Source organism: Caldanaerobius fijiensis DSM 17918, from assembly GCF_900129075.1.
Taxonomy (GTDB): Bacteria; Bacillota; Thermoanaerobacteria; order Thermoanaerobacterales; family Caldanaerobiaceae; genus Caldanaerobius; species Caldanaerobius fijiensis.
On the sequence record NZ_FQVH01000020.1, the window covers coordinates 1 to 42,322 of the forward strand.

The following is a 42,322-nucleotide window of genomic DNA, read 5'->3' on the forward strand; positions in this document are numbered from 1 at the left end:
ACAACCTGAAGAAGAAAGAGGGAATACGTGTACTACAATACAAAATGCAGCAATCGAGCATACATCGCAGAGAGGATTATATGTTTGGTCGATGAGTAGTCAAGCCTAAAATGAACTCACTGCGTTCGGGCTTGACAACCCATCTTCCCAACCATGGGTAGTAGCTATGCGATGTATGCATAAGTATCAAGTGGCACTTGATAGATTTAATCATGGTGAAATTTAAAGAAACAATATTTAAATATCAAAGATCTTTATTAATCTTGTTAAAGGTCGACCTTTTTGGTTGATTACAAATCATATTATACGAGGGGGATTAGAATGCGAATGGCCAGGATTGGACTTGTTGGCATAAACGGTTTTGGGAGGACTCATTTAAATACCATAGAAAAACTCGAGAGGAAATATATTGAGTTTAAAGCCTTTTCAGAGATTAACTATGAAAAAAACAAAAGCGAGATAGAGAAATTGAAGTCAAAGGGCGCACATTATTACATGGACTACAGAGAGATGTTGAATAGTGAAGAAGATCTTGATTTTGTGGTATTGTCCACTCCAATTCATCTGCACAGCCCCATGGCTATTCAGGCTATGGAAAAGGGATTTAATGTGCTCTTAGAAAAACCGCCTTCTGTGACAATTCAAGATGTCGATAGGATAATTGAAGTCAGCAAAAAAACAGGTAAGGTTTGTGCAGTAGATTTTCAGAATACCTCAGGTAAAGCCTTTAGAAAACTTTTAGATTACGTGGCTGAAGGACGTTTTGGCAGCCTAAAAAGCCTTGTGGGCATAGGAAGGTGGGAAAGAGATGAATCGTATTATCGGAGGACGCCATGGGCCGGTAAGCTGATGTTTGATGGCAATTATGTTCTCGATGGTACCATTAATAATCCGCTGTCTCATCTTTTAAATAACCTGCTTATACTGGCTGGAGTTTCATGCCATAATGGCGGTGTTCCAGCAGAGGTGACGGCTGAACTGTACCATGGGCACAAAATTGAAAGCGAAGATACAGCGTGTGTGCGCATAATTACTGAGGCCGGAATTGAAATTCTTAGTTATACGACATTGTGCAGTCCCCAGGGAGAGACGCCTTTTATAGTCCTTGAAGGTACTAAAGGCAGTGCATACTGGGCTTACAATAATGAGCTGAAGATAAAATTTTGCGATGGGTCTGACGAGAACTTTGATTTTGGCCCTGAAGATTTGTTTGAAAACATGTATATAAACATGATAAAATCATTATTTCAAAATAATAAACTTTATTGCCCTGTGGAACTTACGCGAAATTTTGTTCTGGCATCTAATGGGGCTTTTGAGTCTTCTGACAGTATCAAAGAAATTCCCGATGATTATTTGATAATTAATAAAGAAGGAGAAAGTGTTGTTACCTACATAAAAGATATTAGCGATATTATAGACCGGGCAAGTTCTGAAAAAAAGCTGTTCTCTGAGGTTGGGGTTCCATGGGCTTTAAAATCCATGCCTTTCAAGTTAAATGGTTATAAAGAATTTAAAAAATACAAAAGAGAAGGTGGTAACCTTGGATAAATTGACAGCAAAAGATGGGATTGAAAAGTAAAATCATTGTGGTTATAAGGTGCGATGAGGTAATATTTCTGATGAGGTTATTAAAAGTGGAATTGATGTTGTAGGCTATGGCAAAATAACCTTAGAAATAACCAAATAACTTAAAAGCCCTACAATAATTGGTATAAAGATATTTTTTGATTTATATGCAACGGCAACAGTTGGAATTGATGCAAGGAAATAGGGATTTACCACGTCTACTTTTTTATTTTGTACCAGTATAGAAGGTATTAAGAGAGCTGCTAAAACAGATACCGGTATGTATTCAAGAAATAGTAAAAACCAGTCAGGCAGTTTAATCCTGGAAAGGCCAATAGCGGGAAGTACCCTGGGTATATATGTAACCACAGACATACCTATTACGATGTATAAAAATTTATAGTTCATTTAATATCACCCCCAAAAGAGAACCTATAATTGCAGCTATTATTATATTGAGATTTCCTGGAATGATGAAATAAAACCATAGCGATAACAGCCCTGAGATGATAGCTATTATGGTTTTTTTTGAGTTATTAAGCTGCATAAATAAAAGTGCTATATACATAGCTGGAAGAGCAAAATCTAGTCCTAAATCCAGCTTACCTCCTATTTTTGCTCCAAACAATGCTCCCAGTGCCGATGACATTACCCAGGAAAGGTAAGATGTCAAAAACAACTGGTATAAGTAGTTTTTTTCAGGCTTAATGCCATTGTTAAAGTCAGTAATGGAAACGGCGTATGATTCGTCGGTGATAAAAAAGGACAGTATGGGAATATGTACAGTGCTGATGTTTTTAAAATATTGTGATAATGATGTACTATACAAAAGATGCCTTAAATTAACTATAAATATTGTGATAATCATAGAAATTGGATCGGCGCCTAATGACCATAGGTTTACTCCTATAAACTGTGCAGATCCTGCATAGCATAGAAGCGAAAAAATGATCACATCAAGAATGGATAGACCGCTTTTAATTCCTAGTACACCGTAGGCGAAACCCAGTGGCAGATACCCAAGGACTATGGGTAATGCGCTTTTAAACCCTTTGTAGTATAAGTTTTTATGCGACAATTCTAATACCCCCTGTCAAAAGTTACAATATATTATATCATACGTCCATATAAAAATGAGAGTTATTTTGGTATAAAAAAGTCGATGGCTGCTGAAATTGCGATTAATGCTATGTGAAAATGTTTTTACAATGGCCATTGGATGTATTATTGTGTATAATTTAAAAGAAGGATTATTTTTATCCAGATATAATGAGGGGAGAGATAAAAGTGAAAACTGGTTTTAGGACAGTAGGGTTTAGCAAGTGGAATATATTTGACGCGTTGAAAAAGATTAAAGAGATAGGGTACGAAGGAGTTGAACTTTGTCTCGAGCATCCTGATATGCAGTCCGAGAAAATGGATGATGAAATGATAGCTGATGTGCGACGTTATCTTGACGGAATAGGTCTTGAAATAGCATCGGTAAGCTATCATGGGGATAATGACCCCCTTGATGTTAAGATATCGAATACTTACAAAGCAATTGATATCGCCAATAAGATAGGGGCATCTATTCTGATAATTAACTGCGAAAAGAAGAGTAATGAAGTCGCCGGTCAGTATGAAAGTCTTGTTAAAAGGATGAAAGACTTTGCATCATATGCAGAGCAACGCGGTATAGTGCTGGCCTTTGAACCAGAACCATTATTGATTATACAGACAGTAGATGATATGATTAGATTAATGGATGATGTTTGTAGTGATAATTTGAAAGTAAATATGGATGTAGGCCATACATATATTACCGATCCGGATTTGCCTGAAGCAATATTAAAGCTTAAAGATAAAATTGTCCATGTGCATCTGGAAGACATAAAAAATAAGGTACACAGTCATCTATACCCGTTGGATGGAGATATAGATTATAAAAAGATGTTTCATGCGTTTGAGGAGATAGGCTATAATGGCTACTATGTAATAGATATGTTTTACATACAGGAAGCACCTGATGTACACGCAAAGGTCTGCTTTGACAGGCTTCAAAAATTGTCATGATACTTTTTATCGTTGAGGGGCTTTGATAGCTATTGCCCCTTATTTTATTTTGTGGTAAAATTAAGAATATATAAAATTGGACGCGAAACGTGTAAAAGCGAGGAGTGTATTTCATGGAAAGATTGGATGAGAAAAGTCCTATAGCATTGTATATTCAATTGAGAAATATATTGATAGATAAGATTAAAAGCGGGCAATGGAAGGTCAATGATAAAATACCTACAGAGAGGGAATTGTGCGATATGTATAATGTAAGCAGAGCAACCGTCAGATTGGCTCTGCAGGAATTAGAGAGAGACGGATACATATATAGGAAGCAAGGCCGTGGAACATTTGTTGCGCCACCTAAGATTGAACAAAATATAACCCATTTTTATAGCTTTAGTGAAGAGATGAAAAAGCGGGGATTAGTTCCATCTTCTAAAATATTGGGTTTTGAAGTTATAAAATCGGACAAAAAATTAGCGGATATTTTAAACCTAAAAGAAGGAGATGAGGTTTTAAGCCTGAAAAGGTTAAGGTTGGCCAATGGCGAGCCTATAATGCTTGAGACATCTTACCTTCCTTACAACATGTGCCGGGATATGACGCGGGAAGATGTGGAGAAGATGTCTCTTTATGAAGCCTTGAGGACAAAATGTGGCATTATTCCTAATAGCGCTGATGAGACCTTTGAGCCGGTTTTAACTAACTCCTACGAAGCAGAGGTATTAAATTATGAGGCAGGTAAGCCTGCGCTGCTTTTAGAGCGAATAACATATTCTTTCGGCACACCGATAGAGTACAATAAGGGCATTGTGAGAGGAGATAGATGTAAGTACCGCGTATCTTTAAAATAGTGACGTTTTATAACCATATCAAGCATATTATACAATCTATGGTATTATTGATTTTGTTGACGAGCAATGGTATATATGTTATTATTAGATTGGTTATAACATTATCATATAAGGGGTGTTCTGGATGCCAGGCGAGATTACATATAAAGAAATTTTGAGACAACCCGATATTTTTAAGTCGGTTTTGGCAAAGGCAAGAGATATAAAGAGCAAGTTTGACAGTTTAGTTGAAAAGGTACGGGCAGATGAGATATTCGTAACGGGCTGTGGTTCGTCTTATTATCTTGCACAGGTTATAGCTAGTTTGTTTAATCACTTTTTGAGGATTCCAACGAGGGCAATACCCTCTTCTGAGTTATTTTTATACCCTGATGATTATTTTACCAACTCTGGTACCATGGTGGTGGGCATGTCTCGTTCAGGCGATACAACTGAAACCGTCAAAGCGTTGGAGATGGCAAAAAACAAAGGATTACCTACTGTTGCATTGACTTGTTACGAGGATAGCACTATAGTCAAAAAAGCCGATTATGCTTTCATATCAGAAGAGGCTAAAGAAGAGAGCGTGGTCATGACTGGGTCTTTTTCCAGCATGTTATTGATCTCTTATTTAATGGTCGCTGATGATGCTAATATCATAAAGCTTCCGGAATTAGCTAAGGCATATGTAGAGAAGTTTGAGGATATTGCAAGGAAAATCATTCAAGATAATTTAATTAAGACCTTTGTGTACTTGGGTTCAGGCCCTTATTATGGTCTTGCCAATGAATCCATGTTAAAGGTAAAGGAGATGTCTATAAGTAATTCAGAAGGATATCATACCCTGGAATTCAGGCACGGACCCAAATCAATAGTCGATAATAATATGCTGGTTACGGCTTTTATATCCGATACTGCCACGGATTATGAGCTAAAACTCTTGAAAGAAATTAAGGGTTATGGTGCTGTTACGTGTGCTATAGGCATCGGTTTAACCGATGAACATGCAGACTATCCTATTGCCATTTCAAAAGAATTGGATCAATGGGCAAGGTTACCGCTTTGTATTATGTTATCGCAATTTATAGCCTATTACAATGCTGTCAAAAAAGGAATAAATTGTGATAGGCCACAGCATCTGGATCAGGTTGTGAAACTTTAAGCGGACATAATTTGTCCGCTTTTTTTATTTGTTTACAGTTTGTTTACAGTTCATTAATAAATTCATGGTATAATTCTATTGTAGTTGAATGAAGGAGGGTTGGCTGTAATGATGATAGAATTGAATAATGTGACAAAAGTATATGGATCTAGGAAAGCGGTTGACAATATAAGTTTTTCTGTCGATAAAGGGGAAATACTTGGCTTTTTAGGACCTAATGGAGCAGGCAAGAGTACCACTATGAAGATGATAACAGGCTATATGCCTCCAACCAGTGGAAGCATAAAGATAGCTGGTTATGATATATTTGAGCAGGCCCTTGAGGCCAAAAAACATCTGGGGTATTTGCCCGAAGTTCCGCCGCTTTATACAGATATGACTGTGGATTCGTACCTGTACTTTGTTTGTGAGTTGAAAGGTGTACCTGTAAACCAGAGAAAAGATAAGATTCAAGAGGTAGTCGAAGAAATAGGATTGACTGAGGTAAGAAAAAGGCTTATAAGGAATTTATCTAAAGGTTATAAACAGAGGGTCGGCTTGGCACAAGCTATAATAGGCGATCCTGATGTCCTTGTGCTGGATGAGCCCACGGTTGGCTTAGACCCTAAACAGATCAAGGAAATAAGAGATATTATAAAAAAATTAGGGAAAAGGCACACCATTATCTTGAGTACCCATATACTTCCAGAGGTTAGTATGGTGTGCGATAGGGTCGTTATTATAAACAAAGGGAAGATAGTAGCTATAGATAAAACAGAGAATCTTTCCAATGCTTTGCAGAATTCAAGAAGGTATTTTGCACAGATAGCAGGGCCTTATAACAAAGTAACAGAGATCATAAAAGGCCTGTACGGAGTAAAGAACGTTCAGGGTGAAGAGGACAAAGAAAACGGTACTGTTCAATTGGAAATAGAGACATCTGTAGAAAGGGATATAAGGAAGGAAATGTTTTTCTCGCTGGCAAAAGCTGGTTATCCTATAATGGAGTTGAGGTCTTTGGGCTACAGCCTTGAAGAGGTGTTCTTGCAGCTTACGACGGAGGAGGAAAAGGATAATGAAAGTATGGGTAATATACAAACGAGAGCTTAAAGCATATTTTCTGTCACCTATGGCTTATGTCTTGCTGGGATTCTTCTTGCTGCTTTCGGGTTATTTCTTTTCAACGTTTATTTTGTCTACACAATATGCCATGATGAGTCCGATATTAGGCAATATGTTGATGGCATTTATGTTTATAAGTCCGATTTTGACTATGAGATTGCTGGCTGAAGAGATGAAAACAGGTACGGATCAATTACTGATGACATCGCCGATTACGACGACTGATATAGTGGTAGGAAAATTTTTGGCGGCATTGACGGTATATTTGTTAGGATTAGTAATTACCTTTTTATACCCCATATACCTAAAATTGTTTGGTTCGCCGGATATGGGTCCTATAATAACAGGTTATATTGGCATGCTGCTGGCGGGTGCGGCATTTATAGCTGTAGGTTTATTTGCTTCATCTTTGACAGAAAATCAGATGATAGCAGGCGTTATAGGTTTTGCGCTGCTCTTGATTTTCTGGATTATAAACTGGTTGGGAGATGCATTTCAGGGCAAAGCAAAGCAGATTGTGGAAAGCATATCTCTGTTACAGAGGTTGGATAGCTTTCAGAAAGGTATTTTAAGCGTCAACGATATAGTGTTTTTCTTGAGCTTCATAGTATTTTTCGTCTTTGTTTCAATAATGGTTGTGGATAAAAGGCGTTGGAGTTAGGAGGTGTTTTGATGAATAAAATCAGGTTGAAATACGGAAGCAATGCCCTTTTAGTTACGGCTATTCTCCTGGCCATCTTGATATTGGTCAATGTCATTCTGGCTCAAAAGCCTATTAAATGGGATATGACCAAGACAGGTCAATATTCATTGTCGGATCAGACAAAACAGGTTCTCAAAAATTTAAAGACAGACGTTACGGTTTATGCTTTTTTTAAGGACGGAAGTGGTAGTAAGGATAGAGTAAAGAGCCTTTTAGATGAGTATTCTACCGTTTCTAAAAGGGTAAAGGTTATATTTATAGATCCTGATAAAGATCCGGCAACTGCCAAAAAATACGGCGTGACGGATTACGATACCACGGTGTTTATTGCTGGCTCAGGCGCCAACGAAAAGCGTCAGGTAGTAAATGGGTATGATATTTTTGGCATGTCGCAGGATCCTACCCAGTCTACGTTTAATGGTGAGCAGGAGTTTACTCAGGCCATCATAAATGTAACGCAGCAGAAAAAGATAAATGCGTATATTATTCAAGGTCATGATGAATTAAACAGTATAGATTATATGCTTACATTTAAGAACTCATTGACAGGAGAAGGGTATTATGTTAATGACCTGAACATGGCCCAATCAGGCGGTATTCCGAAAGATGCTAAACTTATAGTAATTGCAAATCCGAAGAGGGATTTTAATCAGCAAGAGATGAATGCTCTGAAAGATTACTTCAATAAGGGCGGTAAAGCCATAATTATGATGGGAGCAGAAAATGGTCCTTTGACACAGAAATCAATAAACGAGTTGCTTTCCCAGTGGGGCGTAAAAGTACAAAACGATGTGGTTGTAGATCCTGGCAGAAACTACTTTATGAATGCACTGTCGCCGGTGCCAGAGTACAAATTCCACACTATAACGAATAAGCTAGATTTTGCAAACTTTGCCATGGTTATGCCAAGCTCCAGAAGCATTACCTATCCTGAGAAATCCAGTGGAGATATATTAGTAGAACCACTACTGGCGACCAGTGATAAAGCATGGGGTGAAACCAATTTTACTAAGAAGCAAGCAACTTATGATAACAAGGATATAAAAGGCCCATTGACATTAGGTGTAGCTATATCCAACAAAAAGACGGGCATGAAGATAGTTGTCTTGGGCAATGATCTTATCGCTACAGATAATGTTATAGGCCTGGAAGCTAACAAAGACTTTTTGATGAATTGTGCTAACTGGATGGCAGATAAGACCAGTCAGATATCTATAAGGGCAAAATCATTGGGCTTGACACAGATATTCCTGACAGGAAATGAAGCCAAATTGATATTTTATTCTACTGTCGTTGTAGTACCTTTGATTATGTGGATTCTAGGCGGTTTCATATGGTTTAGGAGGAGAGCTCTATGAAACTGTTTAGAAATACTATTATACTCTTGGTGGTTTTGGTGGGTCTTCTGGGTTATTACTATTATACCCAGAAGACGGCAAAACCTGCAGAGAGCAATGTGGTATTGGATATTAAAAAGAGCGATATCGCTTCAATAAATATAGATCAGGGAGGAAAGAATTTACTCAGCTTAACAAGAGTTAATGGCAAATGGGAAATGACAAAACCCATAAAGTACGATGTTGACAGCATCAATTTAAATGATTTATTGAATACAGCCTCGTCCATGAAAGCAGAGAGGAAATTTAGCAGTAATGATCTGGGAAAGTATGGACTTGATAGGCCTGCATATACTGCTTATATAGGCTTGTCCAACAATAAAAATATAGAATTGAAGATTGGAAGTAAATCACCGGTGGGAATGTCCTATTTTGTAAAAGTGTCTGATAAACCGGACGTTTATATGGTACAGGCCACAGATGTCGAAAAGTTTATGCTGTCAAATGACTATGTCTATCAGTATGTACAAAAATATATATTTTTAACAGCGAAAGACAAGATAAACAAAATAGCATATATAAAATCGGGTAATGAATATCCCATTCAGAAGAATAAGGATGGCAGCTGGGTTATAAATGGCAAAAAATTAAATAATAATGATGTGGATAAACTTCTAGACGATATAGTATTACTTCAAATTTCAGGCATTGACCTGGGCAAATCGCCGTCAAAGGATAAATACGATTTTGGGCTGGCGGTTTATGGGGATAACAGCGAAGAAAAGGCGTATTTTGTGACAAGGGATAAAAATAGTTCTTATGTGATAAAAGACGATAAAAGCCTGGGAATGTATACGTCCTCGGATAAATTGGCTGAACTGTTATCAGATTTGATGAGGGTCATTAAGTGATGAAAGTTGTTGAGGGCATGTCATACGTGAGGATGCGGTCAGTGAAGAACCGCAATAAAATAAATTCGTATGACATGCTTTTAATTGATTATTAATTCAAGTATTCCCAGTAATATAATAATGCAACTGGATATTATACCGGCATATTTTTCAATGGTTTTTGATAGCAGCTGTTTCCCCATGCGAAGTCCTATAAAAAGTGCCATGGTGCTTAAAATAAATGTCAAAATAGATGAAATAAGCGCGTCGAATTTTGAAATACCTGCCCCAAAACCGACACCGATATTATTTACAGCCAGCACAAATCCCAATATTATTGATTCTTTTAGATCTATAAAACCTGATTTATTTATATCGACTTTTTCAGGATTTTCTATATATTCGCTGTATGACAGGATTTCTTTATCATGTTCTTTAATTTTTTGCTTTGCTTTTCTAACTGTGCTTATCAATGCGCTTGTCAGGCTCTGTGTACCTATAACGATTAAGAATATGCCGCCTATATAATTAGCAATACCAGCGTAAATAAAAGATATAAAAAATTTTCCTAATGACATGGACAGGTATGTACCTATAAATGATATTAGAGCGATGGTCAAATTGCCCGTCATGTTTATTCTTAGGTTTTTTATCCCCATGGCTATCCCCACAACCAGATTGTCGATGTTGGAGCAAAGGGCAATGAGTATCATGGATAAATAATACATAAATTTACCTCCCGAATTATTTTGCTATTACATTATATGTGAGAGTTTCCGGAAGGTTATAGGTAAAATCCCATGGGGAAATACAGCAGAATTTTATTTTTCCACAAGGTATTTCCAGTAACGATGGGGCATGTATTGGCGCTGCAATTTTGGATTAAGTCGTTCTTTTATTGCTATATTTTTAAAATACTCTTTCCACATATTCTGGTATTCCGTCTCTTCCCTTGAATCTATGAGCATGTCTGGGTTTGGAGGTATGTCTGTTATTACCCATTGTTTTTTGTCATATACGACCGATATATTCCTCTTAACATCGTGTATGATAAAAAATTGGTCTGCAAAACGCCTGGCAAAATGGGATGCGATTAATCCAATGATATTGTGATCAGGGCTTATAGGGGCGTAGTATATTCCACTGGCTAAAAGCCTGAAGCGGATTAGCCCAAGCATGCGGTGGGCTTCATTAGCGACTTTTTGCTTTATTTTATGGATATTTAATACCGTATCATTGGAGAGATACCTGTCTATATTGCGGCCGATTTTAAATCCTGCTCGTACATAATGGTATATAAGGGTGGAGCTATCTTCAATTTCAGATAAGTAAACGTATAATACGTTTTTTAATGCTTCTTTTGATATTTTATCTCTGATGGCGTTACAGACTTTATCGGATTTTACAGGGTCGGTATCAATGTAGAGGTATTTGTCAAACAGGTTTTGCTGGAATATGTTTCTTTTCACGATTTTATCCGGTTGTTCCCTGCGGTAATAGGAATCATATATTGCTGTCATCAAACCATCGAAACTCCCATCATAAATATAGTAGAGCATTATGATATTCTCCTCCGATTTATTAATTGTTATAGTTCCCCCGCAATAACTGATTTGACATCCTGCATAGATATGAATTGTAGTCCACTATCTTCCGAAAAAATTTCCGGGTACATTGAAAACATAGAGAGCTGTTCGTGACTTTTTTTATCTTTTGTTTCGGGTAATAGATGCTGCTTTATGTGGATTGCATTGAAATGGCAATCGCCATAGTATTTGCCCTGACATGTTATGAAATATTTTGCCCTTTTTAAGACTACACCGATTTTTTTAAGGGTATCGTAGTTTAATGGGCCGACTCTTCTGGCCGAAATTATACGCTTTGCTGACCGCACCCCTATACCTGGGACTCTCAACAGCATTTCATAATCGGCTTTATTTATTTCTATTGGAAATAAGTGGAGGTTTCTGAGAGCCCAGTCGGCTTTAGGATCAAGGACTGGATCTAAATAGGGGTGAGTATCGTCAAGAAGTTCATCGGCATTAAATTTATAAAACCGGAGAAGCCAGTCGGCCTGGTATAACCGGTGTTCTCTTAACAGTGGAGGGGCTGATATTGCGGGTAGATTTGGATGTTGTGATACAGGGATATATGCGGAATAGTATACTCGCTTTAATTTAAAATGCTTGTAAAGACTTTCGGAGAGTTTTAATATCATCCTATCGCTTTCAGGCGTTGCACCGATTATAAGCTGGGTGGTTTGGCCGGCCGGGACGAAGGGCTTTGATGTTTTTACGAGCTTGTTGTCTTCTTTCTTTTTTGTTATCTGGTTATTCTCTATTATCTGGTTGCCGATAAAACTCATAGGAACCAGGATGGATGTTTTACTTTTTTGGGGAGCCAATAGTTTTAGAGACTTTTCGGTCGGCAGCTCAATATTTACGCTCATGCGGTCCACATAGTAACCCGCTGCTTTTATAAGGTTTAAATCTGCGCCTGGTATAGCTTTTAGGTGTATATATCCGTTGAAATGGTAATCTTCTCGCAATTTGCGTACGGTTTCCAACAATAGCTCCATGGTATAATCAGGGCTTTTATATACTGCAGAGCTTAAAAAAAGACCTTCTATGTAATTTCTTCTATAAAAGTTGATAGTCAGCTCTGCCAGTTCTTCGGGTGTAAATATAGCCCTTGGTATGTCATTGGATGATCTGTTTATACAGTAAACGCAGTTGTACATACATATGTTTGTAAAGAGGATCTTCAAAAGTGATATACACCTGCCATCATCCGCCCAGCTGTGGCATATACCTGCAAAATAAGCATTGCCTATACCATTGCCAGTGTTTTTTCTCATACTACCGCTGGATGAACAGGAGACATCGTATTTAGCGGAAGCTGAAAGTATCTGGATTTTTTCTAAAAGATTCATATAAACTTCGCCGCAGGTACCCCTGGCTTTTATTAGCAGAGGTAGCGGCGTCCACCTGCCTTTCCGTTCACCAACTTCTTTCTTCTCATTTATTTTACCACAAAAGTATAAAATATCAAACATATGTTTGTGTATATGTGAAAATTAATGTGGAGGGATTGACAGAACAGGAACAATATAGTAGCATAGTTATTAATATTAACAAAATAAGTAAAGGAGAGGATTTGATGAAAAAAATTTTTTTACTGGCTCTTCTCAGTGTATTTTTAATTTCAATACCTGTGTCTGGCCTTGCGCAAACAGCCGATAATTACATGACACGGGGTGAGTTTGTTGAACAATTAATACAGCAAGCGGGGATTGACTTGGGCGGCAAAACTGTCCAGCAATATCTGGTGGAGAGAGGGATTCTTCTGGGCGACGGCAAAGGCAATTACAACTTGAATCAACCTATAACCTACAGGCAAATCGGTTTTATACTGAGCAGATTTTATGGTTTATCTAAAATGGATGCGCATCAGCTTAAGGAAAATGAAAAATATATTTATGCTCTGGAAGAGGGATTTTTGCCAAGATATGTTACACTAGACAACAAGGTAACATCTTCTGAGGGCAAAAAGATTATTGAATTGCTATTTTCAAAGTCTAAAGAGGCTTATGAAATATTAAAAAAGGTTTCCAGTTCAGAAATGAACACCATGCGACTCAACGCAGATCTTAAAATAGGAATGGATTTCAAAGATAAAAACATCATCTCCTTTGATTCAATGAACATGACCGTAAGTGCCGAGATGGATACAAATACAGGCGTTTACGAAAAAATAGGTATTGACATACCGCTAATAGGTTACAAAGAAATAGAAGAATACATAATAGGGGATAGAATTTATATGAAATCACCTGAAGATAATCAATGGGTGTATACGACTGTGCAAGGGTTATCCACTTTAAAAGGTGCGGAAAACATGAAGATGCCAGATGTGCTCAGTGAAGATACTTTGTACAGAATGGTTAGTAATTCTGTGATTGACGGAAAAGAGGTTTATGTAATTAATACATATATAAAAATAACTGATATGAAAAAGTTGGATGAGGTTATGAATATGCTGGGAATGAATGATTTCATGGGTATGAATTACAGCAATATGTTTGAAGGCATGTATGGTAAATACACTTATTATGTAGACACAAAGACAAATAATATTGTCAGGGTAGATATAGCGTCTAAAATCTATTTTAAAGATGGTATTTTAGAAAATGGTCAGCCTGTGCCTTTAAAGTGGGAAATGATCAGTGGTTCAATGAACTACAGCAATATCAATGACCCTGATATAAAAGTAGTTCTCCCGGATGAGGCTAAAAACGCCCAAGAATTAACAATGCCCGATATGCCTCAAAAATAAATAAAGAAAAAATCCCGGACTGTATTTTTTAATACGGCTCGGGATTTTTTCTTTCAATCTTTGCCAGTTCATGCTTTTATAACATTATTTCTGCTCTGTCCTTTATTGATATGTTGTCCAAATCCACATTACAGGTATAGGCGTAGGTTTCTACTCCTTTAGATACAGCCAGCCTTAGAGCAGCGCCGAAATCCGGGTCTGTCCTGTCGTTGGGCGTAAAATATTTAATGCCGTCCATCTGAATTACAAAGACAATAGCTGCTCTCATGCCGCTTTCTTTTATTTTTATCAGCTCATTTACGTGTTTTACACCTCTTTGGGTAGGTGCATCGGGAAACATTGCCACATCATTTTCTTCAAGGGTGACCCCTTTTACCTCTATGTAGCATATATCGTCGGTAGTTTTTAGCATGATATCAAGGCGGCTTTCCCCGTAATTTTTTTCTCTCAGCACCTCATCATAGGTGGCAAATTCTTCGATTTTTTTGTTGAGAAGGGCTTCGTAGAAAACCTTGTTTGGTACGCTGGAATCTATGGATATTAGTCTGCGGCCTTTTAAGACGTACGAAAGTTCATAAGGAGTTTTTCTGCCAGGCCTGTTTCTTACTTCCAGAAAGACCGGGGCTCCTGGTATAAACAGTTCTTTGCATCTTCCTGAATTGGGAACGTGGACCAGATTTGTCTGACCATGTATGTCTACCTGCGCCTCAAAGCGATTAAGTCTCTTTATAAACGTTGCTTCGATGATAGGATTGGTTATTTTCATTACGCTTATCATTCTTAAAACTTATTGTAGACGAAGATTTCATTGAGAGACTTTTTGGGCCTTTCAGCAGGATATTCTTTGGGGTAACCCATAGGTACGGTTATAAATGGTTCATAATTTGTCGGGATATTTAAAAGGGCCCGTGCTTTTTCCCTGTCAAACCATCCCACCCAGCATGCGCCTATTCCCAGTTCAGTAGCTTCCAATACCATGTTTTGTACTGCTATAGCTCCAGCTACTTCGCGGCCTTTTTCTACGCATCCAACAATGATTACGGCAGCATCGGATATAAACTCTTGAAAACAGCATGTGGAAGCATATTCTTTTATAAGAGCCTTATCCTTGATTACGACGAATTTATAAGGCTGCCGGTTATTGCCCGATGGAGCCAGGCGTCCTGCCTCCATGATGGTATTTAGGTCCTCTTCGGAAATCTCTTTGTTGGAAAAACTCCTTATGCTTCTCCTGGTTTTAATCGCTTCAAACACATCCATTTGCATCCCTCCAATTAAATATATAATAACCAATATTATTTTTATTGTCAAAAATAAATTGCCTATCTTAGGTAAGTACTTTGAGAGGAATTTCATGACTTGCGTAGAAGTATTATATAATAGCAACAAGAAAACAATTGCAAAAGCGATAGAGTGGGGTGACTAAATGAAAGAAAGAATTAAACTTATTAAAGGAGATATAGTAGAACAAGAAGTTGATGCTATTGTCAATGCTGCTAATTCGGCATTAGCTGGAGGCGGTGGCGTTGACGGCGCAATACACAGGGCAGGAGGTCCTACTATTGATGAAGAATGTAGGGTTATAAGGGAACAATGTGGAGGATGTCCAACAGGTCATGCAGTAATAACAGGTGGTGGAAATTTAAAAGCGAAATATGTAATTCATGCTGTTGGGCCTATATGGAAAGGTGGCAATTTCAATGAAGACAATCTTTTGGCAAGTGCGTACATAGAAAGTCTAAAATTAGCTGAGGAATACAATATAAAGACAATAGCTTTTCCATCAATAAGCACAGGGGCGTATGGTTTCCCTGTTGAAAGGGCTGCGCGAATTGCACTTAGGACAGTGGCAGATTATCTTGTGAATAGTGATATAAAAGAAGTCAGATTTATACTTTTTAGTGAGAGGGATTATGAGGTATACTTAAAAGCATATAATGAACTATAGCTAAGTATTGTGATAAATAAATTTATATTACAAAAATGAGCATTTGCCTTTATATTTTAATATATAGAAGGAGATGAAGGATGTGCAGCTGGAATGCGGGTTAGCTGAAGAAAGTTATAAGTATATAGCGGGGAAGCTTGTTGATTTTACACGAAAAAAATTTGATTTGGTATCGGGCAGGAGAGATTGGGTTGCATTTCAGCTTATGCTTAAGGGCGATGAGGAGTTTACGGTTTCTACAGGGGACAACCCCACGTTTTCGGTAAAAGGGCCATTACTCAATATAAGGGTGCACGTGGAAGTAGAAGGCATACCGCAATCCTGTATAAGATTGTATCCCATAGGTACTGTGGAAGATGATGACGGGATACAAAAAGCTGACATGCTGCTAAAGAATGAGGTTGTGACAGTGGCAAAAGATGCAGTCCAGCCCATATGGGTTGAGATTGATATTCCCGAAGATGTGCAGCCAGGGAATCACCAGGGCACCATAAGTATTTTTGCCCATAGGATGTTTGAGGATGAGAAAAAAGTGGCTGCTATGTTCTTCAATGTGATGGTAAAAGATGTGGTGCTTCCCAGGCCTTCTGAATATCGTTTTCACCTGGATCTCTGGCAGCATTTATCGAATATCGCCCGAAAACATGAGGTACGTTTATGGAGTGATGAACATTTTAGGGTATTGGAGGAATACGTAAAGTCCCTGGCGCAATTAGGGCAAAAGGCCATAACTATCATCGCTTCAGAGATACCATGGTCAGGCCAGCGAAGCTATAGGGTTAAAGATTATCCTTCTGACATGTTTGAGTACAGTATGGTAAAGGTAGAGAAGGATTTAAACGGAAACTTTATATACGACTTTTCAGCAGTAAAACGTTATATTGAACTATGCTTTAAATACGGAATAGATAAAGAGATTGAGGTATTTGGGCTGTGCAATATATGGGAAGACGATGAGTTCGGTTATGGCAAAGTGGCCACCGATTATCCTGATGCCATAAGGGTTCGCTATTATGATAGAGCCGATAGCTGTTATAAGTATATGAGAGACGCTAAAGATATTTCGGCGTACATAAAGGCCCTGGAGTCCTTTTTTATAGAAAACGGTTGGATAGAACTTGTGCGCATTATAGCCGATGAACCGTCTGATATGGAATTATATGAGAAGAGGTTGGAAGCCATCAAAAATGCAGCTCCTCAATTTAAATTCAAAGCTGCCATTAATCATGCAGAGTTTATAAAGAGGTTCAAAAGGCAGATAAGCGATTATGTGCCCATGTTGCCGTGTGTCTGCCAAGAATGGGATTCTCTTAAGGAGATGGCCGGAAAAGATATCGAAAGGTTGTTATGGTATGTGTGCTGCTGGCCCTTATATCCAAATACGTTTATTTCATCCCCATTGCTGGAAAGCCGCCTGATCGGTTTGCTGACAGCATATATGAATTTTGACGGATTTTTGCGCTGGAATTATACGGTATGGCCCGAGAAGCCAAGAGAACGTATATCATTTAGATATCCTGAGTGGAGAGCAGGAGATACCAATTTTGTATATCCTGGTATGGATGGAGCACCAATTTTGACTATAAGGTATAAAAACCTCAAGAGAGGTATAGAGGATTACGAATTAATACAGATGTTGAAAGGCGTACATCCCCATTCGGATGAAATACTTTCTAAAGTGTGGAGCAGGATATTTAAGTTTAAAGATATCGCAGAATTGGCCCCAGAAGCAGGTAAAAAGCCTGAAGAATTATACAGCCTTGATTATGAGGATTACATGGCAGTAAAGGAGTATTTGCTTGATGAAATTTCGCAATATAAAGATTAAGTATTAAAAAGTCTATACGCGGTCAAATATGGTAGCGTATAGACTTTTTATCATCAATAATTTTCTACAAGCACCTCAAAATAACCTTGAGGATGAGAACATGCTGGACAAACTTCAGGGGCGCTTTCACCTTCATAAATATATCCGCAATTATTGCATTTCCAGAGGACCTTTTTACCCTTACTAAACACCGTATTATTTTCTATATTGGTAAGGAGTTTCCTATATCTCTCCTCGTGGTGTTTTTCCACTTCTGCTATTTTTCTAAATGAATTGGCTATATCCTTAAAGCCTTCTTGCTCTGCTACTTCAGCAAAGTAAGGATAAAGCTGAACCCATTCTTCATTTTCGCCGCTAGCGGCAGCTAACAGATTTGACCTTGTATCGCCAAGACTGACAGGATATGTAGCATTTATCTCTACGGTTTCACCGTTTAATTCTCCGTTTAAAAGTTTGAAAAATACCTTGGCGTGTTCTTTTTCGTTTTCAGCTGTTTCTAAGAATATATTAGCTATCTGGATATATCCTTCTTTTCTTGCAACTGAAGCGTAATAGGTGTATCTGTTTCTTGCTTGAGATTCACCTGCAAAAGCCTTCATCAGATTTTCAGCAGTTTTTGTGCCTTTTAAGTTTGCCATTTCTTTTACCACTCCTTTTTGTTTTCTTAAAAAACTTTCTTCCTGTAAATAAAGAAAATTCTTTAAGAATATTATAGCAAATCTTACATAAAAAACAACCGCCTTTGGCTATTCCAGGTAAATATAAAGAGGCTAAAAAATGATTGACATATGCTTTTTTTTATTATACAATAAGTAAAACACTTTAATACTTTATCATATTAAAGAGGTGAAGTGATTGTATTTACCTGATGGGGTTAAAGACTATCTCTCTGATGAGCTAATGATAAAGAGAAAAATCGAGTTTAAGCTGAGAGAGTTGTTTATATCATGGGGATATGAGGAAATTTTACCACCTTCTTTTGAATACTATGATACGTTTAAAAATACGTTAAGATCCATAGATGAAAAGGATATATTCAGGTTTTTTGATAAAGAGGGGGATATACTGGCGCTAAGGCCTGACGTTACCACGCAGATCGCCAGAATAATAGCTGCCAGGTACAAAGACAATATGGTAAAGAGGTTTTGCTATATCACCAATGTATTCAGATACGATGAACCCCAGGCCGGAAGGCTCAGGGAATTTACCCAGGGGGGAATAGAACTCGCAGGCATAAAATCTGATGAAGCGGATGCTGAAGTAATAGCACTGGCAATCCGGGCGCTTAATGACATAGGTATTTATGATTTTAAGATAGACGTGGGACAAGTAGAATTTCTTGATGGTTTTTTTGAGGATTTACATCTTAGAGATGAATTGGTAGAGAAACTAAAATTGTATGTTTCCATGAAAAACCTTTCAGGTCTTGAAAGGTATCTGGATGAGCTGGATATAGACGTGAGCGTGAAACAATTACTTTTAATGCTTCCTGAGCTTTTTGGTGGATATGAGGTTCTGGATAAGGCAAGGGCCATGACGTCTAACAGAAAAGCCCTTGACGCTATAGAGAATTTGCGGGGCATTTACAGCGTACTAAAAGACCTGGAAATGGACAGATACGTGATTTTCGACCTGGGCACTACGCAGAAGTTGAATTACTATACCGGCATAGTATTTAAGGGATTTGTAAGAGACATAGGATATGGTATTCTAGCGGGTGGACGCTACGATAATTTGGTATCCAATTTTGGGATAAATAGGGCGGCGGTAGGCTTTGCTATTGGCATAGAAAGGGCGATGCTGGCACTTGTTAAACAGCATGGTGATGGTGTAAATCTACCTAAAAAAACATTGATCATCTATTCAAGAGCTAAGATCAAAGATGCGTTTTTAAAGGCCGAGGAAATGAGGAAAGAAGGTAAGATCGTAGAACTTGCGCTAAACAGTGACTCTTCGCGGTATGATTTGCAAAGGTATAGCGATGTAATCTCGCTTTTATAACACAGAATAATACAGAAGGCCAGGGTGATGAATATGGATTACATTACAATAGCTATGGCAAAAGGGCGGTTAGCTGAAAAAGCCATAGCACTATTAGAAAAAGCTGGTATAGACTGTAGCGAACTAAAAGTAGAAACCCGCAAGCTTATATTGAAGGATGAATCATCAGGTATAAGATTTGTTATGGTGAAGCCTGTGGATGTGCCTACATATGTAGAGTACGGCGCAGCGGACATGGGTATTGTGGGCAAAGATGTGCTGATGGAAGCGGATGTGGATTGCTACGAGATGCTGGACCTGGGGTTTGGGTTTTGCAGGATGGTGGTAGCAGGTCCCAGGGAGGTTACAGGAAGGTATTTTGTAGATAAACGGGTTGCTACCAAGTATCCCAGGATTGCTGAGAGGTATTTTAAGGAAAAAGGCGAGAATGTAGAGATTATCAAACTCAATGGTTCGGTAGAGCTAGCACCTATATTGGGTTTGTCTGAGGTTATTGTGGATATAGTAGAAACTGGTAAGACCTTAAAAGAAAATGGGCTGGTGGTGCTCGATGAGATATTTTCATCCAGTGCCAGGCTTATTGTAAATAGGGCCAGTCTAAAGGTAAAAAGCCAGCCGATTAAAAATATTATTGCGAGATTGAGAGGTGCTATAAATTGAGGATACTGGATTTTAGAGGTGGAGTGGATGCTAATTCCCTTAAGGAATTTACTCAAAGATCTGCTAAAGACACTTGTGAAATCAGACAGACAGTGGATCAGATCATAAAAGAAGTGAGAGAAAAAGGCGATGAGGCTTTATTTGAGTACACGGCAAAATTTGATGGTGTGCATTTGACGTCAGATACCATAAAGGTTACAGAACAGGAGATCAATGCTGCATATGAAGACGTGAATATAGAACTCTTAAATGCTATTCGAAAAGCTATCAAAAACATAACGGAATACCATGAAAAGCAGAAGCAAAATTCGTGGATGGATTTTAAAGAAGGTATTATTTACGGCCAAAGGGTAAGGCCTTTAGAAAAAGTAGGGATATATGTCCCAGGTGGCAGTGCTGCATATCCTTCTTCAGTATTGATGAACGCTATACCTGCTGTGGTGGCAGGTGTTGAAGAGATCATAATGGTAACACCGCCTAAAGAGAAGATAAACAGTGCTGTACTGGTAGCAGCTCATGAAGTGGGTATTAACACTATATACAGAATAGGAGGCGCTCAGGCCATTGCAGCTTTGGCTTTTGGCACTCAATCGGTTGCGAAAGTAGATAAGATTGTGGGGCCTGGCAATATATATGTGGCCATGGCTAAAAGGGCGGTCTACGGATATGTGGATATTGATATGGTGGCAGGTCCCAGTGAAGTGCTTATTGTAGCAGATGATACGTCCAATCCGGTATGGGTGGCAGCGGATCTCTTATCTCAAGCTGAACACGATGTGATGGCCTCTTCTATTTTGGTCACTACATCAAAGGTGTTGGCGGAAAAGGTGATGTCGGCATTGGAAACACAGATAAGCGGCCTTGAAAGGCGGGATATTATAAAGAAATCCCTGGAAGATTATGGAGCTATTATCTTGGTCAAAGATATCAATGATGCGCTATGTATAGCCAACGAAATAGCCCCAGAGCACCTGGAATTAGCGGTGCAAAATCCCTTTGAAATTTTACCTATGGTCAAAAACGCTGGAGCGATATTCTTGGGACATACTGCACCAGAGCCCTTAGGCGATTATATGGCAGGACCCAACCACGTACTGCCTACGTCGGGCACTGCTAGATTTTTCTCGCCATTATCTGTTGATGACTTTGTCAAGAAAATGAGTGTTTTGTACTATTCCAGAGAGCGGCTGGAGGAGATAAAAGATGACATCATAAGGCTGGCTGAGGCGGAAGGATTAACAGCTCATGCCAATTCTATTAAAGTGAGATTTTAGCGATCGTGAGGTGTTGATATGATAAAAGATCTAGTTCGGCGGGATGTGGTCAACCTAAAGAATTATCAGGTGCACATGCAGCAATGTAAGTACAAGATGGATGCAAATGAATCTCCTTTTGATTTACCTGAAGATATATATGCGAGGCTCAGCGAAGTTATCAGAAATGCCAGACCCAATATATATCCTGACCCTCTGGCAACTAGATTGCGAGGTGCCATATCAGCCTATGCGGGAGTTAATGCTGATAATATAATAGTAGGCAACGGCTCTGATGATTTAATACATGGTATAATGAACTCTTTTGTTGAAAGAGAGGATTTTGTACTATATCCCGAACCATCTTTCAGCATGTACCGTATATATACCTTAATAGCAGGAGCAAAGCCTATTGGTATACCGCTGGGAGAAGATTTTCAATACCATGTAGGGACATTTATTGAGGCTGTAAATAAATACGCACCCAAAGTGGTGTTTTTATGCGTGCCTAATAATCCTACGGGTAATGTACTATCAAAAGAGGCTATTGTCGATATATTAGAATCAGTTAAAGGCCTTCTGGTGGTGGATGAGGCCTATTATGAATTTTATGGGGAGACTGTTGTAGATCTGATTGGAAAGTATCCTAATCTGGTGATTTTGAGGACTTTTTCTAAAGCCATGGGGATAGCGGGACTGAGGGTAGGTTACCTTATATCCAGCAATGAAGTAATTGATGAGTTGTATAAGACTAAATCCCCTTATAACATTAATTCTGTTTCACAGGCTGTTGCATATGAGGTATTAAAGAGCGGTATATATAAGGAAAGGTTGAATTATATAATAAGCGAGAGAAATAGGCTTTTCAATAGACTCAAAGAGATAAAGGGCGTGAAGGCATACCCCAGTGCTGCGAATTTTATACTGATAAGGGTTGCTGATGCCGAAAAAGTACATCAGAAGTTGATTGAAAAAGATATACTTGTGAGGAGTTTTAAAGGGGATCCATATCTCAACGATTGCCTCAGGATAACGGTGGGGACTGCAGAGGCCAATGAGCACCTTATAAAATCCTTGAGGGAAATAATGCAGTGATAGAGAGGAGATGTTAGCATGAGAAAGGCTGAATTAAACAGGGAAACACTGGAAACACAGATATATATTGAATTAAATCTGGACGGTAAGGGGAGCTCAGATATATCAACAGGTATAGGCTTTTTCGATCACATGCTAATATTATTTTCAAAACATGGTTTATTTGATTTAAAGATTGTGGCAAAAGGTGATTTGAATGTAGATAGCCACCATACCATAGAAGATGTGGGAATAACCATGGGAAAGGCCTTTAATACGGCGCTGAGGGATAAGGTCGGTATCACAAGATATGGGAGTGTTTATTTGCCTATGGATGAAGCACTGGTAAGAGTAGTGGTGGATATAAGTGGCAGGCCATTTTTGCACTACGATGTATCATTTACAGCGGAGAGAATAGGAGAAATGGATACAAAGATGGTAGAGGAATTTATGAGGGCTTTTGCTTTTAATGCCGGCATTACCCTCCATATGGATTTGCTTCATGGAAGCAATAACCATCATATTGCAGAAGCCTGCTTTAAAGGATTGGGAAGGGCTTTGAGATATGCGGTATCTTTGGATGAAAGGGAGGCGGGTCTACCCACTACCAAAGGTGTATTGTAAAGCATTGCGGGAGGGATGCATTGTGATAGCTATTATAGACTATGGCATGGGGAATTTGAGGAGCGTCCAGAAAGCCTTTGAGTATACAGGCCATGGTGCCGTCATAACTCAAGATAAGTCAGTTATTGATGAGTCGGATGGTTTGGTACTGCCTGGTGTTGGTGCTTTTCCCGATGCCATGAAGGCATTAGAAGCCATAGGCCTTGTCGATGCAATCGTGAAAAATGTCGAAAGGGGCAAGCCATTTTTAGGGATATGCTTAGGAATGCAGCTTTTATTTGAAACAAGCTATGAAGGGGGCCTTTGCCGGGGGCTTGGTTTATTAAGAGGCGAAATTGTAGAGATTCCCAAAAGGTATAAAGTACCTCATATGGGATGGAATTGTCTGGACATAAAGCAGGAAGTTGACTTATTAAAAGGTGTAGAAAGCGGTAGCTACGTGTATTTTGTACATTCCTATTATCTTAAAACCGATGAAGTGGAACAGGTATATGCCAGCGTGGATTACGGAGTTGAGATTCCGGCGGTAGTGGGGCATAAAAACATATATGCATGCCAGTTTCACCCTGAAAAAAGCGGAGAGGTAGGCCTACAAATCATAAAAAACTTCGGGGAGATGGTGAAATGATAATATTTCCGGCAATAGACATATTGGAAGGAAAATGTGTGCGGTTAACACAAGGCGAGTACGATACTTCTGTTGTATATTCAGAAAGTCCTGAGGATATGGCTGACCTGTGGATAGGTAAGGGAGCTAAATATCTGCACGTGGTAGATCTGGATGGTGCTAAAGAAGGATTTCCGGTAAATAATGACGTTATTAAGAAAATCGTAGATAAGGGTATAAAGGTGCAATTGGGTGGCGGTATAAGAAAAGCTGAGCATATTGATGAGATGTTGAAATTGGGAATTTACAGGATTATATTAGGTACTTCAGCTATAGAAAATGAAGAACTTCTGAAGTATGCTGTACATAAATATGGTGATAGAATAGCAGTAAGCATAGATTCCAGAAATCGCAAGGTGGCCACAAGAGGCTGGTTAGAGACCTCCGATATAAGCGATGTAGATTTTGCAAAAAAGGTGAAAAAACTGGGTGTGAAGATGGTTATATTCACAGATATATCAAAGGATGGAATGCTAAAAGGGCCAAATTTCGAAGCTATAAATGAAATAAATAGTGTGGGTATTGACGTAATAGCATCAGGAGGGATATCTACGTTAGATGACATAAGGAAGCTTAAAGAGATGGGGATTTACGGTGCCATTGTCGGCAAAGCCTTGTATACGGGGAATATTGATATAACCCGGGCTCTGGAGGTGGCATCATGCTGACAAAGCGTATAATACCATGCCTTGATGTGAAAGGGGGCAGGGTAGTAAAGGGCGTCAATTTTGTGAATCTAAGGGATGCGGGTGATCCTGTAGAGATAGCTCAAATTTATAATGAGGCTGGTGCCGATGAACTGGTTTTTCTGGATATTACAGCTTCCTATGAAAAGCGTGGCATAATGCTCGATGTGGTTAAAAGGACATCGGAAAAGGTGTTTATACCGTTGACTGTCGGTGGCGGCATAAGGACTGCTGAGGACTTCCGAGAGATACTTAAGAGTGGAGCTGATAAAATTTCCATAAATTCTGCTGCGGTAAGGAACCCTGATCTTATCACAGAGGCAGCCAGGAGGTTTGGCAGCCAGTGCGTTGTGGTTGCTATTGACGCCAAGAAAGTGGGTCCTGAGAAATGGAATGTGTACATCGATGGAGGAAGGGTAGATACAGGTCTTGACGCTGTGGAATGGGCGAAAAGAGTACAGGCTTTGGGAGCTGGAGAGATATTGCTTACAAGTATGGATGCCGATGGCACCAAAAATGGTTATGATATCCCCCTTACGAAGATCATCTCGGAGGAAGTGGATATACCTGTCATAGCTTCAGGAGGTGCAGGGAGAAAAGAGCACTTTTTGCAGGTACTTACGGAAGGTAAGGCCGATGCAGCTCTGGCAGCATCGTTGTTTCACTATGGCGAATTGCAGATAAGCGAGTTGAAGGAGTACCTTGCAGCCCATGGCGTTCCAGTTAGATCAGGGTGGTAGAGTTTATAGCTTAGTATAGAGAGGTGATAGAAATGGAGTTAAATGAAATTGAGTTGAAATTTGATGAGAATGGACTTATACCTGCTATCGTTCAGGATGTATACACAAAAGAGGTATTGATGCTGGGTTACATGAATAGGGAGAGTCTTGAATTAACATTAAAGACGGGGAGGGTGAATTTTTACAGCAGGAGCAGGAAGGCTTTGTGGCTTAAGGGAGAGACCTCGGGAAATTACTTAAATTTAAAAAAGTTGAGATATGACTGCGATGGGGATGCGCTTCTCATAGAAGTAATTCCCGAAGGGCCTGTATGCCATACGGGCAATAAAAGCTGTTTTTACAGGACGTTGCATGAGTCGGAGGATTCCCCTGATGGCGTAGCTATAATTGAAAAACTATACAAAAGAATTCAGGATAGAAAAGAACATCCTGTGGAAGGTTCCTATACAAATTATCTTTTTGATAAAGGAATAGATAAGATATTGAAGAAGGTCGGCGAAGAATGCGCAGAAACTATAATAGCTGCTAAAAATAATTCTCCAGATGAAATTAGGTATGAGGTATCGGATCTGGTATATCATCTTCTGGTGATGCTTGTAGATAGAGGTGTTGATGTGAAACAGATATACGACGAATTGACCAGAAGGTATAAAAAATAAGTCAATTAAGGAAGTAGTACATTACGCCAGATAGGATGGCATCTGCCAGCTTTGATTGATATGTTTTATCTTGCAGGAGATTGGCTTCCTGGGGATTGGATATAAAGCCCATTTCGATCAGTACGCCTGGGCTTGCGGCATTTCGAAGAATATAAAAATCTCCCGTTAGAGAGGTATTCACTTGACCAGTTAATTCATTAAGATAATCCTGTATAGGTTGTGCCAGTTTTTTACTTTCGGGATTTTTGCTTGAAAAGAAAACGATGGCTCCGCGGCTTTTGCTGTTTCCCGAGTTTACATGGAGGCTTAAAAAAATATCAGGCTTGTGTTGATTGATAATATCTACCCTTGCTATGAGATCTCTCTTGTGCCTGTAAGGGTTTTTGTTATTTAAGTGGTCAAGGGCCGTATCGGTTTCCCTTGTCATAAAAACTGTTGCACCGGCGTTTTCAAGTTTTTTGCGAAGGGTTAAAGCTACGGATAGATTTATGTTTTTTTCGAGAATTCCACCTCTGTTGCAGCCGCCATCTATTCCGCCATGTCCAGGATCTATCACTATTACTTTTCCTGATAAAGGTTGAAGTCTGGCAAAGACATGTTGTACTTTCAGCAATTGAGACAATGGAAAAATACAAAGAGTAAAAAAGATTATCAACGCTGTGGTCATGGTACGATAACTGATAAACATCAGATACACCTCCACAAATAGAATATTATTGTGTAGATACAAAAATTCCCCTGCTTTCGTATAGCCAGGGGAATTTTTGCATTTATATTATCGCGGGTGTTTGAAAGGTGTTTCTGGTGTGGGCGATATCCTGTGGCGATGCTTGCCTTACTTTATACCAGCCTCTCTGGGATATGGCATCAAATACCTTTTTTTGGTCCGTGAAACAGGTATTGAGTACCGATGTAAAATCCCTTCTGAGGCTTTCATCAGCAGATTCCACAATGGCATGGGAAAGGCCTTCGATTTCGAATTTCAAATCGCCAAGTACTCCCATCATATAATCCTTGTCAGTCATTTGTGGCATTTATATAAACCTCCTTTATAATAGGTGTTTTATAATGGTCTGGTATGCGTTTTTTTGCGACTGAGCTAGTTGCTGGCATAATGTCTTTAGTTGATTGTCACTTAGCTTATCTGCACAGTCCCTAAAGCATTTCTCGTTTTGTTGCATCATAGACAGGCTATCTTCAATATATTGGAGTTCTTTTTGAGTCAAATTTGCCATGTGTTTTCCTCCCTTCACGCTTTTATATTGTGTAGAAAAAAATGAATATATACAGTAGAAAATCCAGATATAACGCATATATTGTAATAACGATTTTATGTTAGGAGGGTATTAATTTATGGATTATGACAAACTCTTTGAAATGATCAAAAATCTAAAAAGTCAGATGGATATGAGTAACACTGAGGAATTTAAAAAATTTGTCAATGAATTAATGACCATATCCGATAAAGATTTTAACGATAATATCGATAGATTAGCTTTAAAGCTCAAGGATATCATATCTAAAATAAAATTGCCTGAAGATGTAAATCCTTACGATATTAAAAGCATTTTTGAAAAGATGTCGCAGGGGAATAACGGCTTAAGCTATGAAAAGGTAATGGGATTTATGTCGGCATTGGACCCAAATTATAAAAAAGCCATGATGAGGCTTAATGCTTTGAGCGAAAAATTGAAGAAATAACAAGCACACTTTCGTGTGCTTGTTTTAAACGAAGGCTTGAAAGAAGTCCCCATCCTCTATAGGTGGGAGATGAATTTCTATTGTATGCAATAGAATAATATGTCATAATAAGTGTAGAGGATTTTATCATAGAAAGCCAAGGTGAGAAAAATGATGATATGTCAGCATTTTCTCCTAGAGCCAACAAAAGAGCAGGAAGAAAAGCTGTTTTATACACTGTATTTGTGCCGCAAATTATATATAAAAATAAAAGCGCATAGAGACTTTGATCCGACAAAAGTGAAAACAATAAACATTAAATACCATACAGGCAAATGGTATATAAACTTATCAGTCGAAATAGATGTAGGAGAAAAAGAAAAAGCATCCATAGGAGAAAAAGCAATAGGAATAGATAAGGGGATAAATTCGATAGCAGCGACATCAGATGGAGAACTGTACTTAAACCCAAGATGGCTGCAAAAAGCAGAAAAAAAGTTAAAGAGACTGCAAAGGCAGCTGTCAAGGAAGAAGAAAGGAAGCAAAAATAGAGAAAAGCAAAAGAAGAGATTAGCAAAACTCCATGAAAAAGTAGCAAATCAGAGAAGGGACTATCTGCACAAGATAAGCTATAACATAGTCAAGAACAATGACATCATTTGCGTTGAGGATTTGCAAGTGAAAAGTATGATGAAAAATCATAAACTTGCAAAATCAATAGCAAATGCAGGGTGGGGAATGTTAGATAAGTATCTTCAGTATAAAGCGGAGAGAGAAAGAAAAATATTTATAAAAGTAAATCCGGCATATACATCGCAAAGATGCTCAAGGTGCGGAAAAATTGTAGAAAAAGACTTATCGGTGAGGATACACAAATGTGAATGTGGATTAGAAATAGATAGAGATGTAAATGCAGCAGTAAACGTACTTCATGAAGGATTAAGACAATTGGGGATAGCTGCATAAAGACGCGATGATATTTTTCGTAGGGAAGGTTCCTCCCGAAGTTACGCCTATGGAGATTGTGTAAGGCCTGCTGTGAATAACAGCAGGCAGCGGTCGATGAAATAGGAAGCTCCATCTTCTATAAGATGGAGTAGGTTCACTAAGACGATGATTTTTAAGATATAAATTTTAAGATATAAATCAGGGTACACTAAAGAAAGAACCAGTGAAAGGAGGAATCCAATGAGGACCCTGAAAGTAATCGGTTCTAGAAGTTTTTTTTGGGGAATTGGGTTTGCGATTTTAAGTTATTTGCTTTATCCAAAAGCTAAGGAGGCTATAGCGCCTGTATTGTTGAGGAAGGACAAGAGTGCGCGCGACATAAGAAATATGGTAAGAGATGCCATGAATGAGACCAAAGAATCGGTAACAGATATGTTTAAAAAAGAACAGACTAGTTTTGAAAGTAATCAGGATTATAATGCTCAAATAGAATTTTTGAAACTCGAAAAAGAAAACGCATTAAAACAGATTAATGAACTTAATGCCAAAATAAATGCCCTGGAGCAACAGATAAATGCGATAAAAAATGGGTAGAGTAATAGCCTCATCTTATATAAGGTTGTATAAGGTGAGGCTTTTTACATTGGCCTGAGATTAACCCCAGTAGTTCATAAAAAATTTATTAAATTATGTGATATAGCGACATATTTTGACATAGTGCTGGTGCTATAATTATAGCAGGGAGGAGGAGATTCAATGAGGATTCGGCTGGAGTTTGATTCGGAAAACGATCTTGTATTGCCTGTTCAATATAACAGCATTATACAGGGTTTTATTTATAGGAATATAAAAGACGAAAACTATAGCCAGTTTCTCCATGAAGAAGGTTATAAATACGGCAAGCGAAAATTGAAGTTTTTTACTTTTTCAAGACTGGAAGGTAAAGTAAAGATAATGGGTAATAAAATACGCATAAAGCCACCTGCTTCGCTGGTGATATCGTCGCCTATAGAAGATTTTATACACGACATTGCAGAGAATATCTTTAGAAAAGATACTTTATACCTGGGTAACCAAAAAGTAACACTGAGGAAGCTGGATATATATTCTCCGACAAATCTGGATTCCAGGGTAAAAATAAAAATGTTATCTCCTGTGGTCATGTATAGCACAGTAAATAACGGTGAAAGTAAGTATACCCATTATTACTCGCCATGGGACAGTGTGTTTTCTTATCTGGCCAGAAGAAATATCGAGATGAAATATGAAATAATAACGGGGTTCAGACCAGAAAACGCGAAATTTGAAATTATACCGACAGGGCTTAAAGATGAGAAATACCAAAAGATCGTAAATTTCAAAGGTACTGTCATAAAAGGCTGGATGGGTACATATTATCTGGAGGGCAATCCTGAGCTTATTAAGTTGGCTTATGATACCGGGCTTTGCAGCAAGAATTCTGAAGGATTTGGTTGCTTCGAAATTATAAAATAAATTTTTTGATGTGGACATGTTATGGCAACCCCGGGTTGTATAATTAATAGTAGAAGTCAGTCTTATTGACAAGACCTTCCCAGCATATATACCCGAAAGGGTAAATAAGGAGTGAAAGGGGGAAACCTGGTCGAGGGAAGGCACCGGCTGTTAGGCAGCTGGTATTTAGGATCGGGTGAGTATATTGTTAGAGGCAATAAGGGAAATAGGTGAAATTATACTTGGTGAAGGGGACGGCGAACTTATAAAAGAGATGACCACAGAGATAAGTGCGCCAAAGAGCAAACAAGGTAAGCAGTATGTGGTCATCGTGGATATTGATACAGATACTATGAAAGCGGATTTTGAAATTGAAGAGATGAAAGAGGATTCTGTAAAAAAATATCTATGGGTAGGTAGTGTATCGGGGCCAAGTAGTCCCCAATGGAGAGCGACTACTAATAGTATGGCCTATTTGTGTTCTCAAGCTCTCCCTGCATTGTACGATAAGTTACAAGAAGGAAGCGATTTAAAGGAAAAGATTAAAAAGATTGTAGATGATGGCATGATAGCTTTTTCGGAAAATGTGGCGAGAAGATACAGGTATGTATGGGATCTTAAGAAGATGGAAATTGATGATGGATTTGATGCTGTTCGATTAGAAATGGAAATTTCTCAAAAGAGCACCGGTAAAAATAGAGATAAAAAACTGGTGGAAAGTGTGGCTGACATCATAGAGAAATATATAAGGGATAAATATGAGTTAGGCAAAAAGGATGAGATAGTCCTCTATACGTTGAGAATCGACGGTGCTTTGGTATGCCAGGACAAGGAGTATGTAGAACTCATCTATGATGAAAAAATAAACGATATTTTTGAGGGTGTACAAAAAGGCGTGTGCTCTGCCTGCGGACGGGAGACATCTGTGACGGCAGATCCAAAGAGGTTTAGGTATAAATATTATAATACCGATAAAATCAGCTTTTCTTCAAATATAAGCGGCGATTTTACTAAAAATTACAGTCTCTGTATTGATTGTTACAAAGCCATAATGTTGAGTGAAGTATATATAAATAACAATTTAGGCACCGCTATCGGCAGCATACCTTTATACATCATTCCGGGATTTTTATTTGGAAGCGATATAGACCGCCAATCGCTGAACGAATGGTCAAGATATATAAAATATACCTTCAATACGGCAGTGACATTCACAGGCATGAATGAATTTATTAAGGAATTACAGGATTATATTGAGTACGAAGGTAAAGACAACAATTATATCTTAAATCTGCTTTTTTACAGGAGAAACCAACAGGAATTCAAGGTGCTTAAACTCATAAAAGATGTACCGCCGTCCAGGATAAAGGAGATGATAGCGGCTACAAATGCTGTTGGCGATATGGGCAAAAGATTGATCGGCGATTCAAAGCTCTGGAGTATAGATTTAACTAAGATTTTTTACCTCATACCTCAGAGAAAGAGCGGTGGCGATTTGCTGGAAGTACCTAAGCTTTTAGAGATTTATGATTGTATTTTTTCTAAAAAGCCCATATCCAGGAGGTTCTTGATAGATAAATTTGTTGAGCTCGCCGGGGTGTACAGGTTTGAAAAATTTAATCTGTACAATGTAAATGTTCCGGAAATCGCCGCAGGGGATAGAAACAGGGCTATTGATAGAGCTTTAGTCAACTCAATATTGCAATGCAATATGTTGTTGCAATATTTGAAAATATTAAATACTTTAAAGGGAGGGGATTCCATGGATGTAAGCTCATTAAATCTTGCAGAAAATTACAGAAACTACATAGCGGAAATGGGATATGACGAACAACAGACGGCTATGTTTTTGCTTGGATGCCTTATATCCGAAGTAGCCAATGCTCAATACAATGATGGTCATACCTCCAAGCCTGTGTTGGACAAACTGACATATCAGGGAATCAATACCAATAAGCTTATAAGACTTACCACAGAGATTTTTGAAAAATTGAAGCAGTATAAGATATTACAGTACAATGAAGGCGTTTTTGCCCAGATGAAGGGGCTGCTGGACAAAAATATCGGCAGGTGGAAGCTTACAGATAGGGAAAATGTATTTTATATCCTATCTGGATATGCTTTCAATACCTATAGGGTTTTAACATCAAAAACAAATAAAAAGGAGGAAGATTTAGATGAAAAACAGTGAAATTTTATTTATCTATGATGCTAAATTGTGCAATCCCAATGGGGATCCTGATGATGAAAATAGACCCCGCATGGACTACGAAAGGGAGAGAAATCTGGTAAGCGATGTGAGGTTAAAGAGGTACATAAGAGATTACCTTGAGGAGAAGGGCTATGAGATATTTGTTACAAAACCCGATGGAATGACAGTCAATGCCACTCAGAGGTTGAATTTGCTTATAGACAAAAGTGGCAGAAAAATGAATATCAACAACATGGAAAAAGAGGATGTTGAATGGTTGTTGTCACAATTGGCTGATGTAAGATTATTTGGGGCCACAATGCCTATTAAATCTGAAGATTCTAAAGGCAGTTCTCAGACGTTTACAGGTCCTGTGCAGTTCAACTGGGGATATTCTCTAAACAAAGTGAGGCTTGTGGACTCCAACGGCATAACATCCTATTTCAGCTCTGAAATGGGCAATCAACAGGGTGCCATGGGGAAGGATTACAGGGTTTATTATTCGCTCATAGCTTTTCACGGCGTGATAAGTGCGTCAAGGGCAAAATACACTATGATGACCGATGATGACATTAAATTGCTGGAAGAGGCCCTTATAAAGTCAATTCCTCTTCAGGCTACGAGGAGCAAAATAGGTCAGTACCCGAGGCTTTATGTGAGGGTTGAGTATAAAGACAGTGAGTTTATGCTGGGTGACTTGAGGGATTTTGTAAAGCTGGACACAGTGGATGAACTCAGAGAGATCACTGATTTTAAATTAGATGTTACAGGCCTGTGCCATGTTCTGAAAAAAGAGTTAAACAGAATAAATAAGGTGTACTTCTGGCAGGATGATAGGTTGGTGGTTTTTTCTGATAAGGGTGAAGGAAAATTTAGTGAGGTAGTTGATTTGCCTGAACTGTTGGAAGAAATCGATTATTAAGCTCTAAAAGGGGAATAAAAATGGATAGGTTAGATAGGCTTATTGTCTTTGACATAGTAGGCCCCATGGCTCATTTTAGAAAGTACTACACCAATTCCTCCTCTCTGTCCTATGCGTTCCCGCCTCGAACGGTGATAATAGGCATGATCGCAGGTATACTGGGGTATCCAAGGGATAGCTATTATGAGCGATTTTCTTCAAGAAGATGTCATGTGGGGATAAGCATTGTAACCCCAGTGAGAAGCATATATAAGACGGTAAATTATTTAAGTGTGAAGTCGAGGAATGATGTCAATGGCATTAATGGGCATACACAGGTTCCTCTGGAGATACTGTTACCTGAAGATCTTTCCGCGAATAATTTATGTTACAGGATATATTTCTGGCATTCTGAAGACGAAATAATGGACGAGTTAGAAAGAAGATTAAATGAGAAAAGATTCGTATATCCATTATATATGGGTCTGACGGAATTCATAGCTTATGTTTCAAAGGTATTTACGCTGAACGGCAGCGATATGGAGATAAGGTGCTCCGATAATTATACTGATATAGTAACGGTGTGCAATTTGGACACGATAGAGGAGGGTGGGCTTTCCTTTAAGACCGACGGAAGTCCTATGCAATATATAAAGGAAATTGCGCCTTTAGGTTTTAGCGAAGGTCGTCAGTCTGTGGTACCTGCTTATTTCGTCTATGAGAAGAACCAGAGACATTTGAAAGTACGATTAAGAGGACCTTACCTGACCGTAAATTTAGGTGGAGTAACAGAGAATATAACCTTTATGGAGGCGGAATGATGGAATACTATTCTCATATTCAGACAGAGGATGGAGAAATAATATTTAAGAGATTTTTGAAAGATCATCTTAAGGATGTGGCCGATGTTTTGGTGGAGGGTGTTGAATCTCTTTATAAAGACAAAGTCATTCAAGATATAGGTTATATAATAGGTATAGGTCATGATTTTGGTAAGTATACCACGTACTTTCAAAACTACTTGCTCACGGGCGAAACTTCATCCAACCTTCACAGGCATGGATTCATTTCAGCTGTGTTTACTGCGTATCTGGTAGAAAAAGCGGTAGAAGGATTAAGAGGCGGATACTATAAGTATCTGCCTCTGATATCATACTTTTGCGTATTGCATCATCATGGCGATTTATATTCATTTAATGCCGATGTGATAAAAAAATCGGATTTAGATGACCCGGATTTTAAGTGTGTCGGTGAGAGGATGAGAGATAAGCTCCTCATAATGAAAGAACAGCTTAAGGATATTGTAAAGAATAAGGAGGCTATTGAAGTTGAATACGCGGAGATTTTTAAAAATGTACAATTGCAGGAATTTTGTTACAGTTGGATTGACGTGTTAAAAGAGATAGATAAGGAACGATATTTTTTATTTAAAAAAGAGGATGATGCAACCAAGTCTTTTCTGTACGAATTGCTACTATTTTACTATTCTTCTCTTATAGATGGGGATAAAAGAAATGCTGCCCGTGTATCTGTCATTGAGAGGAAATATATACCAGCTGATCTGGTGGATTCTTATAGAAAGAAAAAGTTTGACACTATTGCAACAGATGGCATGAACGGCATGAGAAATGAGATTTATGATAAGGTAACTGACAAGATAATGCATGTCTCTCTGGATAATCATTTATTTACACTCACTGCTCCAACCGGTATGGGCAAAACTCTTACGTCTTTGTCCGCGGCTTTGAAGCTCAGGGAACGGGTGAAAAAGGAAAAGGGAATAATGCCCAGGGTAATATACTCATTGCCTTTTACAAGCATTATCGACCAGAATTTCAACGTCATTGAAGATGTGTTGTCACAGCTTGAGGATTTTGAAAGTAATAGGAGTCAATACCTTATAAAGCATCATCACCTGGCTGAAACCGTCTATAAATTGGGAGATGAAGAAAAGCCAGTGGACGAATCTTTACTTTTAGTAGAAAGTTGGGAATCAGAAATTATAGTTACGACATTTGTCCAGCTTATTCACACGTTGTTTGGGTATAAAAACAGGTTTTTAAAGAAGTTTCACAACATAGCAGGCTCCATAATACTTCTTGATGAAGTGCAAAACATCCCTATTGAATACTGGCCAGCAGTAAATGAGGTGTTAAACAGGATTTCTACGCACTTGGGTTGTTATATAATACTCCTTACGGCTACAAAACCGCTGATCTTTCGAGAAGGAGAAGCGATTGAACTGCTGGATGATAACAGAAAATATTTTGAAGCTCTGGATAGGGTTAAATTAATACACGATTTGCGACCTCTAACCCTGGAAGGGTTTGCTGATGAATTTCTGAAAATCTACGATGGCCAAAAATCGTACTTAATTGTCTTAAACACCATAAGATCATCGCTTGAATTTTATGGTTTGATCAAGGAAAGATTGAACGGTGAGAATCGGGATTTTTATTATTTGTCTACAAATATAATTCCAAAAGAGCGAAAGAGACGTGTCGATGAAATAAGGAATGCGTTAAGAACAGGTAAAAAAATCGTTGTTGTTTCAACACAGGTAGTTGAGGCAGGAGTAGATATAGACCTGGACGTCGTGCTCAGAGATTTGGGACCTATTGATTCCATAATACAGGTTGCAGGAAGATGTAACAGGAGCAATTTACGAGGTAGGGGAGAGGTTTATGTATTCAATTTACAGGATAAGAGAAGTTATTCATCGATGATTTATGGGGTATTGAGTACCACCATATCTAAAGAGATTTTAAAAGAGGAGACAGACGAAAGCCGTTTTTACGACATGATTAACGAATATTTTTATAAGGTTAGAGACAAAAAGGATTTGAGCCAATCAGATAATCTGATTGACGCGATGCGCAATTTTTGTTTTGACGATAATGAAAACGTAGAATGTAATAAGTTATCCAATTTTCAACTTATAAAAGAGAATATGAATTACGTTGACGTGTTTGTGGAAACAGACGAGGATTCAGTAAAAATATGGGAGGAATATGAAGAGGGAATTTTACACGAAAGGGATTTTGTAAAGCGGCAGCAGAATTACTTAAAGATGCGTAAGAATTTTAGGGACCACATTATATCGGTTCCCTTGAAGCTTGCCAGGGATCTCATCAGGCCTACAAAAACTTCTTCTATATTGTTAATACCACTGGAAAATAAAGAATTTTACTATGATGATGAGACAGGTTTTAAAAGAGATATTGATGATGAAGTGCTTATTTTCTAAATGTAAAATATATAAAGTGAGATATGCTGGCTATTGAAATTATATAAACGAAAGGAGTGTAAGAGAACAGATTATATTTGTTCTCATTTAGCTATGGCAGAGCTCGAAGAAAAGCCAATAAATGGTACGCTCATCTGGTATTATTATGTTTGCAAGAGGCAGGTTTGGTTAATAGCACATAATATTGCGGCTGATCAAGATAACGAGTTTCTGGATATAGGTCGATTTATACACGAACATTCTTACAATAGAGATAGGAAAGAAATAAGCGTCGGCAATATTAAACTGGATATTATACAGCGAGATATGGGGCAATTAGTAGTAGGAGAAGTTAAAAAAAGTAGCAAATACCTTTTAAGTGCAAAAATGCAGCTTTTATTTTACCTGTCTGTCTTAAAAGAACAGGGGATTGACGTAAAAGGCGAACTGTTATTTCCGGAGGAAAAAAGGAGGCAGGAGGTCGTGCTGGACGAAGATTCTTTAAGGGAATTGAAAGTAGCAGAAGAAGATATAATGAGGATCATTTATCTGGATAAACCTCCAATAGCTGAAAAAATTCCTTTTTGTAAAAACTGTGCCTATTTAGAATTCTGCTGGGCATAAAAGGAAAGGTGTAAAATATGAAGAAGAGCGTTTATATTTTTAATGATGGTGAATTTAAGAGAAAAGACAATACGATTTATTTTGAATCGGAGAACGGAGCTAAGTTTTTGCCTGCTGAAAATATTAATGATATATATGTATACAGTGAAGTTAACTTTAATAAAAAATTTATAGAGTTTATATCACAAAAAGAAATTCTCATTCATTTTTTTAATTACTTTGGATATTATACAGGCACATTTTATCCGCGAGAACATTATAATTCAGGGTATATGATATTAAAACAGGCGGAACATTATTTAGATGAAGAGAAAAGGCTGGTATTAGCAAGAAGTTTTGTAAATGGGGCAGCAAAAAATATGCAACAGGTATTAAAATATTATCAAAACAGAGGCAGAAATCTGGAGGAAAGATATAACTCCATTGAAGATTTGAAAAGCAAAATCGATGGATGTACTAGTGTAAACGAATTGATGGGGATAGAAGGTAACATGAGGGATCATTATTATAAAACATTTAATGATATTGTAAAAAGTGAAAGTTTTAAAATGAAAGACAGGACAAAAAGGCCACCAAGGGATCCTATAAACACGTTGATAAGTTTTGGAAACTCTTTGATGTATACAGTTGTATTAAGTGAAATATACAAGACATATTTAGATCCGCGCATTGGGTATCTTCATTCTACCAATTTCAGGAGATTTACATTGAATCTAGATGTATCAGAAATATTTAAACCAATTATTGTTGATAGGCTAATATTTTCCCTTATTGATAAAGGTATGATAACAGAAGACGATTTTTCTAGTACGATGGAGGGCCTTTTGTTAAGTGAAAGCGCTAAGAAGAAATTTGTGACCGGATTTGATGAAAAAATGAAAACTACTATAAAACATCGAGAAACAAACAAAGAGGTTTCGTACAGGATGTTGATAAGGATGGAATTATATAAAATAGAAAAGCATTTGATGGGCGAAAAAGAATATACACCATTTATTGCGAGATGGTAATGATTAAAGAGGTTGGATTACAACCTCTTTATTTGTGCGTGCGGTATGTGCACGATCTACGCGGTTAAAGCTACGAATGTCAATGCAAAATTGATATGTTTTCTTTCATCTGCTTTTTAATTGTTATTGACAGAAATCATTATAGATATTATAATGTATATATACAACATATACAGTTATAATGAATTGTGATTTAACCGAGTGCTAAATTTATATATTGTAAGAAGGTGAGATATGTTTATAACTATTTCCAATACAAGTCCTAGGCCGCTTTATGAGCAAATATATACTGAAATAAAAGAGCTTATAGTAAGTGGAAGGTTAAAACCAGGCGATGGGCTACCTTCAATAAGAGAGCTGGCAAAAGAACTGACTGTGAGTGTCATTACGACAAAAAAAGCATATGAATTGTTGGAACAAGAAGGATTAATTACAACCAGGCAGGGATTAGGTTCGTTTGTGGCACAGAGGGATTATGCGACAATTAAACATAAGATAAAGGAGGAGTTTCGAAACAAGATGATAAATTTACTCGATGAGGCCGAGCGTATGGGTTTGACCAGGGACGAAATAAAACTGATTATTAATGAGATCTTAAGTAAGGAGGAACTGCGGTGAACTATTTGTTGGAAGTAAACAATTTATGCAAGAACTACCGCGAATTTCGTTTAAAGAATGTATCGTTTAAGCTCCCTGCTGGCTATATAATGGGATTTATTGGACCCAATGGTGCTGGCAAGAGTACGACGATAAAATCTATCATGGGTTATATTAACATTGATGGGGGAGAGATCAAGGTATTGGGAGAAACCGTATCGAGAAGTGATGCGGATTATAAGCAAAAAATAGGTTACGTAGGTGAAGAGCAGTATTTCATTGAAAACATGACAGTGGGTTGGACATTAAACTTTGTTTCTAAGTTTTATACAACATGGGATGATAAACTGTCTATGCATTTGCTCAAAAAGTATAATATAAGTCCGTCCAAAAAGATCAGGGAGCTTTCAAAGGGAATGAGGGTGAAGTTGTCGTTGATGATTGCACTGGCGCATCGTCCACAGCTTTTGATACTGGATGAACCTACATCGGGATTAGATCCCCTTGTGAGAAAAGAGATTCTTGATGAATTTATGGAATTTGTTCAGGATGAAAACCATGGTGTATTTTTCTCTTCTCATATCACCGAAGATATATCCAGAATTGCAGATTATGTGACATATATAAATAATGGAGAAATAATATTGTCTGATGAAAAAGATAGGCTGCTATCAAGATGGAAAAAGGTTAAGGTAGATATAAAGTATGCGGATGAAGAGGTAAAGGAAAATCTCAGGATGTATGCACAAAATGCTTTTTATTACACGGGCATCACATGGGATGTGGAGCGATTTAAAACGATAATGAAGAAAAAATATCCTGGTGCAAAAATAGAAATTGACAATATAAGTTTGGATGATGTGTTAATGTCTTTGGTGGAGGTTGATAAACATGCTAGCGTTAGTATATAAGGATCTGGTGCAGAACAAGAGAATGTTTACTTATTTTCCGCTGTTGGTAATATTTTATATGATTATATTTCATAAGATTACTTATTCAGCTGGATTATTGTTTATGGTTGCCTTCGTCGCTATTGTCTTTTTAATACAGAGCTTTTATATGGACGAGAAAGATAATGTGTATAGATTTTTCAAAACTCTCCCTATTAGTGATGAGTTGGTCATCAAAAGTAAATTTGTATCAATTTTTGTGCAAATAGTTTTAGCAATTGCTATTAGCGTAGCTATATTGTTTCTTTCAGTAAAGCTTAATGTTTTTAGCGCAAATCTGAGTTTATATAAAATATGGCAAACTATATTGATAGCTATGGGAGCAGGACTGATGTATATGGGTATATTTCAGGTGTTGTATTATAAATACGGATATATGGTTTCCATGAGGATAATGAGTTTTGCACCACTAATAATCGGTTTTGGCTTTTCGTTTTTGGGGACTCAGTTAAAGGATGCCGGCATTATAAGCAGGTTCTTTAGAATAGGGGAATATTTTAAGAATTTCTCTTTTACCACTATTGTTTTTACAATATTAACACTGGGTCTAATTACCTATGTGATATGCATGTACGTGTCGATTAACATATTTAAAAAGAAAGATATTTAAATAAACTAACACGTGGAAAACTTATACAAATAATGCCTTTGAAAGGTGGTGTTTATGCATGTACAGAGCCGGGAATTTAATTATGATTGTAGGTGCGCTTATACTGGCAATCAGCGGGTTGAGTGCAATTGGTAATTTTGTTGCTCCCAATAATCCATTAATGTCTATATTAAGAGTAATTGCTACGGTGTTTGTCATTGGTGGGTCAATTATGAGGAGGAAAAAATAAATTTCTTAAATTGCAATATTAAATGCGACACATTTTTTGGGAACCCGATGTGTTGCTCATTAGTGGCTCATTTCCATGCAGAGTAGGGGTGAGTATAGTAAATATCAATCCCGTGGACATTTGAATTGGCAAACTCACTGCCGTTATCCGCAGTGATGCTCCTAAACACCCGAGAAAACATAAGTCCATACTGGCTTTTTAGCTGCTTTAACGCTTCATCCACTGCCTCAGTAGTTTTGCTTACTAATGGGAGGAGCAGATGATAACGAGTTTTCCTCTCTGTTAGGGTCAGCAGAATATGGCCATTAGAGCGTCTTCCGAGAACCGTATCGATTTCCCAATGGCCGAACTCCTCACGATTTTCAATGCTATCAGGCCGCTCGCTAAGTTCTTGCCGAAAAGGCGCTTATATTTTCTCAAAGAATTCTTCTTCGCTTTACATATGGTCTTTATAAAAAGGTCTACATTGCGGACTTTTGTTTTGAAGTATCTTTTGCTCAGCATATTGGAGGAAGGATTCGACTTGGAGGATCTTACTTTTTAGGCCACAGAAAGAGCGGTTCTTCTCATATACCGCCTGATCAGTTTCAGGGAAGTATACTTCATATGTAGTTAGATCTGTGCGGCGTTGAGTTGTGGTGCCACGTTTTATTTTGCGGTAAATGGTGCTGCGATGACAGCCAAGTTTTTGGCGATTTGAGATGGTGAGAACCCTTCTTTTAAAAGAGCACAAATTTTACCTCTTTCATAAGGTGTAAGGTGTTTAAAAGTACGAGGTGATGTGGTATACTTTTGAGTAAGAGCCATAGCTGAAACCCTCCATATGTATTGTTTTTTTTACCAACCAATATCATATTGGGTTTCATGCTATGGTTTAACTATTTTTTGGTGTTACATAATTAACCATAAAATATAATGAAAAAGTATCTGCAAAGCATAGGGAAGACCTATCACGGCAGTAGTGAGGTTGGATACCACAGTTAAATAAATACCAGTGATAGCAAAATGAGATTTATTTTTTGGCTTAACGTTGCTGGTTTTAAGATTTACCTCAAGTTCTATACTGTTAAGAATATGAATGTCAGGTATAATATTTATTATCTTAATTACGAATAAAAGGTAAGGGTCTGTGTTTCAATATTTTAACTATTTGTGTATATAAAGGGGTAGAATTTTGCTGGCAAACTAGAATCCTTTGATTTCAGTAAAGAGAAGTTCGGATTAGAGGGTATTTATTTATTATTATGATTATAGTATTATATTTACTATAAACGATTTAATAGAAGAGGAACATGTGATGTTTGTGATTCTTGTTTATGATGTAGGAGAAAAAAGAGTAGCAAAGGTCCTTAAAACATGTCGTAAATATCTAAATTGGGTGCAAAATTCTGTCTTAGAAGGTGAAATATCGCTTGCCAATTATAAGAAGCTTAAAATGGAGTTATCACAAATAATTGATAAAGACGAGGACTCTGTAATATTTTATATACTTCGAACTACAAAATATTCAGAACGAGAAACACTAGGGATAAAAAAAGGCGGAGATGACATCATCATTTAACGTGTCGTCGACCCTCGGTAAGGAAAAAATAGCGGGGGTTCGACGACATTTGTTTTTTGTGTAAAAATCCTTGATTTGACGGTTAAAATATAGTATATTAATTAACAGAAATGAGAAATGAAAAGCTTGATTATCATTATCATAGAAAACAAAAAGTGTCTATAGAAGCATGATGAACGAGTTTAGAGTCTACCTATGAGGGATTGAAACCC

Annotated in this window: 47 protein-coding genes and 1 pseudogene; 35 read left to right on the top strand and 13 right to left on the bottom strand. The window is 37.9% G+C overall.

The features are described 5' to 3' along the window. The first annotated feature begins 321 nt into the window (after positions 1 to 321). Positions 322 to 1,551 carry a Gfo/Idh/MocA family protein gene (locus BUB87_RS08745; protein ID WP_073344239.1) on the top strand — a complete coding sequence of 410 codons (1,230 nt, stop codon included), beginning with the start codon at positions 322 to 324 and terminating at the stop codon, positions 1,549 to 1,551. 105 nt (positions 1,552 to 1,656) lie between these two features. Here the strand turns inward: BUB87_RS08745 and BUB87_RS08750 are convergent, their stop codons facing one another. Together BUB87_RS08750 and BUB87_RS08755 are read right to left on the bottom strand one after the other, a co-directional pair. After that, complete coding sequence (locus tag BUB87_RS08750) at positions 1,657 to 1,977, bottom strand: AzlD domain-containing protein (RefSeq protein WP_073344242.1); 321 nt, start codon at positions 1,975 to 1,977, stop codon at positions 1,657 to 1,659. Next, positions 1,967 to 2,647 (bottom strand): AzlC family ABC transporter permease, encoded by a 681-nt coding sequence (locus BUB87_RS08755; protein WP_073344245.1) that lies wholly within the window; start codon positions 2,645 to 2,647, stop codon positions 1,967 to 1,969. Before BUB87_RS08755 ends, BUB87_RS08750 begins: the two co-directional genes overlap by 11 nt. A 209-nt stretch (positions 2,648 to 2,856) precedes the next feature. Here BUB87_RS08755 and BUB87_RS08760 point away from each other — a divergent pair, with 209 nt between their 5' ends. From BUB87_RS08760 to BUB87_RS08790, 7 genes are all read left to right on the top strand, one after another. Further along, positions 2,857 to 3,624, top strand: a complete 768-nt coding sequence (locus BUB87_RS08760) for a sugar phosphate isomerase/epimerase family protein (protein WP_073344248.1) — start codon at positions 2,857 to 2,859, stop codon at positions 3,622 to 3,624. Between the two features lie 113 nt (positions 3,625 to 3,737). Continuing rightward, a complete protein-coding gene (locus BUB87_RS08765) occupies positions 3,738 to 4,463 on the top strand; it encodes a GntR family transcriptional regulator (RefSeq protein ID WP_073344251.1) in 726 nt (241 codons plus the stop codon). A gap of 124 nt (positions 4,464 to 4,587) precedes the next feature. Then, positions 4,588 to 5,604 carry an SIS domain-containing protein gene (locus tag BUB87_RS08770; RefSeq protein ID WP_073344254.1) on the top strand — a complete coding sequence of 339 codons (1,017 nt, stop codon included), beginning with the start codon at positions 4,588 to 4,590 and terminating at the stop codon, positions 5,602 to 5,604. A gap of 108 nt (positions 5,605 to 5,712) precedes the next feature. After that, positions 5,713 to 6,693, top strand: coding sequence for an ABC transporter ATP-binding protein (locus BUB87_RS08775; protein WP_084111087.1), 981 nt, complete (start codon positions 5,713 to 5,715; stop codon positions 6,691 to 6,693). Then, positions 6,659 to 7,366 (top strand): ABC transporter permease, encoded by a 708-nt coding sequence (locus tag BUB87_RS08780; protein ID WP_073344257.1) that lies wholly within the window; start codon positions 6,659 to 6,661, stop codon positions 7,364 to 7,366. The genes BUB87_RS08775 and BUB87_RS08780 overlap by 35 nt, the downstream gene beginning before the upstream one ends. Positions 7,367 to 7,377: 11 nt before the next feature. Further along, positions 7,378 to 8,766 carry a GldG family protein gene (locus BUB87_RS08785; protein ID WP_073344261.1) on the top strand — a complete coding sequence of 463 codons (1,389 nt, stop codon included), beginning with the start codon at positions 7,378 to 7,380 and terminating at the stop codon, positions 8,764 to 8,766. Next, on the top strand, positions 8,763 to 9,656 hold the full coding sequence (locus BUB87_RS08790; protein ID WP_073344264.1) for a DUF4340 domain-containing protein: 894 nt from the start codon (positions 8,763 to 8,765) through the stop codon (positions 9,654 to 9,656). The genes BUB87_RS08785 and BUB87_RS08790 overlap by 4 nt, the downstream gene beginning before the upstream one ends. A gap of 80 nt (positions 9,657 to 9,736) precedes the next feature. Here the strand turns inward: BUB87_RS08790 and BUB87_RS08795 are convergent, their stop codons facing one another. From BUB87_RS08795 to BUB87_RS08805, 3 genes are all read right to left on the bottom strand, one after another. Next, the gene (locus BUB87_RS08795; protein WP_073344267.1) at positions 9,737 to 10,363 is read right to left on the bottom strand and encodes a manganese efflux pump; all 627 of its coding nucleotides are present in this window, start codon (positions 10,361 to 10,363) and stop codon (positions 9,737 to 9,739) included. A gap of 93 nt (positions 10,364 to 10,456) precedes the next feature. Then, positions 10,457 to 11,194, bottom strand: coding sequence for a TIGR03915 family putative DNA repair protein (locus BUB87_RS08800; RefSeq protein WP_073344270.1), 738 nt, complete (start codon positions 11,192 to 11,194; stop codon positions 10,457 to 10,459). 29 nt (positions 11,195 to 11,223) lie between these two features. Then, the gene (locus tag BUB87_RS08805; RefSeq protein ID WP_073344273.1) at positions 11,224 to 12,567 is read right to left on the bottom strand and encodes a putative DNA modification/repair radical SAM protein; all 1,344 of its coding nucleotides are present in this window, start codon (positions 12,565 to 12,567) and stop codon (positions 11,224 to 11,226) included. Between the two features lie 227 nt (positions 12,568 to 12,794). Between BUB87_RS08805 and BUB87_RS08810 the strand changes: the two genes are divergently transcribed. Then, positions 12,795 to 13,970 (top strand): DUF6612 family protein, encoded by a 1,176-nt coding sequence (locus BUB87_RS08810; RefSeq protein ID WP_073344275.1) that lies wholly within the window; start codon positions 12,795 to 12,797, stop codon positions 13,968 to 13,970. 76 nt (positions 13,971 to 14,046) lie between these two features. On the opposite strand, the gene sfsA is transcribed toward BUB87_RS08810, so the two are convergent. Together sfsA and BUB87_RS08820 are read right to left on the bottom strand one after the other, a co-directional pair. Continuing rightward, positions 14,047 to 14,736, bottom strand: a complete 690-nt coding sequence (sfsA, locus tag BUB87_RS08815) for a DNA/RNA nuclease SfsA (RefSeq protein ID WP_073344384.1) — start codon at positions 14,734 to 14,736, stop codon at positions 14,047 to 14,049. 14 nt (positions 14,737 to 14,750) lie between these two features. Further along, the gene (locus BUB87_RS08820; RefSeq protein WP_073344279.1) at positions 14,751 to 15,230 is read right to left on the bottom strand and encodes a nitroreductase family protein; all 480 of its coding nucleotides are present in this window, start codon (positions 15,228 to 15,230) and stop codon (positions 14,751 to 14,753) included. A 166-nt stretch (positions 15,231 to 15,396) separates the two neighbouring features. Here BUB87_RS08820 and BUB87_RS08825 point away from each other — a divergent pair, with 166 nt between their 5' ends. Both BUB87_RS08825 and BUB87_RS08830 read left to right on the top strand, forming a co-directional pair. After that, positions 15,397 to 15,918: an O-acetyl-ADP-ribose deacetylase gene (locus tag BUB87_RS08825; protein WP_073344282.1), complete on the top strand. Its 522-nt coding sequence runs from the start codon at positions 15,397 to 15,399 to the stop codon at positions 15,916 to 15,918. Positions 15,919 to 15,991: 73 nt separating this feature from the next. Next, on the top strand, positions 15,992 to 17,746 hold the full coding sequence (locus tag BUB87_RS08830; protein WP_084111093.1) for a DUF4091 domain-containing protein: 1,755 nt from the start codon (positions 15,992 to 15,994) through the stop codon (positions 17,744 to 17,746). A 53-nt stretch (positions 17,747 to 17,799) separates the two neighbouring features. On the opposite strand, the gene rbr is transcribed toward BUB87_RS08830, so the two are convergent. Continuing rightward, positions 17,800 to 18,384, bottom strand: coding sequence for a rubrerythrin (rbr, locus tag BUB87_RS08835; RefSeq protein WP_073344288.1), 585 nt, complete (start codon positions 18,382 to 18,384; stop codon positions 17,800 to 17,802). 217 nt (positions 18,385 to 18,601) lie between these two features. Here rbr and hisZ point away from each other — a divergent pair, with 217 nt between their 5' ends. From hisZ to hisIE, 9 genes are read left to right on the top strand one after another with little or no spacing between them, the layout of a single operon-like run. Then, positions 18,602 to 19,747: an ATP phosphoribosyltransferase regulatory subunit gene (gene hisZ / locus BUB87_RS08840; RefSeq protein ID WP_084111096.1), complete on the top strand. Its 1,146-nt coding sequence runs from the start codon at positions 18,602 to 18,604 to the stop codon at positions 19,745 to 19,747. Between the two features lie 33 nt (positions 19,748 to 19,780). After that, positions 19,781 to 20,407: an ATP phosphoribosyltransferase gene (hisG, locus tag BUB87_RS08845; protein ID WP_073344390.1), complete on the top strand. Its 627-nt coding sequence runs from the start codon at positions 19,781 to 19,783 to the stop codon at positions 20,405 to 20,407. Continuing rightward, on the top strand, positions 20,404 to 21,681 hold the full coding sequence (gene hisD, locus BUB87_RS08850; protein ID WP_073344291.1) for a histidinol dehydrogenase: 1,278 nt from the start codon (positions 20,404 to 20,406) through the stop codon (positions 21,679 to 21,681). Before hisG ends, hisD begins: the two co-directional genes overlap by 4 nt. Positions 21,682 to 21,699: 18 nt before the next feature. Beyond that, positions 21,700 to 22,755, top strand: a complete 1,056-nt coding sequence (gene hisC, locus BUB87_RS08855; protein WP_073344294.1) for a histidinol-phosphate transaminase — start codon at positions 21,700 to 21,702, stop codon at positions 22,753 to 22,755. An 18-nt stretch (positions 22,756 to 22,773) separates the two neighbouring features. Continuing rightward, positions 22,774 to 23,358 (top strand): imidazoleglycerol-phosphate dehydratase HisB, encoded by a 585-nt coding sequence (gene hisB, locus BUB87_RS08860; protein ID WP_073344297.1) that lies wholly within the window; start codon positions 22,774 to 22,776, stop codon positions 23,356 to 23,358. Between the two features lie 22 nt (positions 23,359 to 23,380). Beyond that, positions 23,381 to 23,986 carry an imidazole glycerol phosphate synthase subunit HisH gene (gene hisH / locus BUB87_RS08865; RefSeq protein ID WP_073344300.1) on the top strand — a complete coding sequence of 202 codons (606 nt, stop codon included), beginning with the start codon at positions 23,381 to 23,383 and terminating at the stop codon, positions 23,984 to 23,986. Continuing rightward, the gene (gene hisA / locus BUB87_RS08870) at positions 23,983 to 24,693 is read left to right on the top strand and encodes a 1-(5-phosphoribosyl)-5-[(5-phosphoribosylamino)methylideneamino]imidazole-4-carboxamide isomerase (RefSeq protein ID WP_073344303.1); all 711 of its coding nucleotides are present in this window, start codon (positions 23,983 to 23,985) and stop codon (positions 24,691 to 24,693) included. Before hisH ends, hisA begins: the two co-directional genes overlap by 4 nt. Then, complete coding sequence (gene hisF / locus BUB87_RS08875; protein WP_073344306.1) at positions 24,687 to 25,451, top strand: imidazole glycerol phosphate synthase subunit HisF; 765 nt, start codon at positions 24,687 to 24,689, stop codon at positions 25,449 to 25,451. Before hisA ends, hisF begins: the two co-directional genes overlap by 7 nt. Positions 25,452 to 25,483: 32 nt before the next feature. After that, positions 25,484 to 26,110 (top strand): bifunctional phosphoribosyl-AMP cyclohydrolase/phosphoribosyl-ATP diphosphatase HisIE, encoded by a 627-nt coding sequence (gene hisIE, locus BUB87_RS08880; protein ID WP_200792788.1) that lies wholly within the window; start codon positions 25,484 to 25,486, stop codon positions 26,108 to 26,110. Between the two features lies 1 nt (position 26,111). Here the strand turns inward: hisIE and BUB87_RS08885 are convergent, their stop codons facing one another. The 3 genes from BUB87_RS08885 to BUB87_RS08895 all read right to left on the bottom strand — a co-directional run bounded on the left by BUB87_RS08885 (position 26,112) and on the right by BUB87_RS08895 (position 27,345). Beyond that, complete coding sequence (locus tag BUB87_RS08885; RefSeq protein ID WP_084111099.1) at positions 26,112 to 26,798, bottom strand: N-acetylmuramoyl-L-alanine amidase family protein; 687 nt, start codon at positions 26,796 to 26,798, stop codon at positions 26,112 to 26,114. Between the two features lie 82 nt (positions 26,799 to 26,880). Continuing rightward, positions 26,881 to 27,144, bottom strand: coding sequence for a spore coat protein (locus BUB87_RS08890; protein WP_073344312.1), 264 nt, complete (start codon positions 27,142 to 27,144; stop codon positions 26,881 to 26,883). A gap of 15 nt (positions 27,145 to 27,159) precedes the next feature. After that, on the bottom strand, positions 27,160 to 27,345 hold the full coding sequence (locus BUB87_RS08895) for a hypothetical protein (protein ID WP_073344315.1): 186 nt from the start codon (positions 27,343 to 27,345) through the stop codon (positions 27,160 to 27,162). Between the two features lie 118 nt (positions 27,346 to 27,463). On the opposite strand from BUB87_RS08895, the gene BUB87_RS08900 reads away from it, so the two are divergent. The 14 genes from BUB87_RS08900 to BUB87_RS14395 all read left to right on the top strand — a co-directional run bounded on the left by BUB87_RS08900 (position 27,464) and on the right by BUB87_RS14395 (position 40,549). Next, on the top strand, positions 27,464 to 27,811 hold the full coding sequence (locus tag BUB87_RS08900; RefSeq protein ID WP_073344318.1) for a hypothetical protein: 348 nt from the start codon (positions 27,464 to 27,466) through the stop codon (positions 27,809 to 27,811). A 150-nt stretch (positions 27,812 to 27,961) separates the two neighbouring features. After that, positions 27,962 to 28,756, top strand: a complete 795-nt coding sequence (locus BUB87_RS08905) for an RNA-guided endonuclease InsQ/TnpB family protein (protein WP_073344321.1) — start codon at positions 27,962 to 27,964, stop codon at positions 28,754 to 28,756. A 222-nt stretch (positions 28,757 to 28,978) separates the two neighbouring features. Beyond that, entirely contained in the window at positions 28,979 to 29,332 is a 354-nt protein-coding gene (locus BUB87_RS08910) for a hypothetical protein (RefSeq protein ID WP_073344324.1), read from the top strand. A 162-nt stretch (positions 29,333 to 29,494) separates the two neighbouring features. Beyond that, positions 29,495 to 30,232 (top strand): CRISPR-associated endoribonuclease Cas6, encoded by a 738-nt coding sequence (gene cas6, locus BUB87_RS08915; protein WP_073344327.1) that lies wholly within the window; start codon positions 29,495 to 29,497, stop codon positions 30,230 to 30,232. Between the two features lie 184 nt (positions 30,233 to 30,416). Further along, positions 30,417 to 32,402, top strand: coding sequence for a TIGR02556 family CRISPR-associated protein (locus BUB87_RS08920; RefSeq protein ID WP_073344330.1), 1,986 nt, complete (start codon positions 30,417 to 30,419; stop codon positions 32,400 to 32,402). Continuing rightward, the gene (gene cas7b, locus BUB87_RS08925; RefSeq protein ID WP_073344333.1) at positions 32,389 to 33,324 is read left to right on the top strand and encodes a type I-B CRISPR-associated protein Cas7/Csh2; all 936 of its coding nucleotides are present in this window, start codon (positions 32,389 to 32,391) and stop codon (positions 33,322 to 33,324) included. The genes BUB87_RS08920 and cas7b overlap by 14 nt, the downstream gene beginning before the upstream one ends. A gap of 20 nt (positions 33,325 to 33,344) precedes the next feature. Continuing rightward, positions 33,345 to 34,124: a type I-B CRISPR-associated protein Cas5b gene (gene cas5b / locus BUB87_RS08930; RefSeq protein ID WP_073344336.1), complete on the top strand. Its 780-nt coding sequence runs from the start codon at positions 33,345 to 33,347 to the stop codon at positions 34,122 to 34,124. Continuing rightward, complete coding sequence (locus BUB87_RS08935) at positions 34,124 to 36,550, top strand: CRISPR-associated helicase/endonuclease Cas3 (protein ID WP_073344339.1); 2,427 nt, start codon at positions 34,124 to 34,126, stop codon at positions 36,548 to 36,550. The genes cas5b and BUB87_RS08935 overlap by 1 nt, the downstream gene beginning before the upstream one ends. Before the next feature lie 33 nt (positions 36,551 to 36,583). After that, positions 36,584 to 37,153, top strand: a complete 570-nt coding sequence (cas4, locus tag BUB87_RS08940) for a CRISPR-associated protein Cas4 (RefSeq protein ID WP_234946002.1) — start codon at positions 36,584 to 36,586, stop codon at positions 37,151 to 37,153. A 17-nt stretch (positions 37,154 to 37,170) separates the two neighbouring features. After that, positions 37,171 to 38,163 (top strand): type I-B CRISPR-associated endonuclease Cas1b, encoded by a 993-nt coding sequence (cas1b, locus tag BUB87_RS08945; RefSeq protein ID WP_073344346.1) that lies wholly within the window; start codon positions 37,171 to 37,173, stop codon positions 38,161 to 38,163. A gap of 234 nt (positions 38,164 to 38,397) precedes the next feature. Further along, positions 38,398 to 38,781: a GntR family transcriptional regulator gene (locus BUB87_RS08950; RefSeq protein WP_073344349.1), complete on the top strand. Its 384-nt coding sequence runs from the start codon at positions 38,398 to 38,400 to the stop codon at positions 38,779 to 38,781. Further along, entirely contained in the window at positions 38,778 to 39,671 is an 894-nt protein-coding gene (locus tag BUB87_RS08955) for an ABC transporter ATP-binding protein (RefSeq protein WP_073344364.1), read from the top strand. Before BUB87_RS08950 ends, BUB87_RS08955 begins: the two co-directional genes overlap by 4 nt. Beyond that, the gene (locus BUB87_RS08960; protein WP_073344367.1) at positions 39,652 to 40,320 is read left to right on the top strand and encodes an ABC-2 transporter permease; all 669 of its coding nucleotides are present in this window, start codon (positions 39,652 to 39,654) and stop codon (positions 40,318 to 40,320) included. Before BUB87_RS08955 ends, BUB87_RS08960 begins: the two co-directional genes overlap by 20 nt. A 58-nt stretch (positions 40,321 to 40,378) precedes the next feature. Then, a complete protein-coding gene (locus BUB87_RS14395; RefSeq protein WP_159432385.1) occupies positions 40,379 to 40,549 on the top strand; it encodes a hypothetical protein in 171 nt (56 codons plus the stop codon). 67 nt (positions 40,550 to 40,616) lie between these two features. On the opposite strand, the pseudogene BUB87_RS15075 reads toward BUB87_RS14395, so the two are convergent. Continuing rightward, positions 40,617 to 40,934: pseudogene (locus BUB87_RS15075) on the bottom strand (IS30 family transposase); the annotation flags it as partial. Positions 40,935 to 41,197: 263 nt separating this feature from the next. Further along, the gene (locus tag BUB87_RS14145; RefSeq protein ID WP_143156652.1) at positions 41,198 to 41,356 is read right to left on the bottom strand and encodes a helix-turn-helix domain-containing protein; all 159 of its coding nucleotides are present in this window, start codon (positions 41,354 to 41,356) and stop codon (positions 41,198 to 41,200) included. 490 nt (positions 41,357 to 41,846) lie between these two features. Between BUB87_RS14145 and cas2 the strand changes: the two genes are divergently transcribed. Beyond that, on the top strand, positions 41,847 to 42,110 hold the full coding sequence (cas2, locus tag BUB87_RS08970; RefSeq protein ID WP_073344373.1) for a CRISPR-associated endonuclease Cas2: 264 nt from the start codon (positions 41,847 to 41,849) through the stop codon (positions 42,108 to 42,110). Positions 42,111 to 42,322 lie beyond the last annotated feature (212 nt).

Coding starts and splice junctions, on each gene's coding strand:
- BUB87_RS08790 (WP_073344264.1), top strand. CDS start 8,763: ATGAAACTGTTTAGAAATACTATTATACTCTTGGTGGTTTTGGTGGGT.
- BUB87_RS08770 (WP_073344254.1), top strand. CDS start 4,588: ATGCCAGGCGAGATTACATATAAAGAAATTTTGAGACAACCCGATATT.
- cas7b (WP_073344333.1), top strand. CDS start 32,389: ATGAAAAACAGTGAAATTTTATTTATCTATGATGCTAAATTGTGCAAT.
- BUB87_RS08960 (WP_073344367.1), top strand. CDS start 39,652: ATGCTAGCGTTAGTATATAAGGATCTGGTGCAGAACAAGAGAATGTTT.
- sfsA (WP_073344384.1), bottom strand. CDS start 14,736: ATGAAAATAACCAATCCTATCATCGAAGCAACGTTTATAAAGAGACTT.
- BUB87_RS08745 (WP_073344239.1), top strand. CDS start 322: ATGCGAATGGCCAGGATTGGACTTGTTGGCATAAACGGTTTTGGGAGG.
- hisB (WP_073344297.1), top strand. CDS start 22,774: ATGAGAAAGGCTGAATTAAACAGGGAAACACTGGAAACACAGATATAT.
- hisG (WP_073344390.1), top strand. CDS start 19,781: ATGGATTACATTACAATAGCTATGGCAAAAGGGCGGTTAGCTGAAAAA.
- BUB87_RS14395 (WP_159432385.1), top strand. CDS start 40,379: ATGTACAGAGCCGGGAATTTAATTATGATTGTAGGTGCGCTTATACTG.
- BUB87_RS08950 (WP_073344349.1), top strand. CDS start 38,398: ATGTTTATAACTATTTCCAATACAAGTCCTAGGCCGCTTTATGAGCAA.
- BUB87_RS08795 (WP_073344267.1), bottom strand. CDS start 10,363: ATGTATTATTTATCCATGATACTCATTGCCCTTTGCTCCAACATCGAC.
- BUB87_RS08890 (WP_073344312.1), bottom strand. CDS start 27,144: ATGCCACAAATGACTGACAAGGATTATATGATGGGAGTACTTGGCGAT.
- rbr (WP_073344288.1), bottom strand. CDS start 18,384: ATGGCAAACTTAAAAGGCACAAAAACTGCTGAAAATCTGATGAAGGCT.
- BUB87_RS08885 (WP_084111099.1), bottom strand. CDS start 26,798: ATGTTTATCAGTTATCGTACCATGACCACAGCGTTGATAATCTTTTTT.
- cas2 (WP_073344373.1), top strand. CDS start 41,847: ATGTTTGTGATTCTTGTTTATGATGTAGGAGAAAAAAGAGTAGCAAAG.
- BUB87_RS08905 (WP_073344321.1), top strand. CDS start 27,962: ATGATGATATGTCAGCATTTTCTCCTAGAGCCAACAAAAGAGCAGGAA.
- BUB87_RS08775 (WP_084111087.1), top strand. CDS start 5,713: ATGATGATAGAATTGAATAATGTGACAAAAGTATATGGATCTAGGAAA.
- hisF (WP_073344306.1), top strand. CDS start 24,687: ATGCTGACAAAGCGTATAATACCATGCCTTGATGTGAAAGGGGGCAGG.
- hisIE (WP_200792788.1), top strand. CDS start 25,484: ATGGAGTTAAATGAAATTGAGTTGAAATTTGATGAGAATGGACTTATA.
- BUB87_RS14145 (WP_143156652.1), bottom strand. CDS start 41,356: ATGGCTCTTACTCAAAAGTATACCACATCACCTCGTACTTTTAAACAC.
- BUB87_RS08765 (WP_073344251.1), top strand. CDS start 3,738: ATGGAAAGATTGGATGAGAAAAGTCCTATAGCATTGTATATTCAATTG.
- BUB87_RS08820 (WP_073344279.1), bottom strand. CDS start 15,230: ATGGATGTGTTTGAAGCGATTAAAACCAGGAGAAGCATAAGGAGTTTT.
- BUB87_RS08830 (WP_084111093.1), top strand. CDS start 15,992: ATGAAGGATGTGCAGCTGGAATGCGGGTTAGCTGAAGAAAGTTATAAG.
- cas6 (WP_073344327.1), top strand. CDS start 29,495: ATGAGGATTCGGCTGGAGTTTGATTCGGAAAACGATCTTGTATTGCCT.
- BUB87_RS08750 (WP_073344242.1), bottom strand. CDS start 1,977: ATGAACTATAAATTTTTATACATCGTAATAGGTATGTCTGTGGTTACA.
- BUB87_RS08900 (WP_073344318.1), top strand. CDS start 27,464: ATGGATTATGACAAACTCTTTGAAATGATCAAAAATCTAAAAAGTCAG.
- BUB87_RS08810 (WP_073344275.1), top strand. CDS start 12,795: ATGAAAAAAATTTTTTTACTGGCTCTTCTCAGTGTATTTTTAATTTCA.
- BUB87_RS08780 (WP_073344257.1), top strand. CDS start 6,659: ATGAAAGTATGGGTAATATACAAACGAGAGCTTAAAGCATATTTTCTG.
- cas5b (WP_073344336.1), top strand. CDS start 33,345: ATGGATAGGTTAGATAGGCTTATTGTCTTTGACATAGTAGGCCCCATG.
- BUB87_RS08785 (WP_073344261.1), top strand. CDS start 7,378: ATGAATAAAATCAGGTTGAAATACGGAAGCAATGCCCTTTTAGTTACG.
- BUB87_RS08935 (WP_073344339.1), top strand. CDS start 34,124: ATGGAATACTATTCTCATATTCAGACAGAGGATGGAGAAATAATATTT.
- BUB87_RS08800 (WP_073344270.1), bottom strand. CDS start 11,194: ATGCTCTACTATATTTATGATGGGAGTTTCGATGGTTTGATGACAGCA.
- BUB87_RS08825 (WP_073344282.1), top strand. CDS start 15,397: ATGAAAGAAAGAATTAAACTTATTAAAGGAGATATAGTAGAACAAGAA.
- hisA (WP_073344303.1), top strand. CDS start 23,983: ATGATAATATTTCCGGCAATAGACATATTGGAAGGAAAATGTGTGCGG.
- cas1b (WP_073344346.1), top strand. CDS start 37,171: ATGAAGAAGAGCGTTTATATTTTTAATGATGGTGAATTTAAGAGAAAA.
- BUB87_RS08910 (WP_073344324.1), top strand. CDS start 28,979: ATGAGGACCCTGAAAGTAATCGGTTCTAGAAGTTTTTTTTGGGGAATT.
- hisC (WP_073344294.1), top strand. CDS start 21,700: ATGATAAAAGATCTAGTTCGGCGGGATGTGGTCAACCTAAAGAATTAT.
- BUB87_RS08895 (WP_073344315.1), bottom strand. CDS start 27,345: ATGGCAAATTTGACTCAAAAAGAACTCCAATATATTGAAGATAGCCTG.
- BUB87_RS08805 (WP_073344273.1), bottom strand. CDS start 12,567: ATGAATCTTTTAGAAAAAATCCAGATACTTTCAGCTTCCGCTAAATAC.